This is a genomic window from Spirosoma radiotolerans, assembly GCF_000974425.1.
Taxonomy (GTDB): Bacteria; Bacteroidota; Bacteroidia; order Cytophagales; family Spirosomataceae; genus Spirosoma; species Spirosoma radiotolerans.
The window spans coordinates 1,095,758-1,153,428 of record NZ_CP010429.1 but is presented as its reverse complement, the minus strand read 5'-3'; the positions used below and the strand labels follow the sequence as shown (position 1 = coordinate 1,153,428).

The following is a 57,671-nucleotide window of genomic DNA, read 5'->3' as shown; positions in this document are numbered from 1 at the left end:
TCATCGAAGATATCGACGAGACGCTTTTTTCCCTTGATCGTATGATGACGCAACTTCGCCGGTCCGGTCGCCTGGCCGAACTGGCCGGTCTAGTTGTCGGTCAGTTTACGGACATGCGCGCAAATTTGTCTCTGCCGTTTGGCAAAGATTCCTACGAGATTATTGCCGATGCTGTCTCGGGTTACGCTTATCCAGTCCTATTTAATTTTCCGGCCGGGCATGTCGATTATAACCTGGCTTTACCCATTGGTAAACCAATTGGCCTGGTCGTTCAGGCGGAAGAAGCCAGCCTCAAATTTTCAAGCTAAGCAGCCATGCCCCCTGTATTCTCTGACGCTGTAATTTGGATTACGGGTGCCTCATCGGGCATTGGCGAAGCGGTTGCTATTGAGCTGGCCCGATTTCAGAGCGTTCGCCTAGTCTTGTCAGCCCGGCGTGAGGAGGAGTTAAGACGAGTGGCCAGCCAAACTGGCCTTCCGGAAACCAATATTATGGTGTTGCCGATGGACATGAGCGACACTGAACGTTTGCCCAGTTGCGTCGATGCTGTATACCAGCGCTTTGGGCGGATTGATTACATTTTCCAGAACGCAGGTATTTCACAACGCAGTGCCGTTGTCGACACCGACTTTTCTGTTTACCAACGGCTCATGGACATCAATTTCTTTAGTGTGGTAGCGCTCACCAAAGCCGTTCTCCCCATTATGCTGGCACAAGGTCATGGGCATTTTGTGGTCACGAGCAGCGTAGCGGGCAAACTAGGCACCAAACAGCGTTCGGGGTACTGCGCCAGCAAACATGCGCTCCATGGTTTTTTCGACGCACTTCGCGCCGAAACCTATGCGGAAGGATTGCGCGTAACCCTGGTTTGCCCTGGCTATATTCGTACCGCTATTTCGACGAATGCATTGAATGCCAACGGCCAGAAACACGGCCAGATGGATGAAAATCAGGAGAAAGGCATGTCTGCCAGTGCCTTTGCGAAGCAGCTGTTACGGGCAGTTAGTCAGGGAAAAGAAGAAGTGTATATTGGTGGTAAAGAAACCTATGGCATCTACCTGAAACGTTTTTTACCAGGATTACTCTCCAGAATACTGCGTAATCAGCAAGGCACGTAAATGAATATGTCCAGCAAACGGGAGCCAATTTCTCCGTCTGCTGGACATATTTGTGACATTAAACGCTTTCACTACTTTCCGCTAACAGCGCCCCCTTTGGCCGACTGTTCCATATAATCGGCTGTCAGGCGGCAAAGCGACTTCATACCCAGCACAAAGCAGGCTTCGTCGATCTGGAAATCAGGCGTGTGGTGGGGGGCCGCATCCTCGACCTTCTTCCCTTTGGTCATCCCTCCCAGGAAATAGAAAAAGCCGGGCACTTTTTGCTGAAAAAAGGAAAAGTCTTCGGCACCCGTCTGGGCTGGTGTCAGCTTCACATTATTTTTACCAGCCACAGCTTCCAGTGAAGGAGCCATTTGGTCCGTCAATTTCGGATCATTGTACGTAACCGGATACATGATGTTGATTTTTACATCCGCCTTCGCGCCCGCACTTTCGGCAATGTTCGTCGCAATTTCATTGATGCGTCGATGAACCAACGTCTGTGTTTCGGGGCTAAACGTCCGGATGGTTCCAATCATATTAGCCTCCTCCGGGATGATGTTCTGCCGAATACCGCTATGCAGGGCACCCACCGTTACTACAGCGGCATTGTCGGTGAGGATGACGTTTCGGCTCACAATGGTTTGCAGCCCCATCACCACTTGCGCTGATGTCACAATCGGATCGACACCCGACCAGGGGGCCGCGCCGTGGGTCTGTTTTCCTTTAATTTTGATCGCATACTCATCCACGGCGGCCATCGTTGCGCCAGGGCGGTATTTGATCGTGCCTACTTCGGTTTGCGAATTAATGTGCAGGCCAAAAATGGCATCCACCTTCGGGTTTTCGAGCACCCCTTCTTTCACCATCAGCTTGGCGCCCCCTTCTTCGCCAGCCGGTGCGCCTTCTTCGGCTGGTTGAAAGATAAACTTAACCGTACCTCGCAAATCACTTTTGACAGAAGCCAGCACTTCGGCTGCGCCCATGAGCATGGCTACGTGGGTATCATGTCCGCAGGCATGCATGATGCCTGTTTGCTGGCCATTGTACTCGGTATGGGCTTCTGATTTGAACGGCAGATCGACCCGTTCGGTTACGGGCAGGCCATCCATATCGGCACGCAAGGCAACGACGGGTCCCGGCTTACCTCCTTTGAGCAGCCCCACAACACCCGTTTTGCCAACACCCGTCTTCACCTCCATACCGAGCGATTGCAGATGTGCCGCAATTTTAGCGGCCGTTTGAAATTCACGGTTGCCTAATTCGGGGTGCTGGTGAAAATCCCGTCGCCAAGCGACCACCTTTTTTTCCAGGCTCTCGGCGGTTTTATCCATTCGCGCATTCAAGCCCGGATTTTGCGCAAATGCAGCTGGGATAACCAATACGCTAAGGCCTAACAGGCCGGCACAAATAAATGGTTTATTCATCAAATTATTCAATTTTGGCTGTACGTACATTAAAGAAATTATTTACTGATTTACTTAAATAAGTTACGACGACTAGTGCAGTGATGGCACTCCTATGTACTGATGCATAGGATGGAGCTGCATAATAAATTGAATATGCACATATTAAAAGTCAATTCCCAACAATGCTTTTTTTTACTATTACTTTCTAAAAAAAATCTCATATTCTTTAGTTGTTCCAATCTCATATTGTACCTTTGTTTCCCATTTTACTTTTTTTTACTATTAATTAAATCTTTACTCACCAATGCAGAAAATTTTATTCGGAAGCTGGCTGCTTTCGCTGTTATTCTGTTTGCCATCCATAGCGCAGGATATAGCCGTTAGTGGCCGCGTCACTTCATCAGATGACGGCTCGACTCTACCGGGTGTGAGCGTGCAAGTAAAAGGAACAACTCGTGGTGCCATAACTGATGCCAACGGGGATTACAAAATCAGCGTCCCAGCCAACGCAAGACTTGTATTTAGTTTCATTGGCTATACAGGCCAGGAAATAGCAGTTGGCAATAAAACAACCATCAATGTAAGCCTGGTCGCTGGCTCACAGAGTCTCGATGAAATCGTCGTAACAGCCCAGGGCATCGAGCGTGACAAGCGGTCGCTGGGGTACGCAACGCAGGAAGTAGGCGGCAACGTGCTGGCTCAACGCTCAGAGCCCAACCTGCTCAATGCGCTTCAGGGCAAAGTAGCCGGTGTCAATATTACAGGGTCCAGTGGTGCACCGGGTGCATCAACAAACATCAACATTCGGGGGATTACATCCTTCAACGGCAGCAACCAGCCGCTGATCATTGTTGACGGTATCATCTTCAGCAACGACGTTAACGCAACTCAGAACACCCTGTTCGGTACGCAGCCTTCCAACCGTCTGGCCGACATCAACCCAGAAAGTATTGAGTCTGTCAACATCCTGAAAGGACCCGCTGCGGCTGTTCTTTATGGTTCGCGGGCATCGGCCGGTGCAATCGTGATCACGACGAAATCGGGTCGTAACCAGAATAACAAGACGGAAGTAACGGTTAACTCGTCGTACAACGTACAGAACGTTTATGGCATTCCCAAGTTTCAGAATGACTATGGTCAGGGAGCCAACAACCTCTTTACACCCACATCGAACAACTCCTGGGGCCCTCCATTCGTAGGCGGACCAACTTCTGTAACCAATAACCAGGGCAATGTAGTGCCGTATCAGGCATATCCGAATAACGTGAAGGACTTTTACCGGCAGGGCACTATTCTGCAGAACTCGGTGAACATTGCCTCGGGTGATGCTACCCGCAACTACATCATTGCCATTGGTAATACGCTTCAGAGTGGTATCGTTCAGAACACGAAGTTCAACCGGACGAACGTTCAGTTGGGTGGTGAGTCCAAGCTGCAGAATGGGCTAAAAATCAGCGGTACCGGCACGTACGTACAAACGGTATCACGCGGTGTTCCTGGTGGTAATGGCGCCAGCGCATTCGGCCAAATCACCCGGATTCCACGTAGCTATGACTTGGCTAACGAACCTTATCAGGGTCCTGATGGGAAGAGCATCTATTTTACGCCATCCACGAACAACCCACAATGGAGTGTTAACAACGAACGGCTGGATAGCCAGGTTGACCGCTTCTTTGGTAACTTCCAGTTGAGCTACGATGTGGCTAAATGGTTGACTGTTGCCTACCGTGTTACGGGCGATACCTACACCGATCGCCGTAAGCTGACTCTCCCTATTGGTTCGGGTCGTGCTCCAGCTGGTGAAGTACAGCAGGACAACTTTTTCCGGAATGAGTTGAACGGTGATTTACTGATCACGGCCCGCAAGGATAACTTATTTATGGAAGGGCTGAATGCGAACCTGTTGTTAGGCAATAACATTAATCAGCGGAAAACGCAGGAGTCAGCCGCCGATGCTGCTTCGCTGACGCTTCCGGGCTTTTACAACATCAACAGCGGTACGGTTTTCACAGGTACGTTCGAAAGCTCGACAATGCGCCGTCTGGTAGGTTATTATGGCCAGTTGTCGTTGAATTACAACAATTACCTCTTTCTGGAATTATCGGGACGTGCCGACCAATCGTCTACCCTGCCGAAAGCAAATAACACGTATTTCTATCCGGCTGCGTCGATTAGCTTTGTCCCAACAGATGCCTTCAAGATTAACTCTGATGTACTTTCCTACGCGAAAGTACGGGCCAGCATTGCAAAAGTTGGTCGCGATGCGGATCCATACCAGTTGAGTACGACCTATTCAACCACGTCATATGGTAATAACGTTGCCAGTATTACGTATCCATTGGCCCCCAACAATACACCTGGATTCAGCATTGGAACCCGGATTGGCAGCAACACCCTCAAGCCTGAATTTGTCACCTCGTACGAATTTGGCGTAAATCTCGGCTTCTTCAAGAACCGTCTGAGCATCGATGCTACCTATTTCGATTCGAGAAGCACGCAGCAGATTTTCAACGTAGCGGTTTCCAACTCGTCGGGATTCGACACCCGGACAACCAACGTTGGTGAGTTGCAAAACCGGGGGGTTGAATTGGTCCTGAATGCAACTCCGCTACGGATCGGTGGCTTCAAATGGGATGCTACGCTGAACTATACCCTGATTCGGAACAAGGTTGTTTCCATTGCTCCCGGCGTGAAGTCGTCCAACATCACGGGTAACTCCTTCACCGGTATTGCTCCCTCTATTTACGAAGGCTATCCCTATGGCGTTATTGTCAGTACAGCCAATGCCCGGGCTCAGAATACAGACCCAAATGGTTTGTACTATGATGCAACCGGTCAGTTTGCCGGCCAGTATGTTGTCAGTGGAACCAATGGGCAGTTTGTGCCAGGTATCGCCAACTCGGTTATATCGAATCCGCAGCCTAACTACATCGCCGGTTTGACCAATACATTCTCCTACAAAGGCGTAGCCCTGTCTATATTGGTAGATACCCGTCAGGGTGGTCAGCTTTTCTCGTTCAATGCAGTTGATGCTCGCCAAAACGGTTCAATGTATGTAACGGGTATTGATCGCGATCAGCCGCGCATTCTGCCAGGCGTGATTCAGAATGCGGATGGTACTTTCCGCCAGAACAACATTCAGCTAGCACCGCAAACTTACTGGAGTGCGTTAGGTGGTCTGGCTTCGGAAGCCGCCGTTTACGATGCAACAGTCTATCGTCTGCGCGAGGTGGCCCTGAATTACACCATACCGAAATCACTCCTGGGCAAAACGCCATTTGGTACTATTTCGGTAGGCGTGAGCGGTCGTAACCTGTTCTTCTATGCGCCTAACTTCCCAGCTGACCCAGAGGTTAACACCCAGGGAGCTGGTAACATTCAGGGCCTTGACCTGAACGGACCGCCAAATACACGGAACTTCGGCGGTAACATTCGGCTCACGTTCTAATCACTCTATTCATTCGAATTACTCATGAAATTTATAATTCCAAAAAGCTATTTGCTCGTCCCGTTCTTTCTAGGAATGGGCGCCTGCAGCAGTTATCTAGACGTCAACGTAAGCCCTAATAACCCAACGAGTGTGACTCCGGCGGTGCTATTGGCGGGGGCCGAAGGTGGCAGCGCATTTGTGAATGCCAACGAATTGAACCGGTTTGCCTCTGTATTGGTGAACCAACTGGCGGGTGCTGCTAACAATCCGTCTAACTATGACGTATACCAAACAAACAGCGCCGATTTTGGGAACCAGTGGAATGGCGAACTCTATAACGGCCCCCTGATCAACTACCAGAAGTTGATTGAACTGGGTGATGCGACAAACTCAAAGGCGTATTCAGGCATTGCCAAAATCATGAAGGCGTATACCTTTAGCATTGCCACCGATGTTTGGGGAGATGTTCCCTATTCGCAGGCGTTGCAGGGTGAAGCCAATACCGCGCCACGGCTCGACAAGCAGGAGGATATCTACAAAGGCAACGCAACGCTGGGTATTCAGAGCCTGTTCGATCTGGTCCGTGAAGGAATCAAAGATCTCGATGCGGCATCAACCCTCAAGCCCGCTGGTGATGATATCATCTATGCCGGTAATTTGACCAAATGGAAGCAGGCGGGTAATACCCTGCTGTTGAAATTTGCGATGACGATCAGCCGTAAAGAACCAGCGCTGGCAACCAGCGTGATCAATGAAGTACTGACGGGGGCTAACTACATTACGAGCAACGCCAACGACATGAACTTCAACTTTGGCTCTAGCGTAGGTAGCCAGGACCCTCGGTATACGTACACGTTTGTGAGTTCATTCCAGAACGATATGCTGCTGAGTACGCGTTATCTGAATCTGCTCAACAGCCTGAATGATCCGCGGCTACCCATTTTCTTCACAAAACCTGGCCCTAACTACGTAACGATCGACAATGGTTTCCGCGGTACATTGCCAACACCAACCGCAAACTGGTCGCGTTATAACAAATACGTTACGGGCAATTCGGGAGAAGGTCCCGTTCGGTTGGTAACGAATTTCCAGCGGGCGTTTATTCTGGCCGAAGCCGCGCTTCGTCTGGGCACCCCCGGCGATCCACAGGCGCTGTATACGGAAGGAATTAAAGCATCAATGTCACTGGCCGGTTTAACCACCGATCAGATCAATGCTTATCTGACTGCGAATCCAACAGTAGCAAACCTGACAGGAACGACAGAGCAGAAAATTGCTCAGGTTATCACCCAGAAATACATTGCGTTTACGGGTAATGGTTTAGAGCTATGGAATGACTATCGTCGGACGGGCTACCCAACGCTGCAACCTTCGCAGAATGCGGCTGGTATCGATGGCACACGGCCAGTACGGGCGGTGTACATCAGCAACGAGGTTCAGCGCAATCCGAACTTCCCGAACCCGTCTCCTCAATCGAACATTCGTGTTTGGTGGGATATCGATTAATTAGTCAAGACTTTAAACACGCATAGTGCATGAAAAATACATTCATAAATATATTGTTGCTTGCTCTTCTGGCAGGTGGCAGTTTCTCCTGCAAAGACGACCTCGTTTACAGCGACCTGGTTCGTGATAACCGCCCGGCCATTCCGGTAACTTTTCCCGGCACGACAACCTACGGGTTTAACCCCTTTATTGTTACGTCGCTGGCAGCGGGTGCCCCCATTCAGTTTACCCTGTCGATTCCATCGACCAGTGGTCGTACCATTAAGGAGATCACCAAAGTGGTTGGAGGAGCTACGGGTATCAACGTGGCTACACTGAATGCAGCTACTGCAACGACCGCCTTTAATTCCGCCCCTATTGCCGGTAGTGGCACGACAGCGGTTTTCACGACAACACTTGCTGCGTTCAAAGCGAAATATCCTTCAGTGGCAACAGCACCCGTTGCGCTGCCAAACTATACGGAAATTCAGTTTCTGTTCTTGGTTACGCTGGATGATGGTACGCAGATTGTTCCTGAGCCCGTTCGGGTTCGCATCGTCGCGTAAGCAACGAGTCAGTTTTCATCAAAACGCCTTCCGATCAATCGGAAGGCGTTTTTGTTTTATGAATAGTTAATCGCGTATGTAAGCGCCCCGGTCGTTTACGTAAAAATCAATTTCACACAGGCTACCCCCACACCAAAAGCGAGCATGTAACGTAAAGTTGGTACGTTGAACCGATGGCTTCCAAAATACCCGCCTAAAATGCCCCCGGCAAAAGCGGCCCCAATCCAGCCATACAAGGTTGGGTCGGGCGAGTATCCTTTGCTCAGAAGGCCAAACAGGCCCGACAGGGAATTGACAAAAATGAATAAGGCTGAGGTAGCAGCAACTTCTTTCAGCCGTGCCCACCGAAACAGGAGCATCAACGGACTCAGGATAATGCCTCCTCCAATACCGATCATACCCGATAGCAACCCAATGATGCCCCCCGTCAGTAGCCCCCCGGCCAACGGAATAGGCCGCGTTTGCTCTTCCTGTCCCCGCACTGTCCAGAGCAGCCGAACTACGACCAATAACAGGCAAACCGCCAGCAATTGCCGATACAGCGTGTCGCTGAGGGGTATACGAGCGCCCAGAAAGGCCAGGGGAATACTGGCTATGGCAAAGGGCCAGAACGTATTCCACCGAAAGTATCCGGCGCGGTAAAATTGTATAAATGAGATCGTTGACACGAACAGATTCAGGATCAGCGCCGACGGTTTAGCCAATGCCGGGGCAATCCCGAACAGCGCCATTGTGGCCAGATAACCACTGGCTCCTCCATGCCCTACTGAGGCATAAACGAACCCAACAAGGAATAAACAAATCAAAAAGGCGAATGAATAATCCATAAAACGTGCTCTTCTGAGTAAATTGATGTAGACTACTAAGGCAATCGTACCGTTAGTATCCATTAATAAAGCGTTATTTTCGACGAAAGTTAACGGAATCAATCATGAATTCACCAAAAGTTCAGCTGTTGTTTGCCTACTTCCTGATCGGGATTTTTTCGGTTGCCCAGGCGCAATTGCCCGTTCGTGGTACGCGCTGGCAGGGTGTGGTGCTGGCATCGACGAATGCCCAGGCTACAATGACATTTCAACGGGATACGTTGCTTCTCACACCAGAAAGTGCATCTGCCGCCCCCGAAACTATGCGGTATCGGCAACTGGGCGATACCCTGCTGTTACAAAAAATTACGGGGCAAAACTCGTGCGGTAATAACGCAACAGGCCTTTATAAACTTATTTATACAAACAATGGCGAAAATTTGGCCTTACAACTCCTATCGGATGATTGCCCGGAACGACAGCAAATCTTCGTGTCAAAAACGCCGTTTGTCCGTCAGCGTTCTTCCCCAAATCAGCCCCCGCGCAACTGGCCTTACCTCGACCCCACAGCCGATTCCATAGCGGGGATCAGTCTTTATCGGGCCTATGACTTATTGAAAGGCCGAACGTCGGTACCCGTTATCGTGGGCGTGCTGGATTCGGGCGTTGATATTACCCACGAGGATTTGCGCGATGTGATCTGGGTGAATCCGAAAGAGCGACCGGATAATCAAATCGACGACGACAAAAATGGGTATACTGATGATCTGAATGGCTGGAATTTTATGGGCGCTAAAGATGGCACGACCTACGAATACGACCAGCCCGAAATTACCCAAACCTATGTTTTGCTGCGAAATAAGTACGACAAGGCGAACCCTGCCACACTTAGCCCTTCCGAGAAACGGCAATACAACACCTACCAGACGGCCAAAAAGCAGTTTCTGAACCGTTACGCGGTCGATCAGCCCAAACGCATGGCCTTTGCCGATACCGTGAAATTCTGGGCGGTAGCTCGTCAGATTGCCGCCAGCTTACCGGATTCGACAACCTCACAGGCCGCTATTCGTCAGGTCGATCTGGGAACTGATTCTATAGCCGCTGCGGTAAAAACGATTCTGGCTGACGGGTATTTCCCCCAATATGGCCCATTTTCGTATTACACGGTCCTGGTTCGCCAGAACTGGGCACGGTTCCGGCAGATCATGGGCAGTGAAGCCACCATTGCCTATAACCCGGATTATAATGCACGCGCATCTGTTGGCGACAACCCGGCCAACCCAACCGAACGCTATTACGGAAGCCCCCGACTGATCATTGGTCAATCGCAGCAACTGGCCATGCACGGCAGTCATGTAGCGGGGATCATTGCCGCCAAACGGGGCAATGGTCGGGGGATAGACGGCGTGGCCGACAACGTTCGGATTATGCCCGTTTCTGTCGTGCCAGCCAATGGCGATGAGCGCGATAAAGATGTGGCCAATGGCATTCGCTACGCCGTTGAGAATGGAGCCAAAGTAATTAATATGAGTTTTGGCAAGCGGTTATCTCCCTTTAAAGAACAAGTCGATGCTGCCATCCGATTCGCCGAAGAACATGACGTGCTGATCGTGCACGCAGCGGGCAACAACGGTGAAAACTATGACTCGCTTCCAGCCTATCCGTCGGCCCGGTACGAAAATGGAAAAACGGCCCGGAATGTGCTGGTCGTCGGCAACAGCACCTGGCGCATCGGCGAGGGATTGCCCAGCCGGTCGTCAAACTATGGCCTGCAAACCGTGGATATTTTTGCGCCCGGCACCGAGATTCTCTCGACGCTTCCTCATAATGAGTACGCCAGCTTTTCGGGCACCAGCATGGCGGCCCCGATGACGGCAGGCGTAGCGGCTTTACTGCGATCCTATTTTCCGAAACTAACGGCGGTACAGGTGAAGGACATACTCCTCAGGAGCAGTTATAAACCGGATGTGCAAGTTCGGAGGCCGGGGCGGTCGGGTCAAACAGTAGCGTTCAAAAGGTTAAGTCGGTCGGGTGGGTTACTTAACGCTCACGAAGCCGTGAAGCTAATCCTGTCCGAATCGCCCAGCGGCCCGGCCCAATTTTCGGGCTTCAAATGATTGGTCTGATTAGTCTACACGCCGTGGCCTGCGTCTTCCCCTAAGTACAGGGCAAAGTGCGATGACCGCTTTGTAATTAGCCTGATGGAGCTACCCAAGGGCACGCTCTTTTTTGTTTTGTTCTGCACTGAAGTGCCCTCAAAGACCGGGGAGCCATAACAGGACGACTCTACTATCCCTACGCACCGTTCTGCGTACACATACGTTCAAAAATGGCGCTATTAATTGTGGACAAAACGTGACGGCACAACGGCTCGAACCATAACTTTTTTGGCCGCCAGGCCAGCGAACCAAGTAAATTCAGCGCTGGATTTTCTTACGTTATCAGCTTACTCTTCCGTATAAAAACGCCTTACATGAAAAACCAACGCCGAACTTTCCTTCAACAGGCCGCTGGTCTATTGGCTTTAGCCTACCCGTTATCTTTTGCGGAGGTCCTGGCCAGTGCATCGCCTTCAGCCAAAGCGAAGAAACCTTATGTCGTTTTCGTCACCGGCGACCACGAATACAGCGGAGAGCTGACATTACCTGTTATTGCCGCCGAACTAGAGAAAAACTACGGCATGCGCACGAAAGTGCTGAAAGCTTATCCCGACTACAATGGTGAGAAAGACATTCCCGGCCTGGAGGCATTGAAAGAAGCTGATTTGGCCGTCTTCTTCCTTCGCTGGCGGCAACTTCCTCAGGATCAATTGAATTACATCGACGCTTACCTAAAATCGGGGAAGCCCGTAATGGGGTTCCGAACCACAACCCACGCGTTCAATTACCCCGACGGCGACGAACGGCAACACTGGAATTCATTTGGCGAGTTTGCTTTTGGGGCACCACCGGGCTGGGGTGGTAAGGCGCAGCATACCCACTACGGCCACAAAAGTACAACCGATGTCACGATCATTCCCGAAGCCGCCAAAAACCCCATCCTGACCGGTGTTGCGCCCAGTTTCCACGCAGCTTCCTGGCTCTACCGGGTGCTGCCCGACTATCCGGCCAAAGGAGCCGTTCCGCTGTTGATGGGAAAATCGGTCAATCCCGACAAAGCCGCCATTGATAACCCTGTCGCCTGGACCTGGAAAAACCAGTGGGGTGGCAAAGCATTTCTAACCACCCTGGGACACCCCGAAGATTTTCAGATAGAATCATTTCAGCGATTGGTGATCAATGCCATCCATTGGGAACTGGGTTTGCCAGTCCCTAAAACCTGGAAAGGCAAACTAGCCATTGACGTACCATACGGCCATCCGAACAAATCCTGATACGTGTTTGCGAAGCACATACGTACAATTAGTTGGTCATTATCTTCAACAATCGCCATGTCGCTACCCAGAAAAAATACCCTCAATCGATTGCTCATTGTATCGGTGCTCGTGCTGATTGCGGTTAGCGCGTTTCAAACAAACCGGGGCCTGGTTAACACCGTCGAACCGTTGGCCGTCAAGAAAGGGTCTCATATTATGCTCCTGGGTGGTAATCTGGGGTCAAGGATGATGAACTACGGTCATTTCGAGACGGAAATGCAGGTTCGCTATCCCGATGACATGCTTTACATCCGGAACATGTGCGATGGCGGTGATACCCCCGGCTTCAGGCCCCATGCCAGCCGAAACACGCCCTGGGCCTTTCCGGGAGCCGAGAAATTTCAGACGGAGTACGCCAACAATTCGGAGAGTGAAGGGCATTTTGATTATCCCGACCAATGGCTCACCCGCCTGAAAGCCGATGTGATCGTTGCCTTTTTTGGCTATAGCGAATCTTTTCAGGGAAAAGAAGGACTGGCCAACTACAAGGCGGAACTGGACGCCTTTATCAAGTGGACGCTGAAGCAAACGTACAACGGGGTCAGTGCACCCAAGCTCGCTATTGTGTCGCCCATTGCGTTCGAGGATTTGTCGGCTATGTATGATCTGCCAAACGGCAAAAAGGAAAACGAGAACCTTTTGCTTTACACGAAGGCAATGAAAGAGGTAGCCGATCAAAACAATGTCCTATTTGTCGATGCCTTTACGCCTTCCAAACAATGGTACGATGCCAGCAAGGAACCGCTGACCATCGATGGCTCTCAGCTGAACGAAGCTGGCTATAAAAAACTGGGCGTTCTGTTGGCCGATCAGATTTTTGGTAAAACAACCCCAAAAGCCGAACCGAACCGGGCCTTGGTGCACGATGCCGTGCTGGAAAAGAACTGGATGTGGCATAATGACTATAAAATTCCGAACGGTGTTCACGTGTATGGTCGCCGGTACAATCCCTTTGGCCCGGACAACTACCCGGCCGAAATAGAGAAGATTCGGGAAATGACCGCCATTCGGGATACGGCCGTCTGGATGGCCGCTGCGAAAGGAGAAAAAATGGACATTGCTGCGGCCGACAAGAAAACGAAACAACTTCCCGCCGTAAAAACCAATTTCAACCCGGAGAAGAATGGTAGCCTGACGTACCTCTACGGGCAGGAAGCGTTGAGCAAACTAAAAGTACCTCAGGGCTACAAAATCGAGCTTTTTGCTTCTGAAGAAGAGTTTCCTGACCTGGCGAAACCCATGCAGATGTCCTTCGATAACAAAGGGCGGCTGTGGGTAGCGGTCATGCCAAGTTATCCGCATTACAAACCGGGCGATGCCAAGCCCGACGACAAGATTCTGATTTTTGAAGATACCAACAACGACGGGAAGGCCGATAAGGAAACTGTTTTCGCCAATGGACTTCACTTGCCGCTTGGCTTCGAGATTGCGAAAGAAGGCGTTTATGTGTCACAGGGCACTAACCTGAAACTGCTCGTTGATACCGATGGCGATGGCAAGGCCGACAAACGGGAAATTCTGCTCAGCGGCTTCGATGACCACGACACCCACCACAACAGCCACGCCTTTACGGTCGATCCTTCGGGCGCTATCTACTCGGGAGAAGGTGTATTTCTACACACCAACGTAGAAACGCCTTACGGCACCGTTCGGGCCACCAATGGCGGCTTCTATCGCTACAGCCCACAGCTTCATAAACTGGAACGCACCGCACAGTTGTCCATTCCAAACCCCTGGGGCATTGCGTTTGACGACTGGGGCCAGCCGTTCTTTGCCGAAACCTCCAGCCCCGATGTGCGGTGGATGATGCCCGGTTCGGTATTGCCGCGCTATGGTGAAGCTACCCACAAATCGGCTCAGTTGATTGAAGAGGCTCACCGGGTTCGGCCAACATCCGGGCTGGAGTTTGTTTCCAGCCGCCACTTTCCGGACGACATCCAGGGCGATTTCCTGATCAACAACACCATTGGTTTTCTGGGTATGAAAGAGCACACCCTGAAAGACGACGGTACGGGCTACATCAGTAAGCACCGGGCCGATCTGGTGGTGAGTGAAGACCGCAACTTCCGTCCGGTCGATATGGAGTTCGCACCCGATGGCTCGCTCTATTTGATCGACTGGCACAACATCCTGATCGGGCACATGCAGCACAACGCCCGCGACCCCCTGCGCGACCATTCGCACGGACGGATTTACCGGATTACGTACCCATCGCGGCCGCTGGTAACGCCCGCTAAAATAGACGGTGCCAGCATCGACGAACTGCTGGATAACCTCAAACTACCCGAGTACCGCACGCGCTACCGCACCCGGCGCGAACTTCGCGGTCGGGATGTCAATCAGGTTTTGGCGAAACTAAATACCTGGGTAGCCGGACTCGATAAGAATGACCCCCGCTACGAACATCATCTGCTGGAAGGGCTTTGGGTAAGCTGGGGTATGAATAAAGTAGACCAGAAACTGCTGCGGCAAGTGCTTAAAGCGAAAGACTACCACGCCCGGGCCGCTGCCATTCAGGTTGTTCGGTATACCGGCCATCAGGTTGCCGACCAGGCCGATCTGCTCATGCAGGCCGTCCGGGACGACAACAGCCGGGTTCGGTTGGCGGCCATTGTGGCCGCTTCCTGGATCGGTAAGGAAAAGGGCCTTCCTATTCTGGCCGAAGCCACCAAAAAACCGCTGGATGAATGGATGGTTCACGCCCACGAAGCGGCCGTTGCCCACCTCAAAGGGGTCAACGTGAAGAAGGTAGAAGAAAAGGTCGTGACATCGACACTGAAAGGCGAAGAGCTGGCCCTCTACAACATGGGCAAGCAAATCTATTCGAAGGAAGGCTATTGCACCACCTGTCACCAGCCCGATGGAAAAGGGCTTACTGCCTCTGGCTTCCCTCCTCTCACCGGCACCAACTGGGTGTCGGGAAATGAGGAACGGTTGATAAAAATAGCCCTCAAAGGACTCATGGGGCCTATCGACGTCGTTGGTAAAACGTATCCCGGACAGGTGCCCATGACCCCGTTTGGCGGGTTACTGAAAGACAATGAAATTGCGGCCGTACTAACCTACGTCAGAAACTCATTCGGCAATCAGGCCCCCGCCGTGCTTCCCGACCAGGTTAAGAGAGTACGGGCCGCTACCGAACGCAAAAAGGATTTTTACTCTCCGCAACAGTTGTTGAAAGAACACCCGATGGAAAAATAATTGACTTCACACATTGAATAGACCGCTGATTTTTAGGATTGTTAAGATCAGTTATGATGTTTCAATCATTTCCAAATCATAAGGATCATAAAAATCAGCAGTCCCTTAGCTACTACTATTTATTCTTAAATGGACTCTTCTTTCCCTTTTCGCTTTGGTGCCGAAGCTTATACCTGGTTCATGAATAACAATGGTCAAACCCACGCCAACCGCCTGGGGCACATGATCGACATTACGGCGCAGGCAGGTTTCGCGGGCATCGAACCTATCTTCAACTGGATGGGCGACCTGCCCGACCCCGACAGTCTGGGCGTAAAATTAACCGAACAGGGCGTTGAGCTGGCAGCCATTGCCCTGGCACTGGACTGGAACAACCCCGACGAAACCGAGCAGGAAAAATACGAGGCCGATCGGGCCATTGCCTTGCTGAAACACTTTCCGGGGGCGTTGCTGTGCACCGTGCAGAAACCAACGGGGCGACATGACCTCGAAACCCGTCGTCGTAACCTCGTTAATATTGTCAACCGGGTATCGCGCCGGGCGGTCGATCAGGGGGTTCCCTGCACGTTTCACCCCAATTCGCCCCACTCGTCCATCACCCGTACGGAGGAGGATTACCGGGTCATTATCGAATCGCTCGATGCCTCGGTCACGGGCTGGACACCCGACGTCGGCCACCTCATCAACGGCGGCATGGACCCGTTGACCAAAATGAAAGAGTACGCGTCGCTCATCAACCTTGTCCATTATAAAGACTGGAACGGCGAGCCCGAATTTGCGTTACTCGGCAACGGCAAAGTTGATTTTGTAGGTATCACTCAATGGTTGGTCGAGCAGCAATACAGCGGCTGGATTATCTGCGAAGATGAAGGCCCCGAAGCCATGGATGATCCCGACGGCGTCACCCTTCATGACGGTCGCTGGGTGTACGAAACGTTGCTTCCAGGAATCAAAGAGTGAATAAATGCCATCCAGAGGTTTCACTCATTTCCTCTTTCACTCTTTGTTGTGCCGTCAGATGCTTACATCTGATGAGTGAGGTTTCTCAAAACCTCGATAAACAACGACAAAAGGTTTTAAGAAACCTTCCCGGTCGGTTAGTAAGTAACCGGCTGCACAGGCACTCTTTCACTCATTCGCCCTTTCACTCTTTCACCATGCCTCTACTAAAAACCAACGGCATCAACCTGTATTATGAGGAACGAGGCTCGGGGGAGCCACTTCTGCTGATCATGGGTATCACAGCACCCGGTTCCGTTTGGGAAAAACACGCCGATGACTGGCACCACCAGTTTCGCTGCATTATGGGCGATAACCGGGGCGTTGGCCAGTCGGATAAACCGGCAGGACCTTACACTACCGCCCAGATGGCCGACGATTACGCGGGCCTGATCGACGCGCTTGGCCTGGGCTCAGTGCGGGTTGTGGGGGTCTCGATGGGTAGCACCATTGCCCAGCAACTTGCCTTACGGCATCCTGATAAAGTACGTTCGCTGGTACTCATGTGCCCATGGGCACGCTGCGACCGAACGGCCGAAGCGATCTTTCGGCACATGGCCACCATCAAGGCCCGATTACGACCCGAGGAGTTTTCGAATTACATTCAGTTGCTGATCTACGCCAAACGAAGCTGGGACGACGACACTATGTTTGCCGACCTTCTGGCTGGTCGGCAGCAGGCCGCCGTTGATTCATCGCCCCAGCCGTTGCACGGCCTCGAAGGGCAAGCCGAAGCCTGCATAACCCACAATACGCTGGCAGAACTGAGTTCGATAAACAAGCCCTGTCTGGTTATTGGTGGCCGTAAAGATATTTTTACCCCCGTCTGGATGAGCGAAGAAGTAGCCGGGGCCATTCCCAATAGCGAACTGCACCTCTACGACGATGCCGGACATGCGTTTCACTGGGAGTGTATCGACGACTTTAACCCCCGCGTTCGCAACTGGTTAACCGCCCACTAGAAGATATAAGGGGAACAGATTAACAGCTGTTCCCCTCATAAACGTCTGTTTTACTGTTTGTTGCTATCGACCACCAGCCGTTCATCGCGGTTGGCAATTTCCCAGGCCGTGTAGAACACCAGGCGGGCACTCCGTTCGGCAAGGTTGAAGTCAATTTTCTCTACATCATCAGTTGGCTTATGGTAGTCGCCGTGCAAACCGTTGAAGTAAAAAATGATGGGAATCTGGTGCTTTGCGAAATTATAGTGATCAGAACGGTAGTAAATCCGTTCGGGATCTTTAGGGTCATTATACTTATAATCCAACTCCATTTTAACGTTCTTCTCATTCGCGGCTTCGCTGATTGTATGTAACTCAGACGAAAGCTTGTCGGAGCCAATGACGTAAATGTAGTTGTCTGATTTCCCCTTGTGTAAATCATCGACCCGGCCCACCATGTCGATATTCAGGTCGGCCACCGTTTTGTCGAGCGGAATAACCGGGCTCATGTCGGCATAATATTGAGACCCGAGCAGCCCTTTTTCTTCCCCCGAAACCGTCAGGAACAGGATTGACCGACGCGGTCCTTTCCCTTCGGCTTTCGCTTTAGCAAAGGCCTGAGCGATCTCGATCACCGACACCGTACCGGAGCCATCGTCATTAGCCCCGTTGTTGACCTGGCCGTCTGCGCTAATGCCGATATGGTCGTAATGGGCCGAAACAATCAGGACTTCATCTTTTTTATCGGTGCCTTCAATAAAGCCCAACACGTTGGATGATTGAGCCTTCTCCTCCACCCGGTCTGCTTTGACACTGATATGCCCTGCCAGCGACGAAGAAACGGGAGCCGTCGATTGAGCAAGTTGGGCCGTCGTCTGCGTGAGTGTGGCCGCCGACGTGTTCAGCAGGGCTGCTGCGGTCTCCGACGAAACGAGGAATACACCCATCGAGCCTACATTTTCGGCGCCCGGCTTGAGCGTCAATCGGTTAAACCGTCCCTGCAAAGCACCCCGCTGGGCAAGTACCTGCTTAAATGCCTCCGGCGACTCGGCCGAAATGATAAACACCTGAGCCGCTCCTTTTTCCTTCGCCAGCAAACTCTTGGCACGCCATCCATTGGGGCCACCCCATTTGGAGGTTTCGCTGGTGCCGCTGATTAGTGATTTGTCGCCCGTTGTTTTGGGCTCACCTTCCAGCATGACAACAGCTTTCCCTTTTACGTCCCGTCCGGCATAATCGTCATAATTGGTTTCGCCGATACCGTAACCAACAAACACCGACTCCAGGGCTATTTCGGTGGGCTGATAGAGCAGGCCATTGACCACAAAGTCTTTCAGATACTCGAATCGCTTACCGCCTGCACTCACATAAAAATCGCCCCAGTTTTTCTTGTAAAGCGTAAAGGGTTGCTGATAAACCAATTTCCCATCCTCTGTTTTCACGATGGGCTTCAATCCTTCAGCGGCAAACTGTTTCGAAATGTATTCAGCGGCTTTACGCTGGCCCGCCTGGCCTGTTTCGCGGCCTTCCATGTCATCGGCGGCCAGAATGCGGAGGTGTTTTTCGAGATCGGCCGCTGTGATGGAAGCAGCGTATTTTTTCTGGCCGAAACTCAGAAAGGGCAGACCAACCAAAGTGGCCCCCAGTAATAACTGTTTGTACGTCATTAAATGAAGTGAGAATTACCTGATTATTTTAAGACTAAGGTACAATGCAAAAGCCGAAGATCGTAATGGTTACTTCGCAAGAAGGGCCTTGATGACGCGGGCGGATGGCGCGAGGCTCCGGCCTCTGGCCGGTGTGTCGTTGCTGGTTTGCTTATACACACAAGCTGGTCAATACCGGCCAGAGGCCGGAGCCTCGCGCCATCGCGCGTCGTCTGCCTATACATTCACTACCTAATAAGCTAAAAAATAGTAGAAATAATAATATTTATTGCTTTGTTTAATCGGTTAAGCTTATATTTGGGTCATAATAACTCCATCAGGTAACGTCCATCTTATTCGTGTGCGCCTGAACACACATTGATCGCATGAGTAAGACGAAGGTGTCTATAAAAGATATAGCTCAGAAAGCGGGGGTCTCTACAGCGTTGGTGTCTTATGTGCTGAATGGAAAAGAGAAAGAGAGCCGGGTCGGGCAGGAGATCGCTTTAAAGATTAAGCAGATAGCCTCGGAGTTAAACTACCAGCCCAGCCATTTAGCAAAGAGTTTACGTAGCGGAAAAACGCATACCATAGGCTTGATTATTGCCGATATATCGAACCCATTTTTTGCAAACATAGCCCGGGTAGTTGAAGATGAAGCCAAACGATATGGATATACGGTCATTATTGGTAGTTCTGACGAAAATGCAGAAAAGTCACAGGATTTAATCGATGTACTGGTCAACCGGCAGGTAGATGGATTTATCATTGTATCGGCCGAAAATTCTGACCAGCAAGTTCAACTCCTGAAGAACAAGCATATTCCGTTTGTGCTACTGGACAGGTATTTCCCGGAAATAGCGACGGACTTCGTTTCGACTGATCACTACAAGGCATCGTATGACGCCGGTACACATTTGGTCCGCAATAAGTACAAGCACATTGGCATGATTGCCTACGATTCGCAGCTTTTTCACATGAAGGAACGGATAAGAGGCTATCGGGATGCACTTCAGGATAACAACATAACACACCATTCATCCTGGCTGAAAGAGGTTCGGATCAATGATATTGAGAGCGGAGTTAAACGGGCACTGGATGAAATGCTCTCATCCGACCAGCCGATTGACGCGTTGTTGTTTGCTACCTACAGCCTGGCAGTTAGTGGACTAAAATACATCAATAAGCTGGGATTGAAGGTTCCGGATGAGCTGGCCATCGTTAGTTTCGGACAGGCTGAAGTCTTTGAACTTTATTATTGCCCCATTACCTACCTAAAACAACCCATTGTGCATTTAGGCCAGACAGCCGTTGAACTTTTGATAAACAAATTGAAAAACAAGCCCGACGAACCCGCCCAGATACTGATGCAGGCAGAATTAATTGAACGTGCGTCGTCAAAAACAAAGAAAACACTGAAAGCTTAGTTTTGACGTCCTGCTTAATCGTTTAAGCAGGAAACTGAATTTGACTATTCCTTACCCTTAACTGATTACGCTTAGCCCTTAATTCCTATATTCCTTACCCTTAACTTTATGGAAAGAAGAAACTTTCTCAAGTCTGCATTAGTCGGTTCAACGGCGGTCTGGGCCGGGCTGCCAATGGGTCTGGCTCAGGCGGTTCCTAAACTTAAAATCACTAAAATCAGGTATTACAGTGCCCCCGGTTATAACAAACCACTTTTCAACCAGGCACGCGGTATTGTTGAAATTCAGACAGATGCGGGTCTGATCGGTATTGGCGAGGGCGGGTCCAAAGATATGCTTGAACAGTGCGCCCAAATGATCATCGGCGAAAATCCGTTCCGCATCGAGCACATCTGGCAAAACGTGTACCGAGGCATGTTTTATCCGCCCGGCCGCGAAAAATTGCACGCCCTCGGTGCCCTGGAAATGGCCTTGTGGGATTTGAAGGGTAAAGCGCTGGGCGTTCCTGTTTATGAATTAATGGGGGGAGCCACCCGGGAATATGTCGAATGTTATGCCACCGGCTTTCGGGCTTCCAAAGCTAAAACAGAAGAAGAACGCGCCCGCGATTGTATCGAGGCAGGCTTACGCGCCTATCGCATCGGGCCAACGGGCGGCAACGGCGAAGAACCCTTCGATTTTTATGACAATGCCAAAAAGACCATCGAATTCTGCAAACGAATCGACTCTGCCGTGGGCGGTGGTGGTAAATGGGCGCTCGACTTACATACCCGATTTGATACCACGGAAGGTATCAAGATTTGTAAGGCACTCGAAAACATGGAGCCTTATTTTGTCGAGGACATTGTTCGGTCCGAAAATCCGGCGGTTTACAAAACGGTTCGCCAGATGACCACCGTGCCCATTGCCGTTGGCGAGCAATTTGGTGATCGATGGGACATTAACGAACTCATCGAGCAACGCCTGATCGACTACACGCGGATTACATTACCCAACACAGGCGGCCTTGGCGAATTTAAAAAGATAGCTGCTCTCTGTGAGACGCACTATGCCGGTATGATTCCCCACTTTACAGGCCCCCTGTCGACGGCCGCTCTGGTGCACGTACTCGGCTCTAGCAGTCCTACGCGCTGCCTGATGGAGCTGGGCGGTGGCGAACCCGAACGCCCGGCCTACTTTAATGAAGATTACATCAATTTCAAAAACGGCAAATTATACCTCAATCCAGAACCGGGATTAGGTGTCAAATTCGATCCGAAGAAAGCAACATTCGTGATGGAGGTTACGACTAAAACGCCGTTCCCACACCCGGTTTTGAAAAGCCCGGATGGCGCCATCCATAACTGGTAAGTGAGTCCCAAAAGCTGTTGGTTAGCGGTCAAGTCCAGTAAGCGTAAGCAGAGATACAACCTGAAGATTAATTAAAAAGTACAGTAATGAATTTCTGAACCCCAGCCTAGTCTGGGTTGGATGACTTTATCCAAAAGTCATAAAAAATATAATTATATCAACTTTTAAAGTTGATATAACCAGACCACATTACCTAATTGTCTTTCCTTAATCTTTTGAACCACATGAAAAAATCTCTAGTCTTTCTCTTCTATTTGCTGATAAGTAGCGGCCTAACAGTCGCACAAACGAACAGCGTGACCGGCAAAGTAACCGGCGCAGATAACCAGGGCCTACCCGGTGTCAACGTGGTCGTGGGTGGTACGTCGGTAGGAACGGCGACCGATGCCTCAGGAAACTATACCATCAATGCACCTGCCAACGCTTCGCTGATTTTCTCCTACATCAGTTACGTGAGCCAGACCGTTCCAGTCAATAACCGCTCGATCATCAATGTGCAGCTGGCCGAAGATGCTAAATCTATCAACGAAGTAGTCGTTACGGCGCTTGGGATCAAGAAAGAGGCTAAAACACTGGGTTATGCTACGGCGACGGTCAATGCGGACCAGATCTCGACCAACCGCACCCCCAACTTTGTGAGTGGTCTACAGGGCAAAATGGCGGGTGTCAATATTACCACCATGGGAACAGGGCCCGCTGGAACAGCCAAGATTCGGATTCGTGGGCAGTCGTCGTTTAGTGGTCAGAACAACCCACTCATCGTTGTGAATGGCGTACCGATCGACAATACGAACAGCTCCCTCGGTGGCGATTATAGCGCCCGTAGCACGACAGGCCTTCCTGTCAACAGTTCGGATGGGGGCGATGGGTTAAGCAGCATCAACCCCGATGATATTGAAACGATGACCGTTCTGAAAGGAGGCACCGCAGCGGCCCTGTACGGCTCGCGCGCCAAAGATGGCGTGGTGATGATTACCACCAAAAACCGAGGGGCAGGTAAAGGATTCGGCGTGACGTATAACGCCAATTTTACAACCGATACACCGCTGGACTTCACGGATTTTCAGTACGAATATGGACAAGGCGAAGGCGGTGTACGACCAACGACAGCTTTCCCATCGTCGGGCGTGTGGAGTTTTGGCGAAAAGTTTCAGCCGGGCATGACGCAGACCCTGTTCGACAACAAAACCTATCCTTACGAACCGGTTTACAATCGGGTGAAGCAGTTTTACCGCGTGGGCACCAACTTTACCAATACCGTAACCGTAGCCAATAACGGCACCAACGGTGGTTTCAGCCTGTCGTTTGGCAATACCGACAACCGGGGGATTATGGAGAATAATACCTTCAACCGCAAAGTGATTAACCTGGGATTTACCCAGAACATTAACAGCAAACTAACCGCATCGGGAAATATAAATTACTCGAAGGAGAATAACGTCAATCCTCCACAGGTAAACGCGCAGGATTTTTCGGTATCGACGGTCGTGTTTACACTGGCCAATTCGATGCCTTTTCAGGCCCTGCGCGACAATCAGACGTACGCTAATGGGGATGAACTTTCGATCGCGCGCTTTCTGGTACGTAACAACCCGTATTATTCCATGAGCCATCACTTCGAGAATATCAAACGTGACCGGCTTTTTGGCAACGTTGCCCTCAAATACCAGTTTACCGACTGGCTATATCTGCAAGGACGGATTGCTCAGGACTTTTATATCAGAAACCAGGATTACAATATTCCGAATGGGTATGCGCCGATTGCCAAAGCTCCTGTTGGCTACGTGAACGGTTCATATACACAGGACGTACGCCAGAACACCGAACGAAACATTGACTTCATTTTAGGAGCGAACAAAACATTTGGGAAAATCGGTGTGGATATAACGCTGGGTGGCAACGCACGGTACGCCCGTATTGACTACAATAGTGTAACGGTACAGGATTTTATACAGCCAGGCCTGTACACCGTAGCCAACGGCCGGATTAAAAACCCCATCTACGCGCTGTCGGAGAAGAATATCAACTCCTTGTTTGGGGCGGCAACCATCTCCTATCGGGATTTCCTGTTCCTGACCGCAACGGCTCGAAACGACTGGTTCTCGACGCTGGCTCCGTCTAACCGCAGTATTTTGTACCCCTCCGTTACCAGTAGCTTCGTGTTCTCGCAGGCGTTTGAAGGGCTACCCGCCTGGCTGTCATTCGGGAAGTTACGGGCGGCTTACGCGCAGGTCGGGTCAGACAACGTAGATCCGTATTCGAACGCGCTCTATTATCAGGTCGATAACAACTCGTTCCCGAATCCGTCGGGACAACTGGTGCCGGTGGGCGGCATAAATGCCTCGCAAGTTCCGAACAAAAACCTGCGTCCGCTACGTATCCAGGAAGCCGAAGTTGGTCTGGAACTGAAGCTGTTTAATAACAAAGTAGGCTTTGATTTTACCTATTACCACAAAACAACTGAAGACCAGATTCTGGCTGCTCAGATTTCCGATGCCTCGTCGTATACCAGCAAGCTGATCAACGTTGGACGGAGTATGAATCAGGGGCTGGAGATGTTGCTGACGTTTTCACCCGTGGTTACCCCTTCATTTCGCTGGGATGTGAGTGCCAATGCCTCTTACAATACGTCCAAAGTCCTACAACTGGGGTTATCGCCCAATGATACCGTCATTACGGTAAGTGGTGGCAGCGGTCGTGTACTGAATCAGGTGGTGGGCAAACCCATCGGCCAGTTGTACACCTTCAAGTATTTGCGGGATGCGCAGGGTCGGCAGGTATTCGATCAAAATAGTGGGATGCCGCTACGTAACAACACGCTGGTGGATGTGGGGAACGCCCTCCCCTCCTACTTCGGCGGTATTACCAACACGTTCAACTACAAGGGCTTATCCCTCTCGGTTCTGATCGACTTCAAACTGGGTCATAAAATGATTTCGGGTCGTAACATCAACTACATGCGGCACGGGTTGTCGAAACGGACGTTACCGGGTCGGGATGTAGGGTACGTGATCGGCAACGGAGTGAATCCAAATGGAGAGATCAACACGACTAAAGCGGCTGTGCAGCCCTTCTACGAATCCATTAATCCACTGGGTATCAACGAAGATTTCGTAAACAACGCCGGCTTCTGGAAACTGCGGCAGATTACGTTAGGCTACGACTTCACCAAGTTACTTCCTCAGAACCTGTTCATTAAAGGATTAAGGCTGAATGCTGTCGCCAACAACGTTCTGATCATCAAGAAATGGACCGAAAACATGGATCCCGAAGAAGCGCTGGTTTCCTCGGATAACAGCGTGGGGCTAGACTTCTGGCCAGGGCTTCCCCCAACCCGCAGTATCGGCTTTAACCTGAATGTTCGATTTTGATCAGTATTCGGTTTGAGGCTTTCGGTAGCTGACGCAAGACCGCTATGCGTAACAGAAAACCGTAAACCGAATACCATAAACCCAAAAAAACATGAAACCAAATATAAACTATACACTTACGCTGGTCCTCTCATTGAGTCTGCTGATGGGCTGTGATCAGGGCTTTGATACGGTAAACACAAACAAGGTAGACCCAACGTCTCTGGCCGCTCCAATGGTACTTAACAAGGCCATTATTAACACCAACTACCTCGATGGGTTTGGCACGCTGGGTATGCTGACCTACAACTTTGGCATTGTGCAACAGATCATTACGCCCTATGGCAGCTCATTATCCGGTGCCAATTATGACCAGGTCAATAGTAGCAATACGCCCTTGGTATGGCAGAATTTTTACCGCAATGTGCTCAAACAACTGGTGGCGGTACTGGATCAAACTAAGAGCGATCCGTTGCAGGTAAACACCTACCAGGCAGCCCGTATCTGGAAAGCCTACGTATTTATGATTCTGACCGACACGTATGGAGATATTCCCTATTTTGAAGCAGGACAGGGGTATACCACGGAGATTATTACCCCTAAATACGACGCACAACAGGATATTTACAAAGATCTGTTAAAAGAACTCGATGAAGCTTCAGCGGGTCTAACTACCGCGCAAACGCCAATTGTTACGGATATCTTATATGGTGGCGACGTAGCGAAGTGGAAAAAGTTAGGGTACTCCTTTATGCTTCGGGCAGCCATGCGGCTAACCAAGGTTGATCCGGCGATGGCTGAAACATACGTAAAAAAAGCCGTGGCTGGTGGTGTGTTGCAATCCAATGCCGACAACTCAACCCTGCGGCATACAGCTATTTATAACAATTACATAGCCAATCACTTGCAGGCTCGCGAAAAAACCAATTTCTACCTGGCGGCCCCTTTTGTCGATTATTTGAAAGCAAATAATGACCCCCGCCTGCCCATTTTTGCCGTACGCTACGTAGGGGCCAAAGGTGGTCAGGAACAGGTAGCCCCGCGGGCCTCATCGGATCCAGCGGTGCAAATTGGTATGCCGATGGGCTACAACGATGTATCGATCAACACGGTTCTGGCGCAAAACAAGGTAGTCAGCCTATGGGATTTCACCCAGGTAAATCTGACCACGGTGCTGAAACTGGACGCGCCTGAGTACCATCTCACCTATGCTCAAACCCAGTTCCTACTCGCCGAAGCTGCCGTTCGGGGTTGGGTGACGGGCGCTCCTGCTGACTATTATGCGAAAGGCATCCGGGCCAATCTGGAGCAAATGGCGTCGTACGGCTCAACCATTCCAGAAGCGAGTATTAAGGCCTATCTGGACGCTCACCCGCTGGACGCCACCAAGGCGCTGGATCAGATCAACACCCAATACTGGGTCGCTTCTTTCCTGGACGGTACCGAGGCATTCGCCAATTTTCGACGTAGTGGTTTCCCTGCGCTGAAGAAAAACCCTTATCCCGGCTCCGAAGTAAAAGGCGACTTCATCCGACGTATGCCTTATCCTGATAGTGAGATTGTTGTCAACTCAGGAAAACTGAACGAAGCAATTACACGGCAGGGACCTAATACGCTGGATACACGGGTCTGGTGGGACAAAAAACTATAATTTAACGCCCGACCATGTGGCAGACTTACTTTCGTTTTCTGGGCACGACGTCGATGAACTACCTCAACTATAATTTGCTAAACTCTCACATTTTGCCTTATGATTAACCCTGATCAAAGTCGCCGTGACACGTTAAAAATGTTAGGCTTCGGCTCTTCAGCTGGCTTGCTTGGCCTGTTTGGTGGTATGTCTACCGCCGAGGCTCGCGAACAACAGATCAAACCTCAGTACGGTATCGGCACGCCCGCGGTCAAAATCAAATCGGTCAAAGCCATCGCCACCGCCCCCCAGGGATCTAACCTCATCGTGGTCAAAGTCGAAACCACCGAACCCGGACTCTACGGCCTGGGTTGCGCCACCTTCACCCAACGGGCAGCTGCCGTCGTGGTCGCCATCAACACCTACCTCAATGAGTTTTGTGTGGGCAAAGATGTCGATAACATCGAAGATATGTGGCAGTCGGCTTACGTGAGCTCCTACTGGCGCAATGGGCCGGTGCTCAACAACGCCCTCTCGGGGCTGGATCAGGCCCTGTGGGACATCAAAGGCAAACGAGCCAAGATGCCGGTTTACCAACTGCTGGGGGGCAAAGTCCGCTTCGCCATTCCCTGCTACACCCACGCCGGTGGTAACACCCCCGAAGCCACCGCCGACAGCGTCAAGAAGTTCATGGAGCAGGGCTTCAAGTACATCCGCATCCAGCAGGGCGGGTACGGTGGGGTGGGCAGCAACGTCGACAAACCTGACTTCAAGACGGCCGGTTTCGGCTATGAAGGCGATGCCTACATGAATGTAATGGGCTACCTCAAGTCAGTGCCCAAGATGTTCGAGACAGTCCGCAAACAGTGCGGAGAAGAGATCGAGCTGCTTCATGATGTCCATGAGCGGGTGCAACCCATCGAGGCCATCAACATGATCAAGCAGGTGGAAGACTACCGGCCGTTCTTCATCGAGGACCCTTTCTCGCCCGAGAACATGAAGTGGTTTGCCCAACTGCGGCAGACCACCACGGTGCCCATCGCAATGGGCGAATTGTTCAACAACATCAATGAGTTCAAGGAGCCCATGGTCAACCAGTGGTTTGACTACATCCGGATTCACGTTTCTCAGATTGGGGGCATCACCCCGGCCATGAAGGTGGCCCGGTTGGGCGAGTGGTTCAACGTACGGACGGCCTGGCACGGACCGGGGGATGTGTCGCCGGTGGGCCACGCGGCCCACGCGCACATCGATCTGGCGGTGTGGAACTTTGGGATTCAGGAAGCGGTGGCTTTTTCGGAGAAGACGCAAGCTGTTTTCAGCGGTTGTCCGACGATGGACAAGGGCTACATGTCGGTCAACGAAGTACCGGGTTTAGGGGTAGACATCAACGAGAAGGAAGCGGCCAAGTATCCCATCACCACCAAGTCCAACTGGCAGGTGCGCCGAATGGATGGAACAATCATCAGGCCGTAGAGCACTAGTTGTGGAGCTCTTCCATGGCCTGCGAGGACAAAGGCCACTCTACCAAATGGCTCACAGTAGCTGACGCATAACTGGCCTGTGAGGACACAGGCCATAGAAGAGTTCCACAACTATTTTTTTTCGACAATTGCTTAAACGATTAAACTGACTGAATTCCTTAACTCAGAACAGAATGAAATCATCGAACAGAAAAACCGGCATATCCCGGCGGGCGGCTATACAGTCCGTTTTAGGTGTTACGGGTATGGGCGTAATGGCGTTACCGAAATCGTCGTATGCAGTTAGCCCAGGCCACTTTGCCGATTATAGTAAGGTAAAGATTACAAAACTGGAAACCTTCCTGGTCAAGCCCCGTTGGATTTTCCTTAAAATCCATACCGATGTGGGCGTCGTCGGTTTAGGCGAACCCTTGCTCGAGGGTCGGGCGCTAACAATCCAGACGGCGATTAAAGAAGTAGAACCGTATCTGATCGGTAAAGACCCCCGGCATGTTGTGCACCACTGGCAGGCGATTTATCGACACGCCTTTTATCGGGGCGGTCCCATTTTAACGAGTGCATTGAGTGGCATCGACCATGCTTTGTGGGATATTAAAGGGAAGCTTCTGAATGTGCCGGTTTATGAGCTGCTGGGTGGTCCTACCCGCGACCGGGTCCGGATTTACGGTCGGGCCAGCAATGCGGAAGACATCAAGAAACGGAAGGCCGAAGGATATACGGTTATCAAAACAGGCGTTGCCCATAAGAACCCGGCCAACATTGTCGAAAACCCCCAATTCATCAAATATGCCGTCGATAATTTCGCTTCCCTGAGGGAAGCTGGTGGCCCTGAGATGGACATTGCCATCGACTTTCATGGAAATATTTCACCCCAAACGGCCAAAGTACTCATCAAGCAGTTAGAGCCGTTTCAACCGATGTTCGTTGAGGAGCCGTGTCAGGCGCAGAACGTTGATACGATGGTTGACATTGCTCGGGGTACCCACCTACCCATAGCGGCCGGAGAGCGCATTTTCACCAAATGGGGCTTTCGTGAACTACTGGAGAAGAAAGCCGTCAGCATTGTTCAACCAGACCTGTGCCATGCGGGTGGTATCACCGAAGGCCGCCTGATTGCGGGCATGGCCGAAGCGTACTACGTGCCCGTTGCCCCGCATAATCCAATGGGGCCAATCTCCCTCGCCGTTGGCCTTAATCTGGCAGCCAGTATACCCAATTTTCTGGTACAGGAGCAGGTCTCCCTAGGCGAAGGGTATTTAAAGAACCCCTTCAAACTGCAAAAAGACGGCACCGTGATGATTCCGCAAGGGCCAGGCTTGGGTGTCGAACTGGATGAAGACAAGATGAAAGACAAGATCGGCCACGATTGGAAAAACCCCGAGTCATATAACGCCCTCGACGGTTCCGTAGTCGACTGGTAATCAGCGAGCTACGGAAAGACAATTAAACAATCCCCTAGTACACTAAAAATCAGTATTCCTTTTACCCAATTAATTTTTAATCATGAAAAAACATGTAAACTATCTCTTCCTGCTGCTGCTGCTGTGCCAAGGCTACGCCTTCGCTCAGAATGCCAGAGTGACGGGTACGGTGACCGGCCCCGACAATCAGGGGTTGCCGGGCGTCAATGTTCAGGTTAGCGGTACAACGGTGGGTACCGCTACCGATGCATCTGGCAATTTCACGCTGAATGCGCCGGGTAATGGCTCGCTGGTCTTTTCGAATATCGGCTATATAAGCCAGACAGTGCCTATTAATGGTCGCTCCGTTGTTACGATTCAGTTAGCGGAGGACCAGAAAACATTGAACGAGGTAGTTGTCGTTGGGTACGGTACCCAACGCAAAACCGACGTAACGGGTGCGCTGACGGCCATTTCCACCAAGGAATTTGCCCAGCAGCCGGTTACCCGACTGGATCAGGTGCTGCAGGGACGCGCTGCAGGTGTGCAGGTAAGCCAGACGAATGGAGCTCCTGGTGGCGATGCCAGGATTCGGATCAGAGGAGCGAACTCCGTTTTGGGCAATAACAACCCGCTGTACGTGGTCGATGGGTTCGTTGGCGCTGATTTTAACTTTGTTAACCCAAGCGATATTGAGACCATTCAGATCCTGAAAGATGCCGCATCGACCTCCATTTATGGTAGTCGCGGTGCCAATGGCGTGGTGATCATTACGACCAAAAAAGGTTCTAAAGGCCTTAAAGTCAACTACGAAGGTCAGTTCAGTACGTCGGAAGTCATCAAAAAATACGACGTATTACCGGCCGGAGAATTTGCCGAAATCGTCAATGCCCGCGCCACCGCTACGGGCTCCAATCTGCCCTTTACGGCCGATCAGATCGCGCAGTTCAAACAAAATGGCGGCACCGACTGGCAGAGCCTGGTATTCCGTAATGGATCTGGTCAACAACACCAAATTACGCTGTCGGGTGGTAGCGACAAAACGACCTTTCTGGTGTCGGGAAACTATTTAAATCAAAATGGTATCGTCAACAACAGCGGGTTTAAGCGGTATAACCTGCGGACCAACATAAATACGCAGATCAATGACAAACTTTCGTTTCGGCTGAATCTGTGGGCTACACGGTCACAAAATCACAACACGCTCGACGGTGGCGCCATCGTTCAGGCACTGGCCTGGGCACCCACCACGCCTGCTTATGGTGCCGATGGCCAGCCGACGTTTACGGACCCGATTGGTTCCGTTTACCGCAATCCGCTGGATTATCTGTACGATCAGTCAGTCGATGCCAACAAGAGCGGTATCAACATCAATGGTGGGGTGAACTATAAGCTCCCCATCAAAGGGCTTTCGCTCGATTTACAGTACGCCGTCAATTACCTGAATTTGCAAAACCTGAACTTAAACGGCAAGCGACTCTCGAACAACGTACCGACCGCAAGCCGGTATTCGGCCGAGCAGGTGACCCTTCAAAACACGAATAATCTGAATTACGACGTCAAAATAGGCAATCACTCCATTAACGCCGTTGCCGTTCTGGAAACACAGCAATTCACTAGTAGAGACTTTACCGCCAGTGCATCAGGACTACGGTTTCCGCAATTGGGCTATGACAACATCGGCGGGAATACAGCCGCTACCGTAGCGTCGAGTTATCAGAAATGGACCCTGCTGTCGTTGCTGGGACGTATCAACTATGGATACAAAGACAAATATCTGGTATCAGCGGCCGTCCGTCGGGATGGATCATCCAAGTTTGCAGCGGGCAACCAGTATAGTGTTTTCCCATCCGTAGCGCTTGGGTGGCGTTTATCGGAGGAAGAGTTTATCAAGAAACTCAACGTATTCAGCAACCTCAAACTGCGGGGAAGCTGGGGGATGACCGGCAGCCAGGCCCTTGGTCCTTACTCGACGATATCGTCCTATAGCTCAGCCCAGGTCGCGTTCAACAACACGGCTGCCACCTCGGGGGTTATTTTGGGCAACCCCGGCAATCCAGACCTCAAGTGGGAAACAACCAAGCAGGTGGACGTAGGCCTTGAAATGGAATTTCTGAACGGACGGCTGCATATTGAAGCTGATTATTTTAAGAAGAACACGACCGACCTTCTCCTGAACGTAGCCATTCCGAGCTATGCCGGTGGTGGTACCCAGGCCCGAAATGTGGGTGAGGTTGAGAACAAAGGCTTTGAGTTTTCAATCGGCGGTACACCTTTGGTAGCGGGAAGTTTCCGCTGGGAGACGAATCTGAACCTGTCTACTTTACAGAACAAAGTACTCAGTCTGGGTGGGCTGCCCCGGCTGGGACAGGGTACGGGCGTTGGGGGTGGCATGTCGACCACGAATGAATTTATGCTGATACCAGGCGAGCCACTGGGTTCGTATTGGGGCCTGAAGTATTTGGGAACCTGGAAACCAAACGAAGCCGATGCAGCAGCCAAGCAGGGTCGTGTACCAGGCGATCCACATTATCAGGATCTCAACGGCGACAATTCGATCACAACGGATGACTTTCAGATTATAGGCCGGGCATTTCCGAAAGCAACGGGTGGCTGGAACAACACATTTACGTATAAAGGACTGACCCTGAATGTATTCTTCAACGGTGTATTTGGTGTCGATAAGCTCAACTATACTCGGGCAGCAGCCCTGTCAGGCTCGGGCGATGCGCGGCAATTCATTCTGTCGGAGATTCGGGATTACTACCGGCCCGGTAATGAAACATCGGACGTTCCGGCGTTTACGAAAACATATCAGCCGTTCACCCAGTCGAGCCGGTTCCTGGAAAATGGCAGCTTCGTTCGTTTGAAAAACGTAAGCCTTTCCTACAACGTACCCACTGGATTCATTCATAACAAGGCGAATATCCGGGTATTTGCCAGCGCAACGAATCTGCTGACGATCACAAAATACAAGGGCCCGGATCCAGAGTCCGCCCGCGTCGGTTCGAACACCGATACCGCCATCGGTATTGACTACGGTTCCTATCCAAATGCCAAACAATATACGCTCGGTATAAACCTGGGCTTTTAAGAAAACTGGTTTTCCGTTTTTAGTTTCCGGTGGCTGACGCACAAACATGCCCGCCCAACCGTGAACCATAAACCGTAAGCCGTAAACCTATTTAACAAATCATGAAAAAATTAGTCATACTTGGCTTGGCGGCCCTGCTCACCGCAGGCTGCAAAGGTTACCTTGAAGAAGATACGACCGGGCTGTTATACGGCGGAAATGTTCTCTCGACTCAGGACGGTCTGGAGTCGGCCCTGACCGGAGCCTATCGGGGCCTGGGCAATCAGTGGACCTATGGATTCCTTCACCCATCGGCCAATGCGGCAACCATTGGTAGCGACGATGTGACGACGCACCCAGCCAGTAACAAAGCCGACTGGCGCGAGTTCGACCAGTTTAACGTATCGACCACAAACCAGCGCTCAGGAGCTGTCTACACGGGTTGCTACAAAGCCATTCAGGGCGCCAACAACGTGATCAACAATTACACGAAAACGGCCGGTACCAAGGCAACGATCGACATTATTGCGGGCGAGGCTTATTTCATTCGTGGCTTTTCCTACTACTGGTTAACCCGTTTTTACGGCAATATCCCACTGGTTCTGGCGGGTGAATACTCGGCCAGTCTACTCACCATCAAAAAATCGACACCAGCGGAGGTCTATGCATTGATCGTCGAGGATCTGAAGAAAGCGGAGACCCTGTTACCCAACACCCGGCGCGATCCGGGTCGGCCCAATGCGGGGGCGGCCAAAGCGTTCCTGGCCGATGTGTACCTGACCATGGCGGGCTGGCCATTGAAGCAAACCGACAAATACGATCTGGCTGCGGCCAAAGCCAAGGAAGTGATTGACAACCGCGCTGCGTATGGTTTTGCGTTGATGCCAACGTTTGCCGCCGTTTTCGACAACGATCCGGCCGTGGCAATTATTCCGGAATCGGTATTTCAGATCAGTGGATTTACGGGAGGCAGCGGTACGGCCAACGCTACGTATGGCAACACAACCATGCCGGGTGAAGAGGGGGGCTGGGACGATATGTTTGCCGAACTCAATTTCTTTAAGAACTTCCCCGCTGGTCCCCGTAAAGATGCTACCTTCCGGACGCAGTTTGGCTTGGGTGCTACCACCATTCCCTGGGAGCAAAGCCTGACGAAACATCCGTACTACAAGAAATGGTACATCAAAGGTAATGTCGTTACGTCCAGCATTTCGCTGCCATCTGTCATGATGCGCTACCCACACGTACTGACCATCTATGCAGAGGCCAAAGCACGCGGTACGGGTGGACCGGATCAGGCAGCCTATGATGCATTAAATGCGGTTCGGCTGCGGGGTTTGCCGGCGGGAACCAAGGCACTTGCACCGGGTGATGGCCTTACGGCCGCTCAGTTTGCCGACGCCGTGGTACAGGAACGCGCCTGGGAGTTTGCCTGCGAACGGACCCGGTGGTTTGACCTGATTCGGCTGGAGCAAGTAGAAGCTGCCAATGCGGCCAAAAGTCCTGAAGATCTGCAACCAATCAAGCCAATTACCAAGGCAAATTATTGGTTCCCGTTGCCGTACACCGATACGTCAATTAACCCAAATTTGTAGGTGATCTAACAAAGTAGGCCTATAAGGTTTCAAAAACCTTATAGGCCTTTACAAACACATACCATTTTGAAAAAGGCAATAGTACTGACAACCGCTATTTTCGGCTTATGTGCCGCAACAATGCCTCTGGCTGAATGGCCGCAGGCCGAACTGTCGAATGGCGTTATTGAAACGACCCTATACCTACCGGATGAGCAGCAGGGGTACTATCAGGGCACCCGGTTCGACTGGGCGGGTGCGTTCGGGAATCTTACCTACAAAGGACATAGTTTTATTGATCAATGGTTTGACACCTACGACCCCAAGATGCACGATGCCATCAATGGGCCCGCCGAGGAGTTTACACCACTGGGCTACGCAGACGCCAAACCCGGTGATACATTCGTGAAGATTGGGGTCGGGTCGCTCCGCAAGCCAGACGATAAAGCCTACTCTTTTGCGAAGTATTTCGAGGTAGCTGATCACGGCAAATGGACCGTCAAACGCCACAAAGACCAGATTAATTTTACGCATGAACTAACCGATCCGACCGGCTATGGGTATCGGTACACCAAAACCGTTCGACTGAGCAAGGGCAAACCTGAACTGGTGCTGGAGCATAGCCTCAAAAACACGGGTAGCAAACCCATCCAGACAAGCGTGTATGACCACAACTTCTTTATCATCGACAAACAACCCACTGGACCCACGGTCAACATTAAGTTTCCATTCGAGGTAAAAGCGGAGGGTAAGGGATTCGGGACCACCATTCAGGCGGAGGGCAACCGGCTATTTTATTCGCGGGAGTTAGAAAAAAAAGAACAGGTCTATAGTGCGGGTTTGCAAGGATTCAAACCCGTTTCCAGCGATTACGACATCCGTATCGAAAACCAGAAGACCGGGGCGGGCGTCCACATTACCAGTGACCATCCCATGGAAAAGCTGGTTTACTGGGCCTGCGCCACCACCTCCTGCCCGGAACCTTATATTCGGCTGGAGGCCCCTCCCGGCAAGGAAGTGACCTGGAAAATTACCTATGAATTTTATGAGAAAGCGAAGTAATGCGGATCAAGTACTATTGAACTCCGTTTAAACTTGCCTGAACGAGCCATAATCGGCATTTTCTGTCATTCTGACGAAGCGGGGCGGCCCACATGCCAGAGAATCTCAAAAAACGCTTCTGCAAACGTTTAAATAACGCCTTTGTTCTAGAACTCTTAACCGACTAACTAGTCCATGAATTTTGTCCTGAAATCCTTATTCGGCCTATTGATTCTGGGAAGTTACCTCTCCTTGAATGAAGACAAGCCATCCATAAAACAGTCCCCACCGAACAACGACTGGCCGACTTATGGCGGCAATGCTGCCGGAAATCGCTACTCACCTTTGTCTCAAATCAACACCCAGACGGTAAAAAATCTGACCCTCGCCTGGAGCTATGATACCGGCGACAACAAGGCCAGTGGTCAGCGGGGTATGGACATCCAGTGCCAGCCCATCGTTATAAAAGGGGTGCTCTATGGTACGTCGCCAAGGCTAAAACTGTTTGCCATTGATGCCGCCACAGGAAAGCAACACTGGCAATTTGACCCCTTCGCCGATCCCGAAAAAAAGCCCCGGTTCCATCCGGTTCGCGGGGTCATGTACTGGGAAGATGGCCAGGATAAACGGATTCTGTATACAGTAGGCTCGTTTCTGTATGCAGTCAATGCCACAACGGGAAAGCTGGTGGAGAGTTTTGGCAAAAATGGAACGGTCGATCTGCACGAAGGGCTTGGCGACAGGGAAACTCTTGGCCATGAGGTAGCCAACCTGTCAATCCGGGTCACGACCCCCGGCGTTATTTACAAAGATTTACTGATTACCGGTTCGGCCGTCAACGAAGGGGGCGATGCTCCTCCAGGCTATCTGCGGGCGTTCAATGTGCGTAGCGGCAAGCTCGAATGGGTATTTCACACCATTCCGCTTCCCGGTGAGTATGGCTACGAAACCTGGGCCAAAGATTCGTACAGAAAATTAGGCGGAGCCAATTGCTGGGCCGGCCTGGTAGTCGATGAAAAGCGGGGCGTTGTGTATGCCGGTACGGGATCGCCCTCCGTCGACTTTTATGGCGGAGCCCGCCCAGGGCAGAACCTCTTCGCCAATTGCGTCATTGCCCTGAATGCAACAACCGGCAAACGAATCTGGCATTTCCAGACGGTGCACCACGACCTGTGGGACCGTGACCTGCCCTGCCCACCCAATCTGATTACGGTCAAACACAACGGAAAGATGGTAGATGCGGTGGCGCAGGCCACCAAAGATGGCTATGTATTTGTCTTCGACCGGGATACTGGCAAACCCCTTTTTCCGGTAAACGAAGTACGGGTACCTACTTCGCCCGCCTTACCCGGCGAACAGCCCTGGCCTACCCAGCCCGTTCCAACAAAACCAGCACCATTTGTCCGGCAGGAGTTGACGGAGAGTGAAATCACGACCCGGACGCCCGAAGCCCATGCGTATGTACTCGATCGCTACAAAAACAGCCGGCACGGCAGTAAATACATGCCGCCCAACCTTGAAGGCACCTTGTTATACGGTTTCGGTGGCGGGGCCGAGTGGGGTGGCAATGCCGCCGACCCTGATGGCATTTTGTACCAGAATGCCAACACCATGCTCTGGTGGCTCAAAATGCGCGACGTTCGGGCGCAGGCTGGTGGCGTAGCCCTCACGCGCGGCCAAACCCTGTTCAATACCAACTGTGCCGTCTGCCACGCTGCGGGCGAAAAAGCGGGAGCGGGTAACCAGACCGCTCAGGCCTACCCTAACCTGACTGACGTTGACAAACGGCTGACGAAAGAACAGGTAGCCTCTATTCTGGTAACGGGACGGGGCCGGATGCCTTCGTTCGGACACCTTACCGCCGACGACCGGGAGGCCATTATCCGGTACCTGTTCAAGCTCGACACCAAACCCGCCGTCGCATCCAACGATCAGCACAGTTCAGTGGTGAACACGCCCACGACCGAGGGGGAAGATTTTCCGTACATGCCCCCCTACCTGAACAACGGCAACACCCAGTTTCGGGACCAGGACAACTACCCGGCCATTAAACCACCCTGGGGCACGCTGAACGCCATCAATCTCAACACGGGCGAATACCTCTGGCAAGTGCCTCTTGGCGAATACCCCGAACTGACAAAGAAAGGCATTCCCCCAACCGGTACGGAAAACCACGGAGGGCCAATTGTGACAGCAGGTGGCTTGATTTTCATTGCAGCCACGTATGACGAAACGCTTCGGGCGTTTGACAAAAAAACGGGTAAAGTCGTGTGGGAGTACAAGCTGCCCGCCGGTGGTTTTGCTACACCCATCACCTACATGGTCGATGGAAAACAGTATATCGCTATTGCCGCTGGTGGTACCCGCTATGGCCTGAAACCCGGCGGATCGTATGTCGCCTTTGCCTTACCGTAAGTCGTACCAAAAAGGAGAATTAATGAAAAATCATCTATTAGGGTGTGACTGGGGGACGTCCTCGTTTCGCTTACGGCTCATAGACAGCACCGACCTTCGGCTCATTAGCGAAGTCACTTCACAGGAAGGCGTAGCCAGCACCTTCAGCGACTGGAAAGCGAACGGCGAAAGCCAGGGGGTTTCCAGAGAACACTTTTTCCGCCAGCAGTTGAAGCGTCAGGTCGATTGGCTAGCCAGCAAAACAGCCATCGACCTAACGGGTACGCCTATCGTTATTTCGGGGATGGCTTCCTCCTCCATCGGTATGGAGGAGGTTCCCTACGCCACGCTGCCTTTCCCTACAGACGGTAGCCTGGCCAGTACCAGACAGCTTTCGGCACAGGCTGACTTTCCGCACGACCTTACCCTGATTTCGGGCGTCCGAACGCAGGACGACGTTATGCGTGGAGAAGAAACCCAGCTCATTGGCTTGCTGGATTTGCTGGACACTCTACAGATGAGCGTCGATGAGTCGATCCTGCTATTTCCGGGTACTCATTCAAAGCACATTTACATTCAGCAGCAGCAGGTTACCGACTTTCGCACCTTTATGACGGGCGAGTTATTCAACCTGATGGCCTACCACAGCATCCTGAAGGACTCTGTAGAACCCACTGATTTACACACGTTTTCTGACAGTGACCTGACCGCCTTTACGTCGGGAATCAATGACGCCGACTCGTCGATTCTAAACGCCTTATTTCGGGTCCGGACAAACCAGCTATTCAACAAACTGAGCAAGAAACAGAACGCGCTTTATTTAAGTGGCCTTCTAATCGGCGACGAACTAAAAACACTCATCAAGCAACCGAAATGGCAACTGATCCTGTGCAGTGGAAATAACTTGTATGAGTTGTATAAACTGGCGATGGAAGTACTTCAATTAAGCGACCGGACAACCACTATTTCCGCGAATCTGATTGATAAAGCGACCATGGCCGGACAACTAAAAATAGCGCAAAATCAACACGTACTCCTGCCTAAATGAGCCAGCACACATTCTCCTGGGAATTATTCTCAAAAGCGCCGATAGTCGGCATTATCCGGGGACTGCCCCCGGACGCTATTGACCACATTCTGCCGGTTTACCGGGAAGCGGGCCTGACAACCATCGAAATAACGATGAACACGGCGGGGGCCGCGTCTATCATCCAGAACGCGACAAACCACCACCGCGAAGGCCTGAATATCGGAGCCGGAACGGTTTGTACGCTCGATGACCTCGATCAGGCGCTGGACGCTGGTGCTCAATTCATTGTCACTCCTGTTGTCGACAAAAAAGTCATTAAAGCCTGCGTGAAGCGCGGAGTCCCTATTTTCCCCGGTGCCTTTACCCCGTCCGAAATTTATAAAGCCTGGACATTAGGGGCGTCGATGGTTAAAGTATATCCGGCCACGTCCCTTGGCCCCGAATACATAAAGGATGTAAAAGCGCCCCTGAATCAATTGAAACTAATGCCAACGGGTGGTGTCAGCCTCGACAATATGGCGGCTTATTTTAAGGCCGGGGCCGATGGATTAGGCATCGGTAGCCACCTGTTCGACAAGGCCCTTATCCAGGCAAAAAACTGGGCCGGGCTGAAAGCGCATTGGCAGGATTTTGTTAAAACTATGCAGGCGGCTATGGAGCAGAAATAGACGCTTTGCCAGGTTCTTTATCTGGTCAAAAACCGACTGTGCCCGTGGTTCGTGCTGTGTGGTCCGTGAGAACACGGACCGCACAGCACGAACCGGTTTACTAAAAACCCTCAGACTTAAAAAGATTTCAACCACAGCGGCACGGAGAACACAGAGTTTGATTGCCTGATTTTATTCCCATTAAAGCTCCGTGTTATCCGTGCCTCTGTGGTTGAAAAAATTATACGCTAAACCCTACCTGTTGTGACTAATTCCCAACCCACGTATTACCGGTGGATCATCGTCATTTTGTTATTTTCGGCTACCACCATCAATTACCTCGACCGCCAGATAATAGGCTTGTTGAAACCTATTCTGGAAGTTGAATTTTCCTGGACCGAAACTAATTTTTCCCGGATCGTCACCGCGTTTTCGGCTGCGTATGCTGTTGGGTTACTCGCCTTTGGCTGGTTTATCGACAAGGTCGGCACCCGTATTGGGTACGCGGTCACCATTGTCTGGTGGAGCGTGGCGGGTATGCTTCATGCCCTGGCCAGAAGTGTATTCGGGTTTGGGCTGGCCAGAGTGGGATTAGGGTTGGGCGAAGCAGGCAATTACCCGGCCGCTGTCAAAACCGTAGCCGAGTGGTTTCCCACCAAAGAACGGGCGCTGGCCACGGGGCTATTTAACGCAGGCACCAGCGTTGGCGTGGTCGTTGCATTACTTATTGTCCCCTGGATTCTGACTCATTACGGTTGGCAGGAAGTGTTCTGGATTACAGGGGCACTGGGGTTTGTCTGGCTAATCTTCTGGCTCGTGTTTTATGATATTCCGGCTAAACAGAAACGACTGTCAGCAACCGAATATACGTACATCACCAGCGGTCAGGAGGCCGAAAGCGGCAATAAAATTGCGATAAATTGGGTCAAGCTGTTCACCCTCCCACAAACCTGGGCACTCATCACCGGCAAAGGACTGATTGACCCGATTTACTGGTTTTTCCTGTTCTGGCTTCCCTCCTATTTCTCATCCACCTTCAAGCTGGATTTGAAAAAGCCGAGCCTCGAACTGATGCTCATTTATACCGCGACGACCGTGGGCAGCGTGGGTGGCGGCTACTTATCCTCCTGGCTGATCAAGCACGGGTGGCCGACACTGAAAGCCCGAAAAACCGTCCTTATTGTGTTTGCCGGTTTAGAATTATCCATTATACTTGCTCAATTTGCAACGGATGTGTGGGCAGCAGTTGGCCTGATTAGTCTGGCCGTAGCCGCTCATCAGGCCTGGGCAACCAACGTGTTTACCATGGCGTCGGATCTATTTCCGAAACAAGCTGTCAGTTCGGCCGTTGGTATAGCAGGCATGGCCGGGGCTGTGGGCGGAATTTTCTTTCCCATGCTGGTGGGTAGTTTGCTCGACTCGTACAAAGCAGCCGGGAATCTGTCAGGCGGCTATAATCTGCTGTTTACGATTTGCGGCTGTACCTATCTGCTGGCCTGGACCATTATTCATTTGCTTACCCGTAAGCCGAAATCAGTCGATATCAGTCAACTCATGTAATTGATAAATCAATATGAACGAGCCACTTAAGCCGGCATCTATTCCCGTGGGCGTAGTCGGGCTGGGCCTAATGGGTTGCAGCATCACCACCTGCCTGCTGCTGTCGGGGCATCCGGTAGTGGCCGTAGCTCCGCTGCCAGTCGATATGGAAACAGCTGAGCCGCGCATCCGGGAACATCTGGTAAAAGCCCAGCAGGAAGGACTGATCACAGACAGTCCGGACGTGTATCTTCAGCAGCTTACGATTACGGAGGATTATAGCCTTCTAAAAGACTGTAAACTAGTGCTGGAGTGTACGCTGGAAGACATAGCGATCAAGAAATCGGTTTATGACCGGATTGAAGCCGTTGTGGCCGATGATGCTGTCATCACGAGCAACACCTCCGCTATCCCGATTAGCCTTCTCCAGCGACAAATCCGTTTGCCCGAACGCTTTCTGGGCCTGCACTGGACAGAACCGTCTCATACGACTCGTTTTCTGGAAATCATTTGTGGTGATCTAAGCAATACCCAAACCGCCGAATGGCTCTACGAATTAGCCCATTTGTGGGATAAAGAACCGACCCTGGTCCGTAAAGATATTCGCGGGTTTATCGCCAATCGCCTGATGTACGCCATGTATCGGGAGGCTTTCAACCTGGTCGAAAATGGCTATGCTACCGTAGAGGATGTGGACCGGGCCTGCCGCAACAATACGGGTTATTGGATGACGCTGGTAGGCGTTTTTCGGTGGATGGACCTGACAGGTGTACCCGCTTACCACACGGTTATGAAAGACTTATGGCCGACGCTGAGCAACCAGACCGAAGTTCCCAAACTGATCGACGACATTGTGAAGGCAGGCGGCAAAGGCGTTCTGAACGCACAAGGCTTTTACGACTATACACCCGAAGAAGCCCAGCTCTGGAAGGAAACGTACGAGGAGTTCAGCTACGACATCCGCCGACTGGCGCTGAAATATCCCGCTGATGTGGTGAAAAAGAAATTAGCTCAGAAGGATGAGAACTCACCTAAGTAAGTACTTTTTTACTACGGTCCTGGTATTAACGTGGGGCTGGATTCTCAAATCCGACCACCGAGGTTTCTTAAAACCTCATTTACATCCAATATGGCAGTTTTAAGAAACTGTCAACACAATCCACACAAGTCAACAACCAATTTCAGCATACCATGTTCATTATTGATGCCCACCTCGACATGGCGCTGAACGCCATCGAATGGAACCGTGACTACCGGATGACGGCCCATCAAATTCGGCAACAGGAAGCCGATATGACCGATAAAATTGACCGGGCGAAAGGGACGGTTTCTCTGCCCGATCTCCGTCGGGGACATATTGGCCTGGTCGTAGCCACGCAAATTGCCCGATTTAATCAGAGTAACGGCAACTTGCCCGGTGCAGGCTGGAACTCACCGGAGCAGGCCTGGGCCATGACGCAGGCGCAGCGGGCCTGGTACGAAACCATGGTCGATGCCGGGGAGATGGTCCAGATTCGGGATCGGGCCAGCCTCGAAAGCCACCTTACGCTTTGGCTCGATGAGACAATTCCTTCTGACAATAAGCCGGTTGGCTACATTCTTAGTCTGGAAGGCGCCGACTCGCTGGTTAACCTGTCTTACCTGGAAAAGGCCTATGCGTATGGCTTACGGGCGCTGGGTCCGGCGCATTACAGCACCGGCCGGTATGCACCGGGTACTGGCCTGAGTGGTCCATTAACTCCCCAGGGCCGCGAACTGGTCAGGGAAATGGATCGGCTGGGTATTATCCTGGATGCTACTCACCTGACCGACGAGGGCTTTACCGAAGCACTTTCTCTGTACAAAGGACCCGTCTGGGCTAGCCACCACAATTGCCGGGCGCTGGTGCCGCACCAACGGCAATTGACCGACGATCAAATCCGGCAGTTAACCGAGCGCGGGGGTGTCATTGGTGGTTGCTTCGACGCCTGGATGATGAAACCCGGTTTTACCCAGCGGGTTAGTAACCCGGCCAGCTTCGGCATTAGCCTGGAAACGATCATCGACCATTACGACCACATCTGCCAGCTCACCGGCAACAGCCAGCATATTGCGATCGGCAGCGACCTCGATGGCACCTACGGCATCGAACAATCTCCCAGCGACCTGGACACCATCGCCGATTTGCAAAACCTGACGGGCTTATTGGCCAAACGAGGCTATTCTTTAGAAGACATCGAGAATATTTTCCACAAAAACTGGCTTCGCTTTCTGCGCAATGCGTGGAAATAGCAAGCCTCCAGTGCTTTCAAGGGCCGTGTCCCCACGGCCCTTTCTGGCGTCAGCCCAAAAACTCCTCCGATCTCAAGAGAGCCGAGAGGACACGGCCCTCGGAATCAAGGGCTCATTGGCCCTTTTACGCTTGGCACACTAAACCTTATTCTACCGTTTATTTAAAAAATTTAAAATAAAATTTCGATAAAGAGAGTATTGACCGCTCACTCCTGCATCTTTCCTCCAAATTCACAAATACCGTATGCAGGAGTACCGGGATTTAGCACCTGAAGAATTAGCTCTCGATTCGTCTTTCCAGCGTTGGCAATTAGAAAATGACCCGGCGGCTACTGCTTTCTGGCAGGAATGGCTGGGGCAACATCCCGACAAAGCCGAACTCGTCGATAAAGCGGCTGCGCTGCTCCTTTCGCTACATACTACATACGGCCAGCAATTCATAGAACGCTTACCCATTTCGGATCGGGAAATTCAGGATGAGGTAAATCGGCTGCGGCATTCGCTCGATAATCCGGCGACTTCCGTTATACCCATAAAATGGTTCCAGTTCGCGCCCATCCGCTATGGTATGGCGGCCAGCATTCTGGTTGTTTTGGGTTTATTTGGCTGGTATCTGCTCCGCCCAGCGACCAACAAAGGAGGGGTAACTTATACCGATCTGGTGGCTCAGGCAACAGAGCCCCTCTCAGAAGTCAGCAATACGACCACTGCTCCTCAACTGGTGACCTTACCGGACCGAAGTACGATCATGCTCTATCCCAAAAGCCGGGTGAGTTATGCAGAGCAGTTTACCGGCAATAAACGGGAAATTTACCTGTCAGGGAAGGGGTTCTTTGAGGTGATGAAAAATCCGTCAAAGCCGTTTTATGTGTACGCTAATGGGCTGGTAACGAAAGTATTAGGCACCAGTTTTACCGTGCAGGCGTTCGAAGGGGCCAGGCAGATGAAAGTTGCGGTTCAAACAGGTCGGGTGGCCGTATATGCCCAGAAACAACTGCCCACCAGCAACCAGACGGAATCGTATAAGCTGGACGGCATTGTGCTGACACCCAACCAGCAAATTGTCTTTTCGCCGGAAAAACCGCAGTTAATCAAGAGCTTAGTAGAAAAACCGGCTCTTCTTGAGCAGGCTACTCAAAAGCAAACGATCGTTTTCAAGCGAACGCCAATTACCGATGTATTTGCCACGCTTGAGCAGTCGTATGGTATAGACATCGTTTTTGACAGGGAGGTAATGCAAGCCTGCTACCTGACGGCTTCCTTTGCCGACGAACCGCTGTTCGAAAAACTAGACCTCATCTGCCACACCATCAACGCCAGCTATAAACAAGTGGATGGCACCATTATGATCGCCAGCAACGGCTGTCAATAACCCGTAAGCACCTTAACAAATAACCTAATCTAAACATCAAAATGCCTATGGTCAACGATCACCCGACCCAGTCAACAAGAAAGTCGAAGATGCGCTAACATCTCCGACTTAAAAAACGCCCCTCCTGTAAAGCTCATTACGACTCCGCAAAAAATGCGGATTGGGACATTATTGTGCCGAATTTTTCACCCGACAAAAGCCAAAACTATGTCAAAACGAGTACTTTGTCAAAAGACATTACAGAAAATCATGCGCATTGGATTTTACCAGGCCTTCCTTTCTGTCGCTTTCGTGACCCTAGCCCATGCCTTCGAGGTAAATGGACAAAAGGTCCTTGAGCAAAAAGTTACCATTCAACTGTCCAACGCCGACGTAGAGAAGGTACTGGATAAACTAGAGGTAGTCACTCACATCAAATTTTTGTATAACCCGCAAATCTTCGGGGCTGAACGCAAACTCAATTACAAATTTCAGAACGAACTGCTTTCCGACGTACTTAACAAAGTACTTGCTCCTTATCAGGTTTCCTACGAGGTTTTTCAGGAACGTATCATTCTAAAACGGCAGGAGTTACAGCCCGATGGCCCATCGGCAACGAAACAGGAAGCGCCAAAACGACGAATAACGGGACTTGTTTCCGACGAAAAAGGGGCTGCCTTGCCCGGTGTAAGTGTCGTCTTGAAAGAAGCGCAACGGGGCACGACGACCCTGGCCGATGGTACGTTTTCCATTGATATTCCCGATCAGACCCCGGCTATCTTAGTCTTCAGTTTTGTAGGGTACAAACGACAGGAAGTTACGGTTGGCAATCAAAGTGAACTGACGGTAAGCCTGACGCCTGAAGCCAGCACCCTTGGAGAAGTTGTCGTAACGGCCTTTGGTATTGCCAGGGAGAAAAAAGCACTTGCCTACGCTGTCACCGAAGTAAAAGGGGGTGAATTGACGCAGGCGCGTGAAAACAACGTGGCCAATGCCCTGACCGGTAAAATTGCCGGGGTAAACGCGACGGGTATGGCCACCGGCCCTGGTGGGTCGAGCCGCATCATTATCCGGGGTAATGGCTCCCTGAACGGAAATAATCAGCCGCTGTACGTGATCAACGGGATGCCGATGGATAACAGCACGCCTGGTGGTACGGCTGCCGATGGGAACGGTATGAACGTTGACCGCGGAGATGGCATTGGCGGCATCAACCCGGACGATATCGAATCGATCAGTGTCCTGAAAGGAGGACCAGCTGCGGCCCTGTACGGCGCCCGTGCTTCCAACGGTGTCATTCTGATCACCACCAAGAAAGGACGCTCCCAAAAAGGAATCGGTATAGAGGTAAACAGCAATACGACCTTCGAGGACATCGCCGTCATTCCGAACTGGCAGTATGAATACGGCCAGGGTGTGGATGGCAAAAAACCAACCACTGTTACGGAGGCAAAAAGTACGGGACGCCTTTCATACGGTGCCCGCATGGATGGGCAGCCCACCATTCAGGTCGACGGCCAATTGCACCCGTATTCACCCCAGAAAGACAACCTGAAGAACTTCTACCGCACCGGCAGCAACTACATCAACTCGGTGGCGTTCACGGGTGGCAGCGAAACAATGAATTTTCGGTTGGGGCTGAACAATACGCAGTCGAACAGCATCGTCCCGAATTCTTCATTTGCCCGACGTATTGCAAATCTCAGCATGAATGCGTTTCTGGGTAAAAAACTGAGCGTTGAAACCGTTTTTCAGTACAACGTGGAAGAAGGGACGAACCGCCCCAAAGTTGGGTATGCCGACTTTAACCCACACTGGGCTACCTACCTCATTGCCAACGTGGTCGACATTCGCAGCCTGGCACCCGGTTATGATCCCGTTACGGGCAAAGAAATGGAGTGGAATCCGGTACCTGCCGCACCAAACCCGTATTTCGTCATTAACAAGTTCAAAAATAATGACACGAAACACCGGTTTATCAGCCAGGGAAGTATCCGTTATGACATCCTCCATAACTTATTTCTGAAAGGTAGCGTAAGCCAGGACTTCTACAGTTTCTCGTCGGAGTATGTACAGCCAACCAATAATGCTTATCAGCCACTGGGTTCCTACGAAGGCCGCAAAACGACCTCCTCAGAAACCAATGGCATGCTGACGCTTAATTACAATACCAATTTTAACAATGTAAGCTTTTCGGCCATGGCGGGTCTTAACGCCCAACGGAGCATTTTCGACCAGACCGTCATTGCGGGTAACGAATTTACGGTGCCGTATTTCTACAGCTACACCAATCTGGCTACCTCGACGACTACTCCAACGTACCTGAAAAGCGCCATCAATTCGGTGTTCGCTTCGGCCGATTTGGGGTATAAAAATGTGGCCTATCTGACGCTTTCCGGTCGGCAGGATTGGTTTTCAGTCTTGAACCCGAAGAGCAACAGTATCTTCTACCCATCGGTTGGGGGATCGTTGATTTTATCGGATGCCCTTCGCTTACCGAAAGCCATCAGCTTTGCCAAGTTGCGGGCCTCCTGGGCGCAGGTCGGTGGCGCAACGGTAAATGCGTACCAGATTTATCAGTACTACTCCATGCAGCAGGGTGGCCATAATGGTCGTCCCGTACAGGTATTGTCTTCGTCGCAGGTGCCAAACCCCGACCTGAAACCACTGACGTCGACCACCTACGAAGGCGGTTTTGAAGCTAAATTCCTGAATAATCGGCTGGGTATTGATCTGACGCTCTACAACCGGAAAACAACGGACGATATCGTAACCTCCAACATCGCTCTCTCGTCGGGCTACACCTCGGCGCTGTTGAACGTGGGCGTGCTGAGCAACAAAGGCGTTGAGTTACTCCTGACCGGAACACCCGTTAGCAAAGGTCCTTTCACCTGGGATGTTAGCTACAACATGGCCTATAACAAAAGCAAAATCGAACGGCTTGCCGATGGCATAACTGGTATTGACGTTGGTCAGGGGGTTGGCGGTGGCCTGGTACGGAACGTAGTGGACAGGCCATACGGTACGGTTTGGGGTTACCAGAAGAAGACCGATGCGAATGGTAACGTCATTTTCAATACGGCCAGCGGGTACGCCGTTCGGGGTGATCTACAGGAGATTGGTCAGGGAACTCCTCCCCTCACCATGGGCATCACCAACAATTTCCGGTACAAAAACTTCTCGCTGAATATCCTGGTCGACGGCAAGTTCGGCAGCATCGTTTATTCCAACCTGTACCAGTATGCCTACCGGTTTGGTTTGCCGCAGGAAACGCTTCCGGGTCGTGAAACGGGTATTACGGTAACAGGCGTCACCCCCGAAGGAGCACCCTATACCAAAACATGGGCTAAGGAAGACGTCGATACCTATTATGACAACGACAAAAATTACACGGCCATGTTTATGTTCAACAATGACTTTGTGAAGCTGCGTCAGGTCATTTTGAGCTATAATCTACCCGTCAGCAAGCTGCCTTTCCTGAAGGTACAATCCGCCACAATTTCGTTTGTGGCCCGTAACCTGGCCATTCTGTACAAGGACAAAAAGAATCAGTATTTCGATCCGGAGTCGGGCTATACCAGCACCAATGCACAAGGTCTGGAAGCATTCGGCGTACCTAGAACCAGAAGTCTTGGGGTAAACTTAATGGTGAAATTCTAACAAAAAACTTTCCGACGATGAAGAATCTAATCCGAAAAATAGGGTACATAGCTCCGTTGCTTCTGCTCCTGTCTGCCTGCGACAAGGGATTCGAGGAGATGAACGTGGACCCCAATAAATATTCTGAAGTGGTACCTGGCTACCTGTTTACCAGAGCTCAGCTAGACGGTGTAAGCACCAACTTTACCGGGGCCGCTTACCTGACCATCGGCCAGTCGATGCAGCAGTTCGCTACCTACAAAGAAGTACCGGCAGCGGGTGACAAATACTTTAATTACACCTATTCGACCGGCAACTGGTCGGCTTATGCGGGTACGACAGCCGGGCAGGGCGCGGTGATTTCCATTCGTCAGGTCATCGACGCCGTTTCGACCAGCCCACTGGACGTGAACAAACTGTCGGCGGCCCGAATCTGGAAAGCGTACATGTTCCACCGTCTGACGGATATGTATGGCGACATTCCGTACTTCGACGCTGGCAAGGCACTGTCTGATAAAAACTACAGCCCCAAATACGATACCCAGCAGGCTATTTACGCGGACATGCTGAAAGAGCTCGACGAATCGATTGCGGCTTTTGATGCCACCAAAGCTACCTTTGGCACGGCAGACCTGATGTACGGCGGAGACGTTACCAAGTGGAAGAAATTTGCGTATTCACTGATGCTCCGGCTGGGCATGCGCCTGACCGAAGTAGACCCTGCACTGGCGAAAACCTGGGTTGAGAAAGCCATAGCGGGTGGGGTTATTCTGGACGATGCCGACCGGGCAATAATTGCCTATGTCGATGGTTCACAAACCGCCAGCCGTAACTTCATTGCCAATGGCTTGATAAGCACCGATTACGTAACACCCGGTGGCGATAACGTAGAAGGCGGTAAGTATGCCAAAACGTTTATCGACTATTTAAAGAACACCAAAGATCCGCGCCTGAACGTGATCTCCATTGTGTGGACCACGACCGATGGTAAAACGTTTACCGCCGACACCACAACGGCCTTACAAAGCGGCATGCCGAACGCAGCCTATAATAACCTGCCCGCTAATTTCAATTCATTTTCTGAGCCTAATCCAAACACGTTGCTAAAATACAGCGCTCCTTTGATTGTATTCGGCAATGCGGAAACGAATCTGCTGTTGGCCGAAGCCGCCGTGCGCGGATGGGCAAGCGGAACGACGGCAGCTACAGCCTACGCCAATGCCGTACGCGCCGGTATACGGCAATGGGCGCTGTTTGGAACAGGCGGCACTATTTCTGAAGCCCGGATCAACGCGTATCTGGCGGCCAATCCCTATAAAGCCAGCGGCACCGTAGCCCAGCAAATGGAGCAGATCCAGACACAGAAATGGGTTTCTCTTTTCCTGGAAGATGAATACGAGATATTCTCAAACTGGCGACGGACTGGGTATCCGGCGCTTACCCCAACCAACTATCCGGGAAACCTGACCGGCGGAAAAATACCGACCCGCTTTGTGATTCCAGATTCGGAAGAGACGTATAACAAGACCAATTTCATCGACGCACGGACTCGGCAAGGCGGTAGCAACACCCTTTCCAGCGTCGTTTGGTGGGACAAGTAGCAACTCGACTCTGCTGGTTATACCGTCAGCCTAAAGCAACAGGCTGACGGTATAACCAGTATATGGATGTGAATTCGTTCATTTTTGGGCATTCCTGTTAATATTTTTTAATTAACTGACAATCATTAAGTTTCTTAAAGAGTAAGTCCGCTCAAATTCTCCTTTTCCTTCTTTAACCTTCCTATGAAAGCACCCCGCCGATCCATTTTAAAACGCCTGCTTGCCACCTTAACCAGCGCAGCCGGAGCAGACTCGTTTACCAACGCATTCGCCGAAGGCAAACCACAAATGGAGGTACCCAGTACGGACGTACCCCTCTATTCGGGGTCGACCAGGCTAGGCAATATGATCTTTGTGTCCGGAGCGGGAGCTCACTTCGAGGGCGACATTAAGGCGCATACGGATCATGTGCTCAAAGAGATTGAGAAGGAGTTGATTAAAGCAGGCTCTTCTATGGACAAAGTCCTGAAAGTGAATGTGCTGCTGCACGACCTGAAGGATTACAAGGCGATGAACGAAGTGTATAAAGGCCGGTTTGGCAACAAGCCGCCCGTTCGCACAACGGTGTCGACACACGCGGGTGTGCCTGGCAATTCGCTGGTCGAAATTGATTGCATTGCTTATGTGTAAATAAATGTACCAAATAGCCCCTGGCTGTTTGGTACATTCATAATGAGCCCGTTTAAACTTTTCAAATCAAACCCAAACAAAGTGTTTTTCTGTCATTCCGACCTTAGGAGGAATCTTAAATCCTACCAATAGAAAACTTTAAGATTCCTCCTAAGGTCGGAATGACAGAAAAACACGCTGATTTTTATCAAGACGAAAGTTTAGTCAACGTCAACATGAATCGTATCCTATTGGCCTGTGTGGTGTTTCTGGGAATCTGTTCGGCGACCTATGCTCAGAAAAGCGATTCTACGAAACTCGTCGTCCGGAAAACGGACGACTTTCAGGTCAATGGAAACGGCGACAACGCGAACTGGACCAAAACCGATTGGGTACGGATCACCCCTCAGGAATCAGCGGGTAAACCGTACTCAACGAAGGTTAAACTTCTGTACTCCACCACCGGTGTTTATTTCCTGTTTCAGAATGACGATGAGAAACTAACGGCAACCATTCGGGAGGATTACGGGGCGCTGTTCAAGGAAGATGTCATCGAGGTGTTTCTCTGGCCCGACCAATCGGTGCCCATCTACTTTGAATATGAGCTTTCTCCCCTGAATTATGAATTAGCCATCCTGGTCCCAAACATCAATGGCGACTTCAATGGCTGGAAGCCCTGGCATTATGAAGGCAAGTCGAAAGTACAACACGCAACCAGCGTGCAGGGGGGAAACAAAGTGAGCAAGGCAACGGTGAGCGGGTGGACAGGCGAAATTTTTATTCCCTACCGCCTACTAAGACCCCTTGTGCAGACACCCCCAACCGCAGGCACCCAGTGGCGGGGAAACCTCTACCGGATCGATTACGACCATAGTTACGCCACCTGGTCGTGGCAAAAAACAAGTGGCAGTTTCCACGAATTTAAAAAATACGGAACATTCATTTTTGAGTAATAAAGGCGCTTCGCCCTCAACCCCAATTCAACATGCTCTCCAGAAGAAATCTTATCAAAAACCTGTCGACCCTGCCCTTAGTGGGCGGCCTTTTCGGTGGTATCGCCCCTTTACAATCGGCCCTGGCGGCCCCGGCAAAAGCGGCCTCCCGAAATGTATTGAAAGAGCTTGGTCTGCGGACGTTCATCAATGCCGCTGGGACTTACACCGCCATGACGGGCTCGTTGATGGAAGATGATGTGGTCGAAACAATTCAGGCATCGTCGAAGGAATTTGTCATGCTCGATGATGTACAAACGAAAGTCGGCGAGAAAATTGCCGCCCTCACACATGCTGAATCGGCGGTCGTAACGGCGGGCTGTTTCTCAGCCATGACCCTGGGGCTGGCCGGTGTGCTCACCGGCATGGACCAGAAGAAAGTGGAGCTACTCCCCCATCTGGAAGGCACTGATATGAAGTCGGAAGTGATCGCCCAAAAAGCCCACAACATCGGCTACTCGCATGCGCTCACTAATACAGGCTGCAAAATTATTCAGGTAGAAACGCTGGAAGAAGCTGAAAAAGCCATCAACAGTAAAACGGCTCTCCTGTGGTTTCTGAACATCCAGTCCGACAAGGGGCAGGTTCAGCATCAGGAATGGGTAGCCCTGGGAAAGAAACACAATATCCCTACCATGATTGATATTGCGGCCGACGTACCACCCGTCGAAAACCTCTGGAAATTCAATGACATGGGTTTCGATCTGGTCTGTGTATCGGGCGGAAAAGCCATGCGTGGTCCACAAAGCGCGGGCATCCTGATGGGCAAAAAACAATACATCGCAGCCGCCCGGCTCAGCATGCCACCTCGTGGCTCCACCATTGGCCGGGGCATGAAAGTCAACAAAGAAGAGATTCTGGGCATGTATGTCGCCCTCGACAAATTCGTGGCGCAGGATCACCAGAAAGAGTGGAAAATGCTGGAAGATCGGGTAGCCGTTATCGCCGGTGCCGTAAAAGGCATCAAGGGCGTAACGGTCGAAACTTATGCGCCTGCCTTAGGCAATCACACGCCGTCTATGCGGGTACTGTGGGAAACCGGAAAAATAAACCTGACCACCAAATCCCTGCAGGAAAATCTGCGCAATGGCAACCCATCCATCGAAGTCGTTGGTGAACCGAACGGCATCAGCATGACCACCTGGATGCTTAAACCCGGTCAGGATAAAATCGTGGCCGCCCGACTGAAAGAAGAACTGACTAAAGCCGCTGTCTAGCGTTTTTGTCATTCCGACGATAGGAGGAATCTTAGACTTTACCAATAGCTAACTTTAAGATTCCTCCTATCGTCGGAATGACAAAAGACCAATACCCTAAACCATGAAAACCAGACACTTATTCCTACTCCTTTTCCTTTTCACTGGTTCGGCCTGGGCGCAGCCGTACAGCCTTGTTATTAAAGGGGGCCATTTGATCGACCCGAAAAATAACATCGATGCGGTGATGGACGTCGCCATCACGGACGGCAAAGTGGTTCAGGTCGCCAAAACGATAGACGCTAAACAGGCCAAGCAGGTTGTCGATGCCAAAGGTATGTATGTCACACCCGGCCTGATCGACATTCATGGGCATGTGTTCTACGGCACCGAACCCAATCACTACCTGAGCAACGGACTCGTGGCCGTTTCCCCCGACGGATTTACGTTCAGAGTGGGCGTTACAACCATTGTCGATGCGGGCGGGGCGGGCTGGAAGTCGTTCGAGACATTCAAGAAGAACATCATCTTCACCTCCAAAACGCGTGTTCTCTCGTTCATGAACATTGTGGGGGCAGGTATGCGTGGGGGCGTTTTTGAGCAGGACACCACCGATATGGACCCAACGATGGCCGCCAAAGTAGCCCTCGAAAACAAAAACGATGTGGTCGGTTTCAAGGTAGCGCATTTTCAGGGGCCAAGCTGGGCACCCGTCGATCATGCCGTAGCGGCCGGCAAGCTGGCCGATATGCCCGTAATGGTTGACTTCGGCGGCAACACCCCGCCCCTTCCCCTGAGTGAGTTGTTCATGAAGCACCTGCGTCCCGGCGACATTTTCACCCACGCCTATACGTTTCTGGAAGGAAATGTTCGCGAAACGATTGTGGATGAAGCGACCAAAACGGTGAAGCCATTTGTATGGGAAGCCCGTAAGAAAGGGATCGTCTTCGATGTAGGCTACGGGGGAGCCAGTTTCAACTACTCACAGGCAATTCCGGCCATAAAAGCCAAATTTTACCCGACAACGATCAGCACCGATCTACATACCGGCAGCATGAACGGCTCAATGAAAGACATGCTCAGCATCATGTCCAAATTCGTGGCCATGGGTGAGGCCATTCCGAGTGTCATAAAAGCCAGTACCTGGACGCCCGCTCAGGTCATTAAACGCGAAAATCTGGGTCATTTATCGGTTGGGGCGATTGCCGATGTCGCTATTTTTTCTATGCGGAAGGGCACGTTTGGCTTCTACGATAGAGCCGGTTATAAGATGATGGCCCAACAGAAGTTCGAATGCGAGATGACCATCAAAGGCGGCAAGATCGTGTATGACCTGAACGGCATTGGCATTGCGAATACACAATAGGTTATAAATCAAATCTTTACCTTGTACCAAAGCGTGTTTTTGTCATTCCGACGAAGGAGGAATCTTCGGTAAGAGGATATTTTAAGATTCCTCCTTCGTCGGAATGACAAAAACAAAACCCTTTCCCTAACCGATGACAAAATTTTACATCAAAGGCCTCATTCTCGCCTTACTAGCTTTTGTCGGATTTACGCAGCGAACGACCCAGAATGGGCTTCCCGTTCAAACGGATGAGAATGGTGGCCTGTTTCTACCCGAAGGCTTTGAAGCAACTGTGGTTGTGGATAGTCTGCCCGGCCGGGCCCGGCATTTGGCCGTTAACGAAAACGGAGACATTTACGTGAAAGCCCGGTTTGTCCGCAACGAAAACGAATCCGTCATCGCGCTTCGGGATACCAACGGGGATGGCCGCGCCGACATTATCAAGACGTTCGGTGGTCTGGGCCGCGAGCGGGCTTATGGGACTGCCATGCGCATTTATAATGGCTATCTGTATTTCAGTTCGGAGCTGAACGTCTTTCGCTATCGACTGAAGCCCGGCGAACTGGTTCCCAGCAGCCCTATGGAGACGATCCTGACCGACGATCACAAGCATGGCATGCACGAACACATTGCCAAGCCCGTCACCTTCGACAACGAAGGGCATATCTACGTGGCCTTCGGGGCGGCTTCCAACGGATGCCAACCCAAAAACCGGACACCCAACATGGCGGGTATTGACCCCTGCCCGATGCTAGAAGATCATGGCGGCATCTGGCGATTCGATGCCAACAAGAACGGGCAGACGCAGAAAGATGGCTATCGGTATGCCACCGGTTTGCGGTCTGTGGTTGGTATGGACTGGAACCCGGTCAACAATAGTTTGTATGCGCTCCAACACGGCCGCGATGATTTTCTGATGCTGTGGGCCGAGAAATACACCCCCTGGCAAAGTGCCGTGTTCCCCGCCGAAGAGCTTTTTCAGGTGAAAGACGGGATGAATGGGGGCTGGCCTTACTGTTATTACGATCAGGCACAGGGTAAAAAGCTGCTCAACCCTGAATACGGTGGCGACGGCAAAACGGTTGGCCGTTGTGGAGACTACGAAAAGCCGTTGATCGGCTTTCCGGCCCACTGGGCGCCTAACGATATTCTGTTTTACCAAGGTACAGCCGCCAAAAATGGCTTCCCCGAACGATATAAAAACGGGGCCTTTATTGCCTTTCATGGCTCAACAAACCGCGCTCCGTATCCGCAGGCAGGTTACTTCATTGGGTTTGTACCGGCTAAAGCCAACACGTTATCGACTGATTGGGAGGTCTTTGCCGATGGCTTTGCGGGTGTCGATCCCATTGTGAACGTGAGCGATGCTGCTTACCGGCCGATGGGCATTGCCATGGGGCCTGACGGCTCGTTGTACATTGCCGAAACCGAGAAAGGGAAAATCTGGCGGGTTACTTACAAAGGCAATAAGCAGACTTTCGGGGCGGCCCAGCTGGCTCAGATGGAAGCCCGTAAGAAGATGTCGAACATCCGCGATCCAGATATTATCACCGATAATCTGGACCGGGATAAACCCGTTGCCGGAGGCAAAGTGTACGGCGTTTACTGTTCGGCCTGCCACCAGCGCAACGGCCTGGGCGATTCGCAGCGATTCCCGCCCCTGGCTGGTTCGGAGTGGGTAACGGGCGACAAAAAGAAACTGATTACGGTGCTGCTCAAAGGACTGGAAGGCCCCATTGAGGTCAAAGGGCAATCGTACAACAATGCCATGCCCCAGCACAGCTTCCTGAAAGATGAAGACCTGGCTGAAGTGCTGACGCACATTCGGCAGAACTTCGGTAACACAGCCGATGCCATTACCGCCGGGGAAGTCAATGAAGTTAGAGTCGCTATCGATAAAGAAGCTGCCCCTGCCCCCAAACGCAAAACAAAAACCAAACGATAACAACCAATCCGTTTATTTTCTCATGGAAACACAACGCCGTTCTATTCTTAAACGCCTTTTCGCTTCTGTAACCGGTATCGTCGGGCTGAGCACTGCCAGCAAAGCAATGACTGCAACCAACTCAACGGCCGAACCCGCTGCCCAAAAAGAAGTCTTTAACGTGGTTACGCAGGATGATGTGCCGCTCTTCTCTGGTTCAACCAAGCTGGGCAATCTGGTTTTCGTAGCGGGCAAAGGCTACCACAAAGAGGGCGACATTAAGGTACATACCGACGAAGTGCTCAAGGAGTTGGAGAAAGAACTGATCAAAGCGGGTTCGTCGATGGAGAAGGTCCTGAAAGTAAGTGTATTCCTTCATGATCTGAACGACTACAAAGGCATGAATGAGGTCTACAAAGGCCGATTTGGCAGCAAGCCACCCGTGCGGACGACGGTCGCCGTTTATGGCGGTGTACCGGGCGATTCGCTGGTTGAAATGGATTGCATTGCCTATATCTAGGTGTGGTATGGTGGTATTGCCCGTGGTGTCGGTTTTGAGAAACCGACAGGCTCGTGTCAGCAATCGGTGTCGGGTCTGAGGACTCGACACCACATAGAAGAACCGCCACATATCCCTGGTCTGTGAGGACACAGACCGCTGGTGAGTCGGCCCGATTGGCTATCCGGTAAGGCGGTCTGTGAGGACACAGACCGAGGATACAGGTGTGGTGTTGGTTTCTCAAAACCGACAGTTCGCGTCAGCAATTATGTCGGTTTTAAGAAACCAACACCACAGCAAACTCTTAACCGTTCTTCTCCTCCATGTTAAGCAGACGAAAACTCATCAGACGCCTATCGAGCGTCCCCATTTTAGGTGGTCTGGCTGGCGGTCTTCCTCTATCGTGGGAAGCAACCCCGGTGGCGGCTCCCAAGCGCGATTTATTCAAGGAATTTGGCATCCGTACGTATATCAATGCGGCCGGTACGCTCATCTACATGACCGGCTCGCTGATGCACGACGAAGTGCTGGATGAAATTCAGGATAAAGTAGGCGCAAAAATCGCCCAGATGGTTCACTCCGAAGCGGCCGTTGTTACGTCGGGCGCGTTCTCGGGAATGACCCTCGGCCTGGCGGGCATTCTGACCGGCATGGACCAGAAAAAAGTGGAGCTGCTTCCCCACCTGGAAGGTACCGGCCTGAAAACCGAAGTGATCTGCCAGAAAGCCCACGACATCGTGTATAACCATGCGCTGACCAACACAGGCTGCAAAATCGTGGTGGTCGAAACGGCCGCCGATGTGGAGAAAGCCATCAACAAAAAAACGGCCCCCATGCACTTCCTGCACATCGAAGCTGATAAAGGCAAGATCATGCACGAAGAATGGGTAGCGCTGGGCAAGAAGCACAACATTCCGACTTCAGCAAAGAGATACAGGAAGCCCTGCGTAAAGGCGACCCTTCCATTGAAGTGGGCGGCAGCGGCCCCAGCAACATCGGCGTAACGGTCTGGATGCTCAAGCCCGGACAGGAAAAAATCGTAGCCAAACGCATTAAAGAAGAACTAACCAAAGCGGCTGTTTAGCGTAGCTTTTTTGTCATTCCGACAAAGGAGGAATGAAAATCCCCTCAACCATGAAAAAAATCACCCTACTCCTATTCTCCCTTTGCTGCGCGTTGAGCCAACTGGCCATGGCCCAACCGTACAATGTCGTTATCAAAGGCGGGCATGTGATCGACCCGAAAAACAACATCGACGGCATTATGGACATCGCCATTACCGATGGAAAAATTGCCCAGGTTGC

Annotated in this window: 39 protein-coding genes (2 of these 39 running past the window's edge); 36 read left to right on the top strand and 3 right to left on the bottom strand. The window is 51.4% G+C overall.

The window, feature by feature from the left end; all coding sequences use genetic code 11:
• On the top strand, positions 1-308 hold the 3' portion of the coding sequence (locus SD10_RS04425) for a S66 peptidase family protein (RefSeq protein WP_046375858.1). It extends 604 nt beyond the left edge of the window; the window shows 308 of its 912 coding nt (coding positions 605-912); its start codon lies off the left edge, out of view; it ends in the stop codon at positions 306-308.
• Positions 309-314: 6 nt separating this feature from the next.
• The gene (locus SD10_RS04420; protein WP_046375857.1) at positions 315-1,118 is read left to right on the top strand and encodes an SDR family oxidoreductase; all 804 of its coding nucleotides are present in this window, start codon (positions 315-317) and stop codon (positions 1,116-1,118) included.
• Positions 1,119-1,189: 71 nt separating this feature from the next.
• On the opposite strand, the gene SD10_RS04415 is transcribed toward SD10_RS04420, so the two are convergent.
• Positions 1,190-2,527, bottom strand: a complete 1,338-nt coding sequence (locus tag SD10_RS04415) for an amidohydrolase (protein ID WP_046579046.1) — start codon at positions 2,525-2,527, stop codon at positions 1,190-1,192.
• 286 nt (positions 2,528-2,813) lie between these two features.
• Here SD10_RS04415 and SD10_RS04410 point away from each other — a divergent pair, with 286 nt between their 5' ends.
• From SD10_RS04410 to SD10_RS04400, 3 genes are read left to right on the top strand one after another with little or no spacing between them, the layout of a single operon-like run.
• On the top strand, positions 2,814-5,957 hold the full coding sequence (locus tag SD10_RS04410; RefSeq protein WP_046375856.1) for a SusC/RagA family TonB-linked outer membrane protein: 3,144 nt from the start codon (positions 2,814-2,816) through the stop codon (positions 5,955-5,957).
• A 24-nt stretch (positions 5,958-5,981) separates the two neighbouring features.
• Entirely contained in the window at positions 5,982-7,445 is a 1,464-nt protein-coding gene (locus SD10_RS04405) for a SusD/RagB family nutrient-binding outer membrane lipoprotein (protein WP_046375855.1), read from the top strand.
• Positions 7,446-7,474: 29 nt separating this feature from the next.
• Positions 7,475-7,990, top strand: a complete 516-nt coding sequence (locus SD10_RS04400; protein WP_046375854.1) for a hypothetical protein — start codon at positions 7,475-7,477, stop codon at positions 7,988-7,990.
• Between the two features lie 95 nt (positions 7,991-8,085).
• Here SD10_RS04400 and SD10_RS04395 read toward each other — a convergent pair whose 3' ends face one another.
• The gene (locus SD10_RS04395; RefSeq protein ID WP_046375853.1) at positions 8,086-8,817 is read right to left on the bottom strand and encodes a sulfite exporter TauE/SafE family protein; all 732 of its coding nucleotides are present in this window, start codon (positions 8,815-8,817) and stop codon (positions 8,086-8,088) included.
• 104 nt (positions 8,818-8,921) lie between these two features.
• Here SD10_RS04395 and SD10_RS04390 point away from each other — a divergent pair, with 104 nt between their 5' ends.
• The 5 genes from SD10_RS04390 to SD10_RS04370 all read left to right on the top strand — a co-directional run bounded on the left by SD10_RS04390 (position 8,922) and on the right by SD10_RS04370 (position 17,373).
• Positions 8,922-10,913 (top strand): S8 family peptidase, encoded by a 1,992-nt coding sequence (locus SD10_RS04390; RefSeq protein ID WP_046375852.1) that lies wholly within the window; start codon positions 8,922-8,924, stop codon positions 10,911-10,913.
• A gap of 356 nt (positions 10,914-11,269) precedes the next feature.
• Positions 11,270-12,169: a ThuA domain-containing protein gene (locus SD10_RS04385; RefSeq protein WP_082111513.1), complete on the top strand. Its 900-nt coding sequence runs from the start codon at positions 11,270-11,272 to the stop codon at positions 12,167-12,169.
• Positions 12,170-12,226: 57 nt separating this feature from the next.
• Positions 12,227-15,412 (top strand): PVC-type heme-binding CxxCH protein, encoded by a 3,186-nt coding sequence (locus SD10_RS04380; RefSeq protein ID WP_046375851.1) that lies wholly within the window; start codon positions 12,227-12,229, stop codon positions 15,410-15,412.
• Between the two features lie 129 nt (positions 15,413-15,541).
• Positions 15,542-16,372 carry a sugar phosphate isomerase/epimerase family protein gene (locus SD10_RS04375; RefSeq protein WP_046375850.1) on the top strand — a complete coding sequence of 277 codons (831 nt, stop codon included), beginning with the start codon at positions 15,542-15,544 and terminating at the stop codon, positions 16,370-16,372.
• Positions 16,373-16,569: 197 nt separating this feature from the next.
• Entirely contained in the window at positions 16,570-17,373 is an 804-nt protein-coding gene (locus tag SD10_RS04370) for an alpha/beta fold hydrolase (RefSeq protein ID WP_046375849.1), read from the top strand.
• Between the two features lie 50 nt (positions 17,374-17,423).
• Here SD10_RS04370 and SD10_RS04365 read toward each other — a convergent pair whose 3' ends face one another.
• Positions 17,424-19,019: a M28 family peptidase gene (locus SD10_RS04365; protein ID WP_046375848.1), complete on the bottom strand. Its 1,596-nt coding sequence runs from the start codon at positions 19,017-19,019 to the stop codon at positions 17,424-17,426.
• 365 nt (positions 19,020-19,384) lie between these two features.
• Here SD10_RS04365 and SD10_RS04360 point away from each other — a divergent pair, with 365 nt between their 5' ends.
• The 26 genes from SD10_RS04360 to SD10_RS04235 form a co-directional block, all read left to right on the top strand.
• Complete coding sequence (locus SD10_RS04360; RefSeq protein ID WP_046375847.1) at positions 19,385-20,425, top strand: LacI family DNA-binding transcriptional regulator; 1,041 nt, start codon at positions 19,385-19,387, stop codon at positions 20,423-20,425.
• Between the two features lie 108 nt (positions 20,426-20,533).
• Positions 20,534-21,775 (top strand): mandelate racemase/muconate lactonizing enzyme family protein, encoded by a 1,242-nt coding sequence (locus SD10_RS04355; RefSeq protein WP_046375846.1) that lies wholly within the window; start codon positions 20,534-20,536, stop codon positions 21,773-21,775.
• A gap of 224 nt (positions 21,776-21,999) precedes the next feature.
• Positions 22,000-25,146 carry a SusC/RagA family TonB-linked outer membrane protein gene (locus SD10_RS04350; protein ID WP_046375845.1) on the top strand — a complete coding sequence of 1,049 codons (3,147 nt, stop codon included), beginning with the start codon at positions 22,000-22,002 and terminating at the stop codon, positions 25,144-25,146.
• A gap of 91 nt (positions 25,147-25,237) precedes the next feature.
• On the top strand, positions 25,238-26,776 hold the full coding sequence (locus SD10_RS04345; protein ID WP_046375844.1) for a SusD/RagB family nutrient-binding outer membrane lipoprotein: 1,539 nt from the start codon (positions 25,238-25,240) through the stop codon (positions 26,774-26,776).
• 99 nt (positions 26,777-26,875) lie between these two features.
• Positions 26,876-28,231: an enolase C-terminal domain-like protein gene (locus SD10_RS04340; protein ID WP_046375843.1), complete on the top strand. Its 1,356-nt coding sequence runs from the start codon at positions 26,876-26,878 to the stop codon at positions 28,229-28,231.
• Positions 28,232-28,412: 181 nt separating this feature from the next.
• Complete coding sequence (gene dgoD, locus SD10_RS04335; RefSeq protein WP_052731071.1) at positions 28,413-29,660, top strand: galactonate dehydratase; 1,248 nt, start codon at positions 28,413-28,415, stop codon at positions 29,658-29,660.
• Between the two features lie 82 nt (positions 29,661-29,742).
• Positions 29,743-32,733, top strand: coding sequence for a SusC/RagA family TonB-linked outer membrane protein (locus SD10_RS04330; RefSeq protein WP_046375842.1), 2,991 nt, complete (start codon positions 29,743-29,745; stop codon positions 32,731-32,733).
• Between the two features lie 101 nt (positions 32,734-32,834).
• Positions 32,835-34,307, top strand: a complete 1,473-nt coding sequence (locus SD10_RS04325) for a RagB/SusD family nutrient uptake outer membrane protein (RefSeq protein WP_046375841.1) — start codon at positions 32,835-32,837, stop codon at positions 34,305-34,307.
• Positions 34,308-34,373: 66 nt separating this feature from the next.
• A complete protein-coding gene (locus tag SD10_RS04320; protein WP_052731070.1) occupies positions 34,374-35,348 on the top strand; it encodes a hypothetical protein in 975 nt (324 codons plus the stop codon).
• A 174-nt stretch (positions 35,349-35,522) separates the two neighbouring features.
• Positions 35,523-37,742, top strand: a complete 2,220-nt coding sequence (locus SD10_RS04315; RefSeq protein ID WP_046375839.1) for an outer membrane protein assembly factor BamB family protein — start codon at positions 35,523-35,525, stop codon at positions 37,740-37,742.
• A gap of 22 nt (positions 37,743-37,764) precedes the next feature.
• Complete coding sequence (locus tag SD10_RS04310; protein WP_046375838.1) at positions 37,765-38,769, top strand: 2-dehydro-3-deoxygalactonokinase; 1,005 nt, start codon at positions 37,765-37,767, stop codon at positions 38,767-38,769.
• Entirely contained in the window at positions 38,766-39,419 is a 654-nt protein-coding gene (locus tag SD10_RS04305; RefSeq protein WP_046375837.1) for a bifunctional 4-hydroxy-2-oxoglutarate aldolase/2-dehydro-3-deoxy-phosphogluconate aldolase, read from the top strand. Before SD10_RS04310 ends, SD10_RS04305 begins: the two co-directional genes overlap by 4 nt.
• A 243-nt stretch (positions 39,420-39,662) precedes the next feature.
• On the top strand, positions 39,663-40,958 hold the full coding sequence (locus tag SD10_RS04300) for an MFS transporter (protein WP_046375836.1): 1,296 nt from the start codon (positions 39,663-39,665) through the stop codon (positions 40,956-40,958).
• A 13-nt stretch (positions 40,959-40,971) separates the two neighbouring features.
• Positions 40,972-41,976 carry a 3-hydroxyacyl-CoA dehydrogenase family protein gene (locus SD10_RS04295; protein ID WP_046375835.1) on the top strand — a complete coding sequence of 335 codons (1,005 nt, stop codon included), beginning with the start codon at positions 40,972-40,974 and terminating at the stop codon, positions 41,974-41,976.
• Positions 41,977-42,128: 152 nt separating this feature from the next.
• Positions 42,129-43,208 (top strand): dipeptidase, encoded by a 1,080-nt coding sequence (locus SD10_RS04290; protein WP_046375834.1) that lies wholly within the window; start codon positions 42,129-42,131, stop codon positions 43,206-43,208.
• 244 nt (positions 43,209-43,452) lie between these two features.
• Entirely contained in the window at positions 43,453-44,580 is a 1,128-nt protein-coding gene (locus SD10_RS04285; protein WP_046375833.1) for a FecR family protein, read from the top strand.
• 207 nt (positions 44,581-44,787) lie between these two features.
• Positions 44,788-48,219 (top strand): SusC/RagA family TonB-linked outer membrane protein, encoded by a 3,432-nt coding sequence (locus SD10_RS04280; RefSeq protein WP_046375832.1) that lies wholly within the window; start codon positions 44,788-44,790, stop codon positions 48,217-48,219.
• A gap of 17 nt (positions 48,220-48,236) precedes the next feature.
• Positions 48,237-49,799, top strand: a complete 1,563-nt coding sequence (locus tag SD10_RS04275) for a SusD/RagB family nutrient-binding outer membrane lipoprotein (RefSeq protein WP_046375831.1) — start codon at positions 48,237-48,239, stop codon at positions 49,797-49,799.
• Positions 49,800-49,982: 183 nt separating this feature from the next.
• Positions 49,983-50,429, top strand: coding sequence for a RidA family protein (locus SD10_RS04270; RefSeq protein ID WP_046375830.1), 447 nt, complete (start codon positions 49,983-49,985; stop codon positions 50,427-50,429).
• Between the two features lie 215 nt (positions 50,430-50,644).
• Complete coding sequence (locus tag SD10_RS04265) at positions 50,645-51,361, top strand: carbohydrate-binding family 9-like protein (protein ID WP_052731332.1); 717 nt, start codon at positions 50,645-50,647, stop codon at positions 51,359-51,361.
• Between the two features lie 32 nt (positions 51,362-51,393).
• Complete coding sequence (locus SD10_RS04260) at positions 51,394-52,617, top strand: aminotransferase class V-fold PLP-dependent enzyme (protein WP_046579041.1); 1,224 nt, start codon at positions 51,394-51,396, stop codon at positions 52,615-52,617.
• Between the two features lie 103 nt (positions 52,618-52,720).
• Positions 52,721-53,962: an amidohydrolase/deacetylase family metallohydrolase gene (locus SD10_RS04255; RefSeq protein ID WP_046375829.1), complete on the top strand. Its 1,242-nt coding sequence runs from the start codon at positions 52,721-52,723 to the stop codon at positions 53,960-53,962.
• A 133-nt stretch (positions 53,963-54,095) separates the two neighbouring features.
• Positions 54,096-55,889, top strand: a complete 1,794-nt coding sequence (locus SD10_RS04250) for a PQQ-dependent sugar dehydrogenase (protein ID WP_046375828.1) — start codon at positions 54,096-54,098, stop codon at positions 55,887-55,889.
• 22 nt (positions 55,890-55,911) lie between these two features.
• Complete coding sequence (locus tag SD10_RS04245) at positions 55,912-56,388, top strand: RidA family protein (RefSeq protein ID WP_046375827.1); 477 nt, start codon at positions 55,912-55,914, stop codon at positions 56,386-56,388.
• Between the two features lie 302 nt (positions 56,389-56,690).
• Positions 56,691-57,371 carry a hypothetical protein gene (locus SD10_RS04240; protein WP_052731069.1) on the top strand — a complete coding sequence of 227 codons (681 nt, stop codon included), beginning with the start codon at positions 56,691-56,693 and terminating at the stop codon, positions 57,369-57,371.
• A gap of 130 nt (positions 57,372-57,501) precedes the next feature.
• On the top strand, positions 57,502-57,671 hold the beginning of the coding sequence (locus tag SD10_RS04235; RefSeq protein WP_046375826.1) for an amidohydrolase/deacetylase family metallohydrolase. The gene runs 1,114 nt beyond the window's last position; 170 of the gene's 1,284 nt are visible here — the first part of the coding sequence; the start codon lies at positions 57,502-57,504; its stop codon lies beyond the right edge, outside the window.

Bases quoted from the DNA above. Each gene is read 5' to 3' on its own strand.
- SD10_RS04325 (WP_046375841.1), top strand. From the start codon at position 32,835: ATGAAAAAATTAGTCATACTTGGCTTGGCGGCCCTGCTCACCGCAGGC.
- SD10_RS04345 (WP_046375844.1), top strand. From the start codon at position 25,238: ATGAAACCAAATATAAACTATACACTTACGCTGGTCCTCTCATTGAGT.
- SD10_RS04240 (WP_052731069.1), top strand. From the start codon at position 56,691: ATGTTAAGCAGACGAAAACTCATCAGACGCCTATCGAGCGTCCCCATT.
- SD10_RS04265 (WP_052731332.1), top strand. From the start codon at position 50,645: ATGAATCGTATCCTATTGGCCTGTGTGGTGTTTCTGGGAATCTGTTCG.
- SD10_RS04350 (WP_046375845.1), top strand. From the start codon at position 22,000: ATGAAAAAATCTCTAGTCTTTCTCTTCTATTTGCTGATAAGTAGCGGC.
- SD10_RS04400 (WP_046375854.1), top strand. From the start codon at position 7,475: ATGAAAAATACATTCATAAATATATTGTTGCTTGCTCTTCTGGCAGGT.
- SD10_RS04280 (WP_046375832.1), top strand. From the start codon at position 44,788: ATGTCAAAACGAGTACTTTGTCAAAAGACATTACAGAAAATCATGCGC.
- SD10_RS04385 (WP_082111513.1), top strand. From the start codon at position 11,270: ATGAAAAACCAACGCCGAACTTTCCTTCAACAGGCCGCTGGTCTATTG.
- SD10_RS04380 (WP_046375851.1), top strand. From the start codon at position 12,227: ATGTCGCTACCCAGAAAAAATACCCTCAATCGATTGCTCATTGTATCG.
- SD10_RS04260 (WP_046579041.1), top strand. From the start codon at position 51,394: ATGCTCTCCAGAAGAAATCTTATCAAAAACCTGTCGACCCTGCCCTTA.
- SD10_RS04395 (WP_046375853.1), bottom strand. From the start codon at position 8,817: ATGGATTATTCATTCGCCTTTTTGATTTGTTTATTCCTTGTTGGGTTC.
- SD10_RS04255 (WP_046375829.1), top strand. From the start codon at position 52,721: ATGAAAACCAGACACTTATTCCTACTCCTTTTCCTTTTCACTGGTTCG.
- SD10_RS04405 (WP_046375855.1), top strand. From the start codon at position 5,982: ATGAAATTTATAATTCCAAAAAGCTATTTGCTCGTCCCGTTCTTTCTA.
- SD10_RS04375 (WP_046375850.1), top strand. From the start codon at position 15,542: ATGGACTCTTCTTTCCCTTTTCGCTTTGGTGCCGAAGCTTATACCTGG.
- SD10_RS04340 (WP_046375843.1), top strand. From the start codon at position 26,876: ATGATTAACCCTGATCAAAGTCGCCGTGACACGTTAAAAATGTTAGGC.
- SD10_RS04245 (WP_046375827.1), top strand. From the start codon at position 55,912: ATGGAAACACAACGCCGTTCTATTCTTAAACGCCTTTTCGCTTCTGTA.
- SD10_RS04330 (WP_046375842.1), top strand. From the start codon at position 29,743: ATGAAAAAACATGTAAACTATCTCTTCCTGCTGCTGCTGCTGTGCCAA.
- SD10_RS04285 (WP_046375833.1), top strand. From the start codon at position 43,453: ATGCAGGAGTACCGGGATTTAGCACCTGAAGAATTAGCTCTCGATTCG.
- SD10_RS04270 (WP_046375830.1), top strand. From the start codon at position 49,983: ATGAAAGCACCCCGCCGATCCATTTTAAAACGCCTGCTTGCCACCTTA.
- SD10_RS04410 (WP_046375856.1), top strand. From the start codon at position 2,814: ATGCAGAAAATTTTATTCGGAAGCTGGCTGCTTTCGCTGTTATTCTGT.
- SD10_RS04420 (WP_046375857.1), top strand. From the start codon at position 315: ATGCCCCCTGTATTCTCTGACGCTGTAATTTGGATTACGGGTGCCTCA.
- SD10_RS04315 (WP_046375839.1), top strand. From the start codon at position 35,523: ATGAATTTTGTCCTGAAATCCTTATTCGGCCTATTGATTCTGGGAAGT.
- dgoD (WP_052731071.1), top strand. From the start codon at position 28,413: ATGAAATCATCGAACAGAAAAACCGGCATATCCCGGCGGGCGGCTATA.
- SD10_RS04305 (WP_046375837.1), top strand. From the start codon at position 38,766: ATGAGCCAGCACACATTCTCCTGGGAATTATTCTCAAAAGCGCCGATA.
- SD10_RS04250 (WP_046375828.1), top strand. From the start codon at position 54,096: ATGACAAAATTTTACATCAAAGGCCTCATTCTCGCCTTACTAGCTTTT.
- SD10_RS04290 (WP_046375834.1), top strand. From the start codon at position 42,129: ATGTTCATTATTGATGCCCACCTCGACATGGCGCTGAACGCCATCGAA.
- SD10_RS04310 (WP_046375838.1), top strand. From the start codon at position 37,765: ATGAAAAATCATCTATTAGGGTGTGACTGGGGGACGTCCTCGTTTCGC.
- SD10_RS04365 (WP_046375848.1), bottom strand. From the start codon at position 19,019: ATGACGTACAAACAGTTATTACTGGGGGCCACTTTGGTTGGTCTGCCC.
- SD10_RS04295 (WP_046375835.1), top strand. From the start codon at position 40,972: ATGAACGAGCCACTTAAGCCGGCATCTATTCCCGTGGGCGTAGTCGGG.
- SD10_RS04360 (WP_046375847.1), top strand. From the start codon at position 19,385: ATGAGTAAGACGAAGGTGTCTATAAAAGATATAGCTCAGAAAGCGGGG.
- SD10_RS04390 (WP_046375852.1), top strand. From the start codon at position 8,922: ATGAATTCACCAAAAGTTCAGCTGTTGTTTGCCTACTTCCTGATCGGG.
- SD10_RS04275 (WP_046375831.1), top strand. From the start codon at position 48,237: ATGAAGAATCTAATCCGAAAAATAGGGTACATAGCTCCGTTGCTTCTG.
- SD10_RS04415 (WP_046579046.1), bottom strand. From the start codon at position 2,527: ATGAATAAACCATTTATTTGTGCCGGCCTGTTAGGCCTTAGCGTATTG.
- SD10_RS04355 (WP_046375846.1), top strand. From the start codon at position 20,534: ATGGAAAGAAGAAACTTTCTCAAGTCTGCATTAGTCGGTTCAACGGCG.
- SD10_RS04370 (WP_046375849.1), top strand. From the start codon at position 16,570: ATGCCTCTACTAAAAACCAACGGCATCAACCTGTATTATGAGGAACGA.